Origin of the sequence: Caballeronia sp. GAFFF1 (assembly GCF_023630705.1) — a bacterium.
Classification (GTDB): Bacteria; Pseudomonadota; Gammaproteobacteria; order Burkholderiales; family Burkholderiaceae; genus Caballeronia.
The window spans coordinates 228167-285837 of the sequence record NZ_JALQEM010000031.1 but is presented as its reverse complement, the minus strand read 5'-3'; the positions used below and the strand labels follow the sequence as shown (position 1 = coordinate 285837).

The 57671-nt window shown below is 65.0% G+C and carries 46 protein-coding genes, 1 tRNA gene and 4 pseudogenes (2 of these 51 running past the window's edge); 30 read left to right on the top strand and 21 right to left on the bottom strand.

Annotated features, from left to right (window positions below; translation table 11 throughout):
• From fdnG to NCR37_RS18105, 11 genes are all read left to right on the top strand, one after another.
• A protein-coding gene (gene fdnG / locus NCR37_RS18155; protein ID WP_250474222.1) for a formate dehydrogenase-N subunit alpha crosses the window boundary here: on the top strand, positions 1-2713 show its 3' portion. It extends 356 nt beyond the left edge of the window; 2713 of the gene's 3069 nt are visible here — the last part of the coding sequence; its start codon lies off the left edge, out of view; its stop codon occupies positions 2711-2713.
• Between the two features lie 10 nt (positions 2714-2723).
• Complete coding sequence (gene fdxH, locus NCR37_RS18150) at positions 2724-3656, top strand: formate dehydrogenase subunit beta (protein ID WP_250474221.1); 933 nt, start codon at positions 2724-2726, stop codon at positions 3654-3656.
• Positions 3643-4293 (top strand): formate dehydrogenase subunit gamma, encoded by a 651-nt coding sequence (locus NCR37_RS18145; RefSeq protein ID WP_250474220.1) that lies wholly within the window; start codon positions 3643-3645, stop codon positions 4291-4293. The genes fdxH and NCR37_RS18145 overlap by 14 nt, the downstream gene beginning before the upstream one ends.
• Before the next feature lie 216 nt (positions 4294-4509).
• Positions 4510-5562 (top strand): formate dehydrogenase accessory protein FdhE, encoded by a 1053-nt coding sequence (gene fdhE / locus NCR37_RS18140; protein WP_250474219.1) that lies wholly within the window; start codon positions 4510-4512, stop codon positions 5560-5562.
• Entirely contained in the window at positions 5559-7010 is a 1452-nt protein-coding gene (selA, locus tag NCR37_RS18135; protein ID WP_250474218.1) for an L-seryl-tRNA(Sec) selenium transferase, read from the top strand. Before fdhE ends, selA begins: the two co-directional genes overlap by 4 nt.
• A complete protein-coding gene (gene selB / locus NCR37_RS18130; protein ID WP_250474217.1) occupies positions 7007-8932 on the top strand; it encodes a selenocysteine-specific translation elongation factor in 1926 nt (641 codons plus the stop codon). Before selA ends, selB begins: the two co-directional genes overlap by 4 nt.
• 45 nt (positions 8933-8977) lie before the next feature.
• Positions 8978-10981 (top strand): VTT domain-containing protein, encoded by a 2004-nt coding sequence (locus tag NCR37_RS18125; protein ID WP_250474216.1) that lies wholly within the window; start codon positions 8978-8980, stop codon positions 10979-10981.
• Positions 10982-11024: 43 nt separating this feature from the next.
• Positions 11025-11645, top strand: coding sequence for a DedA family protein (locus tag NCR37_RS18120; RefSeq protein WP_250474215.1), 621 nt, complete (start codon positions 11025-11027; stop codon positions 11643-11645).
• A 55-nt stretch (positions 11646-11700) separates the two neighbouring features.
• Positions 11701-11796, top strand: a tRNA-Sec gene (locus NCR37_RS18115).
• A 16-nt stretch (positions 11797-11812) separates the two neighbouring features.
• On the top strand, positions 11813-12385 hold the full coding sequence (locus tag NCR37_RS18110) for a hypothetical protein (protein ID WP_250474214.1): 573 nt from the start codon (positions 11813-11815) through the stop codon (positions 12383-12385).
• Between the two features lie 305 nt (positions 12386-12690).
• Positions 12691-14316 (top strand): MFS transporter, encoded by a 1626-nt coding sequence (locus tag NCR37_RS18105; protein WP_250474213.1) that lies wholly within the window; start codon positions 12691-12693, stop codon positions 14314-14316.
• A 123-nt stretch (positions 14317-14439) separates the two neighbouring features.
• On the opposite strand, the gene NCR37_RS18100 is transcribed toward NCR37_RS18105, so the two are convergent.
• The gene (locus NCR37_RS18100) at positions 14440-14985 is read right to left on the bottom strand and encodes a TetR/AcrR family transcriptional regulator (RefSeq protein WP_250474212.1); all 546 of its coding nucleotides are present in this window, start codon (positions 14983-14985) and stop codon (positions 14440-14442) included.
• Between the two features lie 362 nt (positions 14986-15347).
• Between NCR37_RS18100 and NCR37_RS18095 the strand changes: the two genes are divergently transcribed.
• From NCR37_RS18095 to NCR37_RS18075, 5 genes are all read left to right on the top strand, one after another.
• The gene (locus NCR37_RS18095; protein WP_250474211.1) at positions 15348-15512 is read left to right on the top strand and encodes a hypothetical protein; all 165 of its coding nucleotides are present in this window, start codon (positions 15348-15350) and stop codon (positions 15510-15512) included.
• Between the two features lie 462 nt (positions 15513-15974).
• On the top strand, positions 15975-17273 hold the full coding sequence (locus NCR37_RS18090; RefSeq protein ID WP_250474210.1) for an ATP citrate lyase citrate-binding domain-containing protein: 1299 nt from the start codon (positions 15975-15977) through the stop codon (positions 17271-17273).
• Positions 17274-17284: 11 nt separating this feature from the next.
• Positions 17285-19984, top strand: a complete 2700-nt coding sequence (locus NCR37_RS18085) for a CoA-binding protein (protein ID WP_250474209.1) — start codon at positions 17285-17287, stop codon at positions 19982-19984.
• A gap of 168 nt (positions 19985-20152) precedes the next feature.
• Complete coding sequence (locus NCR37_RS18080; RefSeq protein WP_250474208.1) at positions 20153-21451, top strand: MFS transporter; 1299 nt, start codon at positions 20153-20155, stop codon at positions 21449-21451.
• A 50-nt stretch (positions 21452-21501) separates the two neighbouring features.
• Positions 21502-22284, top strand: a complete 783-nt coding sequence (locus tag NCR37_RS18075) for a substrate-binding domain-containing protein (RefSeq protein WP_250474207.1) — start codon at positions 21502-21504, stop codon at positions 22282-22284.
• Positions 22285-22298: 14 nt separating this feature from the next.
• On the opposite strand, the gene dctA is transcribed toward NCR37_RS18075, so the two are convergent.
• The 4 genes from dctA to NCR37_RS18055 all read right to left on the bottom strand — a co-directional run bounded on the left by dctA (position 22299) and on the right by NCR37_RS18055 (position 26627).
• Positions 22299-23603, bottom strand: a complete 1305-nt coding sequence (dctA, locus tag NCR37_RS18070) for a C4-dicarboxylate transporter DctA (RefSeq protein ID WP_250474206.1) — start codon at positions 23601-23603, stop codon at positions 22299-22301.
• Positions 23600-24565 (bottom strand): LysR family transcriptional regulator, encoded by a 966-nt coding sequence (locus tag NCR37_RS18065; RefSeq protein WP_250474205.1) that lies wholly within the window; start codon positions 24563-24565, stop codon positions 23600-23602. The genes dctA and NCR37_RS18065 overlap by 4 nt, the downstream gene beginning before the upstream one ends.
• Positions 24566-24892: 327 nt before the next feature.
• Entirely contained in the window at positions 24893-25339 is a 447-nt protein-coding gene (locus NCR37_RS18060) for a type II 3-dehydroquinate dehydratase (RefSeq protein ID WP_250474204.1), read from the bottom strand.
• Between the two features lie 4 nt (positions 25340-25343).
• Positions 25344-26627 carry an MFS transporter gene (locus NCR37_RS18055; RefSeq protein ID WP_250474252.1) on the bottom strand — a complete coding sequence of 428 codons (1284 nt, stop codon included), beginning with the start codon at positions 26625-26627 and terminating at the stop codon, positions 25344-25346.
• Between the two features lie 186 nt (positions 26628-26813).
• On the opposite strand from NCR37_RS18055, the gene NCR37_RS18050 reads away from it, so the two are divergent.
• The 3 genes and pseudogenes from NCR37_RS18050 to NCR37_RS18040 all read left to right on the top strand — a co-directional run.
• Positions 26814-27599: an IclR family transcriptional regulator gene (locus tag NCR37_RS18050; protein WP_250474203.1), complete on the top strand. Its 786-nt coding sequence runs from the start codon at positions 26814-26816 to the stop codon at positions 27597-27599.
• 153 nt (positions 27600-27752) lie between these two features.
• Positions 27753-27839: pseudogene (locus NCR37_RS18045) on the top strand (RraA family protein); the annotation flags it as partial.
• Positions 27838-28248: pseudogene (locus NCR37_RS18040) on the top strand (amidohydrolase family protein); the annotation flags it as partial. The pseudogenes NCR37_RS18045 and NCR37_RS18040, both read left to right, overlap by 2 nt.
• Positions 28249-28766: 518 nt before the next feature.
• Here NCR37_RS18040 and NCR37_RS18035 read toward each other — a convergent pair.
• Both NCR37_RS18035 and NCR37_RS18030 read right to left on the bottom strand, forming a co-directional pair.
• On the bottom strand, positions 28767-29039 hold the full coding sequence (locus NCR37_RS18035; protein ID WP_250474202.1) for a DUF1488 family protein: 273 nt from the start codon (positions 29037-29039) through the stop codon (positions 28767-28769).
• Between the two features lie 69 nt (positions 29040-29108).
• Positions 29109-30320: pseudogene (locus NCR37_RS18030) on the bottom strand (tyrosine-type recombinase/integrase).
• Between the two features lie 287 nt (positions 30321-30607).
• On the opposite strand from NCR37_RS18030, the gene NCR37_RS18025 reads away from it, so the two are divergent.
• Genes NCR37_RS18025 through NCR37_RS18015 form a run of 3 tightly spaced genes read left to right on the top strand, consistent with a single transcriptional unit; the run spans position 30608 to position 33306 of the window.
• Positions 30608-31516, top strand: a complete 909-nt coding sequence (locus NCR37_RS18025) for an ABC transporter permease (RefSeq protein WP_250474201.1) — start codon at positions 30608-30610, stop codon at positions 31514-31516.
• Positions 31503-32276, top strand: a complete 774-nt coding sequence (locus tag NCR37_RS18020) for an ABC transporter ATP-binding protein (protein WP_250474200.1) — start codon at positions 31503-31505, stop codon at positions 32274-32276. Before NCR37_RS18025 ends, NCR37_RS18020 begins: the two co-directional genes overlap by 14 nt.
• A 28-nt stretch (positions 32277-32304) precedes the next feature.
• Positions 32305-33306: an ABC transporter substrate-binding protein gene (locus tag NCR37_RS18015; protein ID WP_250474199.1), complete on the top strand. Its 1002-nt coding sequence runs from the start codon at positions 32305-32307 to the stop codon at positions 33304-33306.
• A 49-nt stretch (positions 33307-33355) separates the two neighbouring features.
• Here the strand turns inward: NCR37_RS18015 and NCR37_RS18010 are convergent.
• The 5 genes and pseudogenes from NCR37_RS18010 to NCR37_RS17990 form a co-directional block, all read right to left on the bottom strand.
• Positions 33356-34587, bottom strand: a pseudogene (locus NCR37_RS18010) (SfnB family sulfur acquisition oxidoreductase).
• A 22-nt stretch (positions 34588-34609) separates the two neighbouring features.
• Positions 34610-35947, bottom strand: coding sequence for an LLM class flavin-dependent oxidoreductase (locus NCR37_RS18005; protein ID WP_250474198.1), 1338 nt, complete (start codon positions 35945-35947; stop codon positions 34610-34612).
• Positions 35944-37137: an LLM class flavin-dependent oxidoreductase gene (locus tag NCR37_RS18000; RefSeq protein WP_250474197.1), complete on the bottom strand. Its 1194-nt coding sequence runs from the start codon at positions 37135-37137 to the stop codon at positions 35944-35946. The genes NCR37_RS18005 and NCR37_RS18000 overlap by 4 nt, the downstream gene beginning before the upstream one ends.
• On the bottom strand, positions 37134-38798 hold the full coding sequence (locus NCR37_RS17995) for a rhodanese-like domain-containing protein (RefSeq protein ID WP_250474196.1): 1665 nt from the start codon (positions 38796-38798) through the stop codon (positions 37134-37136). Before NCR37_RS17995 ends, NCR37_RS18000 begins: the two co-directional genes overlap by 4 nt.
• 40 nt (positions 38799-38838) lie before the next feature.
• A complete protein-coding gene (locus tag NCR37_RS17990; protein ID WP_250474195.1) occupies positions 38839-39582 on the bottom strand; it encodes an SDR family NAD(P)-dependent oxidoreductase in 744 nt (247 codons plus the stop codon).
• A gap of 233 nt (positions 39583-39815) precedes the next feature.
• Between NCR37_RS17990 and NCR37_RS17985 the strand changes: the two genes are divergently transcribed.
• Complete coding sequence (locus NCR37_RS17985) at positions 39816-41183, top strand: LLM class flavin-dependent oxidoreductase (protein ID WP_250474194.1); 1368 nt, start codon at positions 39816-39818, stop codon at positions 41181-41183.
• 60 nt (positions 41184-41243) lie between these two features.
• Here NCR37_RS17985 and NCR37_RS17980 read toward each other — a convergent pair whose 3' ends face one another.
• From NCR37_RS17980 to NCR37_RS17965, 4 genes are read right to left on the bottom strand one after another with little or no spacing between them, the layout of a single operon-like run.
• A complete protein-coding gene (locus NCR37_RS17980; protein ID WP_250474193.1) occupies positions 41244-42851 on the bottom strand; it encodes a rhodanese homology domain-containing protein in 1608 nt (535 codons plus the stop codon).
• 24 nt (positions 42852-42875) lie between these two features.
• Positions 42876-43706 carry an amino acid ABC transporter permease gene (locus NCR37_RS17975; protein WP_250474192.1) on the bottom strand — a complete coding sequence of 277 codons (831 nt, stop codon included), beginning with the start codon at positions 43704-43706 and terminating at the stop codon, positions 42876-42878.
• Positions 43696-44439, bottom strand: coding sequence for an amino acid ABC transporter permease (locus NCR37_RS17970; protein ID WP_250474191.1), 744 nt, complete (start codon positions 44437-44439; stop codon positions 43696-43698). The genes NCR37_RS17975 and NCR37_RS17970 overlap by 11 nt, the downstream gene beginning before the upstream one ends.
• 1 nt (position 44440) lies before the next feature.
• Positions 44441-45268: a transporter substrate-binding domain-containing protein gene (locus NCR37_RS17965; protein ID WP_502800547.1), complete on the bottom strand. Its 828-nt coding sequence runs from the start codon at positions 45266-45268 to the stop codon at positions 44441-44443.
• Positions 45269-45495: 227 nt separating this feature from the next.
• Between NCR37_RS17965 and NCR37_RS17960 the strand changes: the two genes are divergently transcribed.
• From NCR37_RS17960 to NCR37_RS17930, 7 genes are all read left to right on the top strand, one after another.
• Positions 45496-46743, top strand: coding sequence for an aminotransferase class I/II-fold pyridoxal phosphate-dependent enzyme (locus tag NCR37_RS17960; protein WP_250474189.1), 1248 nt, complete (start codon positions 45496-45498; stop codon positions 46741-46743).
• Positions 46740-47573 carry an amino acid ABC transporter ATP-binding protein gene (locus tag NCR37_RS17955; protein ID WP_250474188.1) on the top strand — a complete coding sequence of 278 codons (834 nt, stop codon included), beginning with the start codon at positions 46740-46742 and terminating at the stop codon, positions 47571-47573. The genes NCR37_RS17960 and NCR37_RS17955 overlap by 4 nt, the downstream gene beginning before the upstream one ends.
• Positions 47574-47589: 16 nt before the next feature.
• Positions 47590-48204, top strand: coding sequence for a cysteine dioxygenase family protein (locus tag NCR37_RS17950; protein WP_502800546.1), 615 nt, complete (start codon positions 47590-47592; stop codon positions 48202-48204).
• Complete coding sequence (metC, locus tag NCR37_RS17945; RefSeq protein ID WP_250474186.1) at positions 48204-49394, top strand: cystathionine beta-lyase; 1191 nt, start codon at positions 48204-48206, stop codon at positions 49392-49394. Before NCR37_RS17950 ends, metC begins: the two co-directional genes overlap by 1 nt.
• A 71-nt stretch (positions 49395-49465) precedes the next feature.
• On the top strand, positions 49466-50335 hold the full coding sequence (locus NCR37_RS17940; RefSeq protein ID WP_502800545.1) for a transporter substrate-binding domain-containing protein: 870 nt from the start codon (positions 49466-49468) through the stop codon (positions 50333-50335).
• A gap of 3 nt (positions 50336-50338) precedes the next feature.
• On the top strand, positions 50339-51793 hold the full coding sequence (locus NCR37_RS17935) for a flavin-containing monooxygenase (protein ID WP_250474185.1): 1455 nt from the start codon (positions 50339-50341) through the stop codon (positions 51791-51793).
• On the top strand, positions 51790-53400 hold the full coding sequence (locus NCR37_RS17930; protein ID WP_250474184.1) for a rhodanese-like domain-containing protein: 1611 nt from the start codon (positions 51790-51792) through the stop codon (positions 53398-53400). Before NCR37_RS17935 ends, NCR37_RS17930 begins: the two co-directional genes overlap by 4 nt.
• Positions 53401-53731: 331 nt before the next feature.
• Here NCR37_RS17930 and NCR37_RS17925 read toward each other — a convergent pair whose 3' ends face one another.
• The 5 genes from NCR37_RS17925 to NCR37_RS17905 form a co-directional block, all read right to left on the bottom strand.
• The gene (locus NCR37_RS17925; protein WP_250474183.1) at positions 53732-54709 is read right to left on the bottom strand and encodes an aldo/keto reductase; all 978 of its coding nucleotides are present in this window, start codon (positions 54707-54709) and stop codon (positions 53732-53734) included.
• A gap of 91 nt (positions 54710-54800) precedes the next feature.
• Positions 54801-55592, bottom strand: a complete 792-nt coding sequence (locus NCR37_RS17920) for an IclR family transcriptional regulator (RefSeq protein ID WP_250474182.1) — start codon at positions 55590-55592, stop codon at positions 54801-54803.
• 36 nt (positions 55593-55628) lie between these two features.
• The gene (locus tag NCR37_RS17915; protein WP_250474181.1) at positions 55629-56438 is read right to left on the bottom strand and encodes a sugar phosphate isomerase/epimerase family protein; all 810 of its coding nucleotides are present in this window, start codon (positions 56436-56438) and stop codon (positions 55629-55631) included.
• Positions 56439-56483: 45 nt separating this feature from the next.
• Positions 56484-57350 (bottom strand): dioxygenase family protein, encoded by an 867-nt coding sequence (locus tag NCR37_RS17910; RefSeq protein ID WP_250474180.1) that lies wholly within the window; start codon positions 57348-57350, stop codon positions 56484-56486.
• 8 nt (positions 57351-57358) lie between these two features.
• Positions 57359-57671, bottom strand: partial view of a maleylacetate reductase gene (locus NCR37_RS17905; RefSeq protein WP_250474179.1) — the 3' portion only. 773 nt of this gene lie beyond the right edge of the window; only the last 313 of its 1086 coding nucleotides appear in the window; its start codon lies off the right edge, out of view; the stop codon is at positions 57359-57361.

The following is a 57671-nucleotide window of genomic DNA, read 5'->3' as shown; positions in this document are numbered from 1 at the left end:
GTCGGAATGGAAGCGCATTTCGTGGGACGACGCGCTCGACCGCATCGCGAAGCTGATGAAGGAAGACCGCGACGCGAACTTCGTCGAGACGACGGCGGACGGCAAGAAGGTCAACCGCTGGCTCACGACGGGCATGCTCGCGGCGTCGGCGGGTAGCAACGAAGTCGGCTATCTGACGCACAAGACTATCCGCAGTCTTGGCATGCTCGCATTCGACAATCAGGCGCGTGTCTGACATGGCCCGACGGTGGCAGGTCTTGCCCCGACGTTTGGCCGTGGAGCGATGACGAACCATTGGGTCGACATCAAGAACGCGGACGTAATTCTGGTGATGGGCGGCAACTCGGCCGAGGCGCACCCGTGCGGTTTCAAATGGGTGACCGAGGCGAAGGCGCACAGAAAGGCGCGCCTGATCGTGGTCGATCCGCGCTTCACGCGCACGGCATCGGTCGCGGATTTCTACGCGCCGATTCGCACCGGCACGGACATCGCCTTCCTTGGCGGCGTCATCAACTATCTGTTGACGCACGACAAGATCCAGCACGAGTACGTTAAAAACTACACGGACATGTCGTTCATCGTGCGCGAAGACTTCGCGTTCAAGGACGGCACGTTCTCAGGCTATGACGCCGAGCATCGCAAGTACGACAAGACGAGCTGGGACTACGAGCGCGGCGACGACGGCTTCGTGAAAGTCGACCCGACGCTGCAGCATCCGCGCTGCGTCTACAACCTGATGAAGCAGCACTACGCCGCCTACACGCCCGAAATGGTGACGAAGGTGTGCGGCACGCCGACCGACAAGTTCCTGAAGGTCTGCGAGATGCTCGCTTCCACGGCGCAGCCGAATCGCGCGGGCACCATTCTGTACGCGCTCGGCTGGACGCATCACTCGGTCGGCGCGCAGATGATCCGCACCGGCGCGATGGTGCAGCTTCTGCTCGGCAACATCGGCATTGCGGGCGGCGGCATGAACGCGCTGCGCGGTCACTCGAACATCCAGGGGCTGACCGATCTCGGCCTCATGTCCAACCTTCTGCCGGGCTACATGACCCTGCCGATGGAAGGGGAGCAGGATTACGAGGAATACATCACGAAGCGCGCGACACAGCCGCTGCGGCCTAATCAGCTGAGCTACTGGAAGAACTACCGTGCGTTCCACGTGAGCTTCATGAAGTCGTGGTGGGGCGACAACGCGACCGCCGACAACAACTTCGGCTTCGACTTTCTGCCCAAGCTCGACAAGTCCTACGACATGCTCCAGGTCTTCGAGCTGATGGCGCAGGGCAAGATGAACGGCTACATCGCGCAGGGCTTCAATCCGCTCGCCGCCGCGCCCAACAAGGCGAAGGTCGGCCTCGGCTTGTCCAAGCTGAAGTGGCTGGCCATCATGGACCCGCTCGCGACTGAGACGTCGGAGTTCTGGAAGAACCACGGCGAGTTCAACGACGTCGATTCGTCGAAGATACAGACCGAAGTGTTCCGCCTGCCGACGACTTGCTTCGCGGAAGAACGCGGCTCGCTCGTGTCTTCGTCGCGCGTGCTGCAATGGCACTGGCAGGGCGCGCAGCCGCCGGGCGAAGCGAGGAGCGACATCGAGATCATGTCGGGACTGTGGCTACGTATTCGCAAGGCGTATCAGGAACACGGCGGCAAGTATCCCGACCCGATTCTGAAGATGTCGTGGCCGTACGCGGACCCGGAAAGCCCGACGCCCGAAGAACTCGCGATGGAGTTCAACGGCCGCGCGCTCGCCGACGTCACCGATCCGACCGACAAGACGAAGGTGCTCGCGAAGAAGGGCGAACAGCTGTCGAGCTTCGCCCTGTTGCGCGACGACGGTTCCACCGCGAGCGGATGCTGGATCTACTGCGGAGCGTGGACGCAGGCGGGCAATCAGATGGGCCGCCGCGACAACAGCGATCCGACCGGCATCGGCCAGACGCTGAACTGGGCGTGGGCGTGGCCGGTGAATCGCCGCGTGCTGTACAACCGCGCATCGTGCGATGTGAGCGGCAAGCCGTTCGATCCGTCGCGCAAGCTGATCGGCTGGAACGGCCGTGCTTGGACCGGCGCGGACATTCCGGACTTCAAGGCGGACGAACCGCCGGAAAACGGCATGAATCCGTTCATCATGAATCCGGAAGGCGTGGCGCGTTTCTTCGCTCGCGACGGCATGAACGAAGGTCCGTTCCCCGTTCATTACGAACCGTTCGAGACGCCGCTCGGCTACAACCCGTTCTTCCCGAATGAGAAGAACGTCACGAGCAATCCGGCGGCGCGCGTGTTCCCGGACGACCGTGCGGCCTTCGGCACCGCCGATCAGTTCCCGCATACGGCGACCACCTATCGCCTGACCGAGCACTTCCACTACTGGACCAAGCACGTGAAGCTCAACGCGATCGTGCAGCCGCAGCAGTTCGTGGAAATCGGCGAGGATCTGGCGAAGGAAGTCGGTGTCGTCGCGGGCGATCGCGTGAAGGTGTCGAGCAATCGCGGGCACATCATCGCGGTGGCGCTCGTCACCAAACGCATCAAACCGCTGACCGTGGAGGGCAAGAAGGTGCAAACCGTCGGCCTGCCGCTGCATTGGGGCTTCAAGGGCCTGACGCAGCCGGGCTATCTCGTCAACACGCTGACGCCTTCCGTGGGCGACGGGAACTCGCAGACACCGGAGTTCAAGTCGTTCCTCGTGAAGGTCGAGAAGGCATAAGGAGACGAGAATGGCTCTGCAATCGCTCGATATCAAGCGGGTTTCCGCCACCACCACGCCGCCGCCGCAGGTCCGCGAGCCGGTCACGGGCACCGTCGCGAAGCTCATCGACGTGTCCAAGTGCATCGGCTGCAAGGCGTGCCAGACGGCGTGCATGGAGTGGAACGACCTGCGCGACGACGTGGGACACACCACCGGCATCTACGACAACCCGCGCGATCTCACCGAACATTCGTGGACGGTGATGCGCTTCACGGAGTACGAGAACCCGAAGGGCGACCTCGAATGGCTGATCCGCAAGGACGGCTGCATGCACTGCGAGGACCCGGGCTGTCTGAAGGCGTGTCCTTCGCCGGGCGCGATCGTTCAGTACACGAACGGCATCGTGGATTTCCACGAGGAAAACTGCATCGGCTGCGGCTATTGCGTGACGGGCTGCCCGTTCAACATTCCCCGTATCTCGAAGGAAGACAACCGCGCGTACAAGTGCACGCTCTGTTCCGATCGCGTCGCGGTCGGGCAGGAACCGGCGTGCGTGAAGACGTGTCCGACCGGCGCGATCATGTTCGGCACCAAGACGGACATGATCCAGCAGGCGGAAGACCGCGTGGAAGACCTGAAGGAGCGCGGTTTCGAGAACGCCGGTCTGTACAACCCGGCCGGCGTGGGCGGCACGCACGTCATGTACGTGCTGCATCACGCGGATCAGCCGGGGCTGTATCACGGGCTCGCGGAAAACCCGCGGATCAGCCCGCTCGTGTCGGTCTGGAAGGGCGTGACGAAGCCGCTTGCGGTCGCGGGCATGGCGCTCGCCGCGCTCGCCGGATTCTTCCACTACACGCGTGTCGGTCCGAACGAAGTGAGCGCGGAAGAGGAAGCCGAGGCGCAGCGCGAGGCGGAAGAGGCACGCAACGAGAGGGAGCGTTCGAATGAAACACGATAGCGAATTGCGCGACGTGCGAGGCAACCGCCTGATCGTGCGCTATACGCCGAACGAGCGCACGAACCACTGGATCACCGCGATCAGCTTCGTGCTGCTCGCGTTGTCCGGGCTCGCGATGTTTCATCCGTCGATGTCGTGGCTCTATGCGATCTTCGGCGGCGGGCAATGGACGCGCATTTTGCATCCGTTCGTCGGCTGCGTGATGTTCCTGTCGTTCATGGTGCTCGCGTTGCGCTTCTGGCATCACAACTATCTGGACAAGAGCGACATCCAGTGGATGAAGCAGATCGACGACGTGCTCGCCAATCGCGAAGACCGCCTGCCCGAGATCGGCAAGTACAACGCCGGTCAGAAGCTCGTGTTCTACGTGATGGTGGCGAGCCTGCTGTTGCTGCTCGCATCCGGCATCGTGATCTGGCGCGCGTACTTTGCGTTCTACTTTCCGATCACCGTCATCCGGCTCGCCGCGGTCGTGCACGCAGCGACGGCTTTCGTGCTGATTATGTCGATCATCATCCATATCTATGCGGGACTGTGGATCAAGGGATCGATCAGCGCGATGGTGCGCGGAACCGTGACCTATGGATGGGCGCGCAAACACCATCCGCGCTGGTTCAAGGAAATCATCGGGAAGTAGGCGTCGCGGCTTTCTCACGAAACGCCAGCCAGTGATCCGAACCGCTCGCGCCTCGTTCAGGCCGGGCGGTTCTTCTTTGCGCAGCACGATCCGCGCGACGCGGCGCACCCCGACGCGTGCCGTCTGAACGCTATCCGACAAGCTGTTATTCTTCTTTTGAATGCGACGCTTTTGCGCCGCATTCAAAGCACCGAAGCATTCCAAGGACGAACTCAAGTGGTCCAACGCATACTCGAATCCGCTGCATCGATCGAAGCACTCGATCAGTCGGCCATTCCACGGCTGCGCATGCCTGAACGCGCAACGGTTTTCAGCGCGCGCGCCGCGCGCCTGCGCCAGCTTGCGGACGCGAGCCATCCCATCGCGGGCTATTTGCGCCTCATGGCCGCGCTCGCCGATGCGCAACAGCATGTGCTCGCCGTCTTCACCGCGCCGATGCCAACGCGCGAATCCATCGCGCTGCACCAGCAGCACTCGATGCCCATCGTTCCCGCGCTCGGCGCGGACGAGCGCGATCCCGCATGGCGCGACGTGCTCTTCATGCTGCTCGATCGCATCGAGGCCGCGGGCGCGCTGACGCCGCCGCTCGCGCAACTCGTCGCGCATCTGCGGGCGATGCCCGCCGCTGCGCTCGATGCGCAGGCCGACGCCATCCTCGCTTTGCGTTTCGCGGAGATCGAACCTGCCGCCGCGCCGTTCATTGTCGCGGCGCTGCAAGTGGTGTGGACGGACATCGCGAGCCGCATCGGCAGCGCGGAAGTGCCGTACATGGACACGTCGGGCGTGTGCCCCGTCTGCGGCACCATGCCGGTGGCGAGCATCGTGCGCGTGGGCGGCGTCCACGAAGGCTATCGCTACGTGCAGTGCGGCCTGTGCTCGACGGAGTGGCACGTCGTGCGCGCGAAGTGCTCGAATTGCGATTCGACCAAGGGAATCGCGTATCACGCAATGGACGGCGCGGAAGCCAGCACCGCGCAAACCCCTGAAGACGAGCAAGCCCGCGCCGAACGCGCGCGCAACGCGCCGCTGAAAGCGGAGTCGTGCGACGAATGCGGCACGTATCGCAAGATCGGCTATCAGGAGAAAGCGTACGACTTCGAGCCGTTCGCCGACGATCTCGCGAGTCTGACGCTCGATCTCCTGATGGGCGATGCGGGCTTCCGACGCCCCGCGCCGAATCCGTGGCTGTGGCCCGAACAGAGCGCATCGGACGAAGCGAGCGAAGGGCCACAAGCTGGCCCAGCGGGCCAAGCGGACGAAGCACGATGAGCGACGTGACCGGCGGCGACGGCAGCGAACTGCGCGCGCTGATGGCCCGCGTGCCGTCGGTGGAGCGCGTGCTCGCATCGGCGCTGTTCGAGCCGCTCATTGACGAATACGGCCGCACGCAGACGCTCGCCGCCTTACGCGCGACGCTCGATGCGTGGCGCGCCGACGCGCAGGCGGGCCGCGCGTCCGTGGAGGCGCTCACGGAAACGATGCTCGGCCACGCCGTGAGTTTGCGGCTCGCGAGCCGCGCGCAAAGCCGCGTGCGTACCGTGTTCAATCTGACCGGCACGGTGCTGCACACGAACCTCGGCCGCGCGCTGCTGCCCGACGAAGCCGTGCGTGCCGTGGCCGACGTGCTCACGCGTCCCGCGAATCTCGAATTCGATCTGGATACCGGCGCGCGCGGCGATCGCGACGACCTGATCAACGGGCTCATCTGCGAACTGACGGGCGCGGAAGCGGCGACTGTCGTGAACAACAACGCGGCGGCCGTGCTGCTCACGTTGTCCGCGCTGGCGCCGAGGAAAGAAGTGATCGTGTCGCGCGGCGAGCTGGTGGAAATCGGCGGCGCGTTTCGCATTCCGGACATCATGAGCCGCGCGGGCGCGAAGCTGCGCGAAGTGGGCACGACCAACCGCACGCATCTGAAGGATTACGAGGAAGCGATCAACGCGAGAACCGCGCTTCTGATGAAGGTCCATTGCAGCAACTACGCCGTGACCGGCTTCACGAAGGAAGTCGCGACAGCCGAACTCGCGCCGCTCGCGCATGAGCGCGGCTTGCCGGTTGCCGTCGATCTCGGCAGCGGCACGCTCGTCGATCTCACGCAATGGGGCCTGCCGCGCGAAGCGACCGTGCGCGAGACGGTGGAAGCGGGCGCCGATCTCGTGACGTTCAGCGGAGACAAGCTGCTCGGCGGACCGCAAGCGGGCCTGATCGTCGGGCGCAAGGATCTCATCGCGAAGATCAAGAAGCATCCGCTCAAGCGCGCGCTGCGCGTCGGCAAGCTCACGCTCGCGGCGCTCGAAGCGGTGCTGCGCCTGTATCGCACGCCCGAGACGCTGCAAGCGCGCCTCACGACGCTGCGCCTGCTCACGCGTCCGGCCGACGCCATGCGCCTCGCCGCCGGCCGCATTCAGCCCGCGTTGCAGCGCCTGGCGGGCGACGCGTTTGCCGTGACCACGGAGCCGATGTTCAGCCAGATCGGCAGCGGCGCATTGCCTGTTGATGTGCTGCCGAGCTACGGCCTCGCCGTACGGCTCGCGAGCGGCAAGCGCGGCGGCGGGCAACTGAACCGCATCGAGCGCAAGCTGCGCGCGTTGCCGCGGCCGGTGATCGGGCGCATCGCGGACGGCGCGCTCTGGCTCGACCTGCGGTGTCTCGAGGAAGCCGACGAAGCCGCATTTATCGCGCAACTGGACGGCCAGCGCCGGAGCGAAGACGCATGATCGTCGGCACGGCGGGGCATATCGACCACGGCAAGACCACGCTCGTGCGCGCGCTGTCCGGCGTGGACACCGACCGCCTCAAGGAAGAAAAAGCGCGCGGCATTTCCATCGAACTCGGCTACGCGTATGTGCCGCTCGCGGATGGCGGCATGCTCGGCTTCATCGACGTTCCGGGCCACGAAAAGCTCGTGCATACGATGGCGGCGGGCGCGAGCGGCATCGACTTTGCGCTCCTCGTGATCGCGGCCGACGACGGCGTGATGCCGCAGACGCGCGAGCATCTCGCGATCCTCGAACTGCTCGGCGTGGCGACGGGCGCGGTGGCGTTGACGAAAACCGACCGCGTCGACGAAAGCCGCGTGCGCGAAGTCCACGCGCAAATTAGAACGCTGCTCGCGCCGACGCCGCTCTGCGATGCGCCGATCTTCGACACCAACGCCACCGCCGCCGACGATCCCGGCGCGGCCGCGCTGGACGCGCATTTGCGCGATGCCGCCGCGCGCTGGCGCGCGCGTCGCGACGATGGCTTCTTCCGCCTCGCGGTCGATCGCGTGTTCACGCTGTCGGGGCAAGGCACGATCGCGACGGGCACGGCGTTCGCGGGGCGCGTGAGCGTGGGCGACGTGCTCGCGCTCGCGCCGCGCGAATCGGCGGACGAAGTGCGCGTGCGCAGCATTCACGCGCAGAATCGCCCAGCACAGGCGGGCCACGCGGGCGAGCGTTGCGCGCTCAATCTCGCTGGCATCGAGAAAGATGCGCTCGCACGCGGCGACTGGATCGTCGATGCGCGCATCGCGAAGGCGTCGGAGCGGCTCGACGTCGAACTCACGCTGCTCGCCGATGCCGGGCTCACGCTTGCGCACTGGACGCCGTTGCATGTGCATCTGGGCACGACGCATCGCGTGGCGCACGTCGCGCTGCTGGAGGCGGACACGCTCGCGGCGGGACAATCGGCGCGCGTGCAGCTCGTCTTCGATCAACCGGTGTGCGCGCTGCCGGGCGACCGCTTCATCGTGCGCAATGCGCAGGCGAGCCGCACCGTGGGCGGCGGCCGCGTGCTCGATCCGTTCGCGCCCGCCCGCAAACGCCGCACGCCGCAGCGCCGCGCGTGGCTCGACGCGCTGGCCGCCTGGCTCGACACGCATCGCGCCGATGCGCTTTTCGATGACTCGCCGTACGGCTTGCCGCGCTCGCTCGTCGAGCATCTGTGCGGCCGTCCGGCAGCATCGGTCGCGCTGCCGGACGGCTTGCGCCGCGTGCCTCTGCCCGATGACGCGCTTTTCATCGCCGGCGCGCATTGGGACGCGCTCGCCGCGCGTCTCACGAGCGCGCTCGCCGCTTTCCACGAACGCTTTCCCGACGAGCAAGGTCCCGACGCCGCGCGTCTGCGCCGCATGGCCGCGCCGCTCGCATCGGATGCGCTGTGGCGCGCCCTGATCGACGACGCCGTGGCGCGCGGGACCGTCGCGCGCAGCGGTCCGTGGCTGCATCTGCCGTCGCATGCGGTGGCGCTCGATGCGGCCGAAGAATCGCTCGCGCAGGCGGTGCTGGCGTCGATCGAACGCGGACGTTTCGACCCGCCGTGGGTGCGCGACCTCGCGCGTGAACACGGCGCGCAGGATGACGACATGCGGCGCCTCTTGCGCAAGCTCGCGCGGCGCGGCGACGTGTTGCAGGTCGTGCGCGATCTCTTCTATTCGCGATCCGCGATCGCAGAATTAGCGCGACTAGCGGCCGAACGTGCCCACGCGCGCAATGGTGCGGCCAGCGCCATCGGCGCAGCGGAGTTTCGCGATGCAAGCGGTCTCGGCCGCAAGCGCGCGATTCAGGTTTTGGAGTTCTTCGACCGGGTTGGTTACACTCGCTTTCATCGCGACCTTCACCTGTTGCGCACCGACAGCCGCTGGCACGAGCCGGTCTGAGCGGCTCCCGCCACGCCCTCTGCGCTTTTTGCGCCAGGCGAACCGATGGAGCATTCCTACTACGCGCTGCTGCATCTGCTGTCGGGCCATCCGGAATGGACGCTCGCGGTCGTGCTGCTCGCGTCGTTTCTCGAATCGGTCGCGTTCATCGGCACCTTCGTGCCCGGCAGCACCGCGATGTTCATTGCGGGCGCGCTCGTCGGCGCGGGCGCGCTGAACCTCGGCTGGGTATTCGTCTGCGCGATCGCGGGCGCCATTGCCGGCGACGCCGCGAGCTTCTGCTTCGGCGCGCGTTATGCCGATGTCATCGCGCAGATGTGGCCGTTCCGCCGCCATTCGGGCGCGCTCGCCGCGGGCAAGCGGTATTTTCACGCGCACGGCGCGAAGAGCGTGGTGCTCGCGCGCTTCGTGGCGCCGATGCGCGCCGTGGTGCCGGTCGTCGCGGGCCTGTCGGGCATGACGCCCGCGCGCTTTCTGGCCGTCAACGTCCTGAGCGCGCTCATCTGGGCGCCGCTGCATATTCTGCCGGGCGTGGTGTTCGGCGCTTCCATCGAGCTGGCGGGCGCGGTGTCGATCCGGCTCGTCGTCATACTCGTGGCCGTGACGGCGCTCGGTTGGTTCGTCTTCAATCTGACGCGCGTGATCGTGGGACATGCGAAGGGCTGGACCGTCGCCTCGCGCGCAAAGCTGCTCGCGTGGGCGCAGTGCAACGACGGCGCGCCGGCGCGAATCGTGTCGCGCGCGCTCGATCCGGCGAATCCCGCGACTTCGCTCATCGTATCCATTTCCGTGTTGCTGCTCGCATCGGCAATGGCGTTCTTCTATGTGATGTCGAACGTGGCGCGCGGCTCGTCGCTCGTGCAGGTGGATGTCTCGACGTACCGCCTGTTGCAGTCGTTCCGCTCGACGTGGGCCGATTCGATCCTCGACGGCGCCGCCGCGCTCGGCAGCACGCCGACCTTGCTTGCGGTCGCGGCGACCGTCATCGTCTGGATGATTTTCGAGCGGCGCTGGCGCACGGTCGCGTACTGGGTCGTCGCGGTCGTGTTCTCGCAACTGCTCGTCGCGGCGATTCGCGTGACGGCGCATCACCGCTTGCCGCTGTCGTTCGCGCCGGTGGAGCACACGTTCCCGAGCCCGCATCTCGCGGCGGCCGTCATCATTTACGGCTTTCTGGCGTTTTTGCTGCTGCGCCGCGTGGGCATGCTGACCGGCGTGTTCATCGCCACGGCGACATCGGGCATCGTGACGGCCATCGCGCTCGCGGGCCTCTACTTCGGACGCTTCACCATCTCGGACGCGCTCGGCAGCGCGGCGCTCGCGGCCATGTGGGTGTTTCTCATCGCGCTGACCGCTGTTTGGCGGCATCCGGGCAAGCCCAGACGCCGTCCGCTGATGCCGTTCGCGATCCTTGCCGTGATCTGCGCGAGCGTCGGCTTGCAGTTGAGCGACGACACGCAGGCGCACAGCGCCCCGCCGCCGACCGTCGTCATCACGCCGATCCAGTGGATGGACACCGTCTGGCGCACCTTTTCGTGCTACCGCTCGAGCATGGACGGCGACCGCCGCGAGCCGATCACCGTACAGTGGGCCGCGACGCCCGCCGAGATCCGCGCGCAGCTGTCGAGCCGCGGCTGGACGCAAGCGCCGGGACTGACGATGAGGAGCGTGATGTCGGTCGTGTCCCCGAACGCGCCCGCGGCCGCGCTGCCGGTGCTGCCGCGCCTGAACAACGGCGAGCCGTCGAAGCTCATGTTCACGCGCTCGCGTCGGGGCGCGGACGAGCGCGACGTGCTGCGCTTCTGGCCGACGCGCTATGTGCTGAAGGAAGGCGCCGATGCGACGCCGACGCCTATCTGGCTCGGCTCGATCGTTCATGAGCGGCTGCGCCGTCCGTCGTGGCCGTTCAATGTGTTGCGCCCGGACCGGCGCGTCGATTCGATGGCGCTGGACCGTGGCGATGCGTCGTCATGGCACGGCATCGAAATTGCGAACAGCGCGGGGTGCGGCAGCGTGCCGGTGATGCTGGTCCAGTCGAGGCCCGAATGATCTTTCGAAGCGAATGCCGATGCGCGCGCCGCGGAGGTGGCAGTTGATCCAGATTCCTCCGACAGCGATTGCGCAGTGGGGCGCGGCCGCGGTCTTCGGCAACGTGCTGCTGACGCGGCTGGGCGTGCCGCTGCCGTCGGCGCCGCTGCTCGTCTTCGCCGGATCGATGATCGCGAGCGGGCGGCTATCGCTCTCGCATGTGCTGATCGCGGCGGTCTGCGGCGCGCTGCTCGGCGACAGCGCGTGGTTTTCGGCGGGGCGCATCTACGGACGGCGGCTCGTGGCCGCGCTCGCGCGCCGCTCGTATGCCATCGAATCCGGCATGCGCACGACGAGCGAGCTTTTCGAGCGGTACGGCGCGCCGATCATCGCGATATCGAAGTTCGTGCCGGGACTCGGACTCGTCACGCCGCCGCTGATGGGCACGACGCGCATCGCCGCGCTCGTCTTTCTTCTCTGGGATGCGGCGGGCATTGTCGCGTGGTCCGCGTTCTGGGTGCTGGGCGGCGCGTTGTTCCAGCGGCAATTGCACGTCGCGCTGGTCGAATTGCAGATGCATGGCGCGACCGTCATCGATCTGCTCGCGCTCGTCGCGTTGCTGTACTGCGCGTATCGTCTTCTGCGCCGACGCACGCCGGGGCAGTCCGGCGACGATGCGCGCTGACGGGTGCGTTTTTCGTTCCGCCGCTATAATCGTGCACTTCGTTTCTTTCAGCCGGGGAAGGCATTCGTATCCGGTGGTGCGGCTGGGCTTCAAACCCAGTTGGGGGTGTCAGACACTCCCATGTAGGTTCGACTCCTGCTGCCTTCCGCCACAAGCCTCACAGCGTGGTGAGTGCACTCGACATTCATGCTTCCGATTTCCGCAAAGATGCACTCGTTTCCGGAAAATCCCTATCGAGTGGGCTTCACGTTGTCGCCGCGCCGATTGCGCACATAGTGGTCCTTCATGCTGACGGATGTGCGGCCAAGCTGCTTCTGCGCCTGTCGAACGTCCCCGATGCGGCCAGTCACCCCACGCTTCTAGTTGCGACTGCTCGGTACAGCTTCGTCGGCGCGACGCCTGCGGGCTTTTACTGGGTCGCGCTGGACAGCACGCAGGTTCCCTTTGCGCTCGATCATCTTCAAGGCTTGTGCGCGGTGATTGCTCACGCAGGCCAACGATGCATCCGACAAGCTGCAGACGGGGGGCGGTCCCATCTTCAAGCACCGCCGCCGCTGTCGAGGCTATTTCGTGGTGACGTTGCGGGCAACGTCGAACTGGACGTCCCGAAGCATTTGCGCGAAGACCGGCGAGACAATAGCCATCGTGCGCTTGGCTTTCACTGCGTAGCCGGCATCAGTCGGGTGAACGCAGTTTTCGCTGATGAGCGACGATTCGCAGTTCGTAGCGTCTGCATGTAGTCGAACTGACTGACGAGCAGAACGTCGATTGGTTGAGCGTCCTGGCGAAGCAGAAACAGGCGACGATGGTGCGCGCAAAAACGGCGCTGCGGTTCGACTAGACAGCCGTCTCTGAAGTGGTCAGTAGTCGAACCGAGGTTTTGCAAACTGGAGTCTCATGAAGCGGCCGTTGGGGAGCAACCAAAACTCGCCCCTCGTCCGACTCGCTAGCACGTCATTCGAGCGGCCGGTTCTCCAGCCTTTGCTGACGCAAGCGCTTCATGGATGCCCACGGTCGCCCCACATTGTTATGCTACTCATCATCGATGGGAGCGGGGGGCAACTTGGTCAACCGGGATTTGCTCGACAGTGAGCCGAAAAAGCCGTGCGCCGTGCCTGCGCAGGGAAGCCCGTGCGACGAGCTTTTCATTCGCTCGCAGCCGACGAGAGTGAACCGTCCCTGCCGTCGCACGCGTCTCGCGCTCGCGGCGACGATTCTCGGGTCGAGCATGGCGTTCATCGACGGCTCGGTCGTCAACGTCGCGCTGCCCGCCATTCAGACCGACTTCCGCGCGAGCGTCCAGGCAGTGCAGTGGGTGGTGAATGCATACCTGCTTTTTCTCGGGTCGCTCGTGCTGGTCGGCGGGTCCATGGGCGATCACTTCGGCCGCCGCACGATCTTCATTGCAGGCATCTCGCTGTTCACGCTCGCTTCGGCCGCTTGCGGGTTTGCGCCGACCGTCCATGCGCTGATCGTCGCGCGCGCGTTTCAGGGCATCGGCGCCGCATTGCTCGTGCCGAGCAGTCTCGCGATCATAGGCGCCGTATTCGAAGGGGAAGCCCGCGGGCGTGCAATCGGCACGTGGGCCGGCGTGGGCGCGATTACATCGGCAGTGGGGCCGGTAGCAGGCGGCTGGCTCGTCGATGCGTTGTCGTGGCGAGCGATTTTCTTCCTCAACGTGCCGCTTGCAGCGGTGACGATTGCGCTCGCCGTCTTGTCGGTGCCCGATAGCCACAAGCTCAATGGGCCTCGACAAGTCGACTGGCCCGGCGCGCTGTGCGCGGCAGCAGGACTTGCCGCGCTCACATACGGTCTGACCGACGCCGCCGCGCATGGGTTCGCCGATCCGGTCGTACTGTCCGCACTCGGCGCCGGTCTCGTCGTGCTCGCCGCATTCGTGCGGATCGAGGCGAGAAGCCGTCACCCGATGATGCCGCTGGACGTCTTTCGCTCGCGTGATTTCGCAGGCGCCAATCTTGTGACACTGCTGCTCTACTTCGGCGTCGGTGGCGTATTTTTCTTCTTGCCCTTCACGCTGATCCGCGCGCATGACTACACGGCAACGCAAGCGGGTGCGGCGCTGCTTCCGGCGCCCGTCATCATCGGTTTGCTATCGCGTTTTACCGGTGGTCTGACGAGCCGCTTCGGCTCACGCTTGCTGCTGACAGTGGGGCCAGGCGTCGCGGGACTCGGTTTCGCAATGCTGGCGCTGCCGTTTGCGGGCGGCAGCTATTGGGGGGGATTCTTCCCTGCGCTCGCCGTGCTCGGCCTCGGGATGACGATCACCGTCGCGCCGTTGACCACGACCGTCATGATTTCGGTGCCGGCCGATCGCGCGGGCATTGCGTCGGGCATCAACAACGCTGTCGCGCGCGTGGCTAGCCTGCTGGCAATTGCCGTGCTTGGCATTGTGTTCGTGTGGTCGCACCACGCGGCGTTGTCGGCGCGGCTCGACGCGTTGCACGTGCCGCAGAATGCACGTGTGACCACGACGTCGTTGCAGTCGGGTCTTGAGCCTGCGACAGCGGCGGGCGATGGATATGCGTTACCGGTCGCACGGGCAGACGCCGACGCCATCGCTGACGCGCTGCGCGCCGTCGCGCTGGTCGCGGCTGCGTGCGCGTTCGCCGGAGCGGGAATTGCGGCGGCAACCATTCAGCCGCGCAAGTGATGGACTTGCCGTCTCCGTTCGACGTTCGCTTCCAGCGGCGTGCTCCAGGTTAGTCCAATGACGTGAACGGTGGGAGTTCAGCGCGCAGACAGATCATCGTCAGCGCGATGGCGCACCCTATTCCTATGCCGAGGCGACCGGCAAGCCGGCGATGAATTCATCGATCGCGGCGAACAGCGACGCGCGGCGCACGCCGTCCTGAGCCTCTATCGACAAACCTCCCATCAGCGTCATGCAGAGCGCGGCGATTGCTTGAACGTTAGCGTTGGCATCGAGTTCGCCTTCCTCGCGCGCCTGTTTGAGCCGCGCGGCGATCGAACGCGCCACGTTGCGGCGTTGCGCGCGCAATTCGTCGCGTAGTTCGGCGTGCTCGATTCCAACCGACATGCCACCGAGAAAAATCATGCAGCCACGTGGGGCCTGACCGCTCGTGAACAGTACGACGCTCGCGCGGAACATCGCGCGTAGCGCGTCCCGCACGGATTCATGCGCGTGCAACTGCCGAACCGCTGCGCCGCCTTCCTCGCGCGCGTAGAGGGCAAGCGCCTCGCGATACAGTTCCTGCTTGCTGCCGAAGGCGGCATAGATGCTTGGCGAATTGATGCCCATGGCATTGACGAGGTCGGACATCGAGCAGGTGTCGAAGCCTTTGGCCCAGAACACCTCCATTGCCCGCCTGAGCGCCGCATCGCGATCGAAAGCGCGCGGCCGGCCACGCGATCTTTTGGGCTCTTCCATTGGGCGCTGCCTGTCTAGCGTCATATTGTCTCCCGGTCCCGCTGCACGCGGCGGCATTGATGACGTGCATGCAATTCACAATTATATGTTGAGCGTCACAAAATGTCTGGACCTTATTGCGCGCGCTATTTACTATATGTGTCGATCGTTACATAAACCAGGTCTTTGGAGCTTCCATGAAAACGTCTATTGCCGCTTTGTCTGCCGCGCTCGTCATTGCTGCGCCTATCACAACTTTCGCAAGCAGTGCTGCGCCTGTCGCCTCACCGGCGAGCCCTGTTTATTCAGTGTTCGTGGATCAACCGACGGGTTTCACGTTCGTGAAGATGCCGTCAGGCTGGAAGTTCGTAGGGGCCGTATCGAAGGATGACGCGCAGCATCTGCCGGACAACGTGCTGAGGTCCAGTTCGCTGCCCGAGGACTACGCACAGTCGACGGCTGCGGCATCGCTGAAGTGAGTAAGTGGGAAACCCGGCTTTCGCTGGATTTTATGCGCCGGCAAGTGCACGCGGGGCCGACCTTGTGACGCGACTCGACGTTGACTCGAGTCGTCGCACTGATTTTCCACGCCGCTTCTCCGCATTGATAACGTCCGAACATCAATGCTTCCGAAAATTGCACTTCTTGTTTTAACCTTCTTGCGCAAGTATCTGATCTCAAGACGTTCATAAAAGAGAACGCGTCGGAGACAGGCACGAAGCGCGGAGTAGCGTTTCGCTGCATCCCAGTGCACGCCCGTTCGCGGCTGCCGTCAACAGTCATCGACGCATAACTCGCGTATTCCATCTCGCTACTTGAGTCCTGCCGCCGCTTTCGAGCGCATCTAGCGGCAGCGGTGCATCTCGCGCCTGCCGCAGCGAGTCAATGGACCTTCCGTATCCGCTTCATCCGTCATTGCTCAAAATCAGGAGACACGTCACATGCAGATCACCGGAATGTTGCACGGCACGCGCCTGTTGCAATTCGTCGGCTTTCCGTCGAGCGAAGTGCTAGGCCCGGGCGCCAGCGAGGAAGAGATCAAGTCGCTCATCGACCGACACGGCCAGATATTCATCAAGCCGGTTTTCAAGGGTGGCGTGGGCAAGAAGGGCAAAGCGGGCCTGCTCGGCCGCGCAACGGATCTCAAGACGGCGCTCGCCGAAAAGGAACGACTGTACTTCGCCGAACACGCCGTCGGTCATGTGAAAGCCAAGGCAAACGGGGTGACGTTCGAAGCGGGCGTGCCGGCCAAGCACGAAGTTTATTTCTCAATCACTGACTCCACGCGATTCCGCGCGCCGACCATGACGCTTTCGCACATGGGCGGCATGGACATCGAGGAAGTCGACCCGAAGCACGTCGCGATGGTGCCGTTCGATGCGCTGACCGGATTGAAGGCGTTCGTCGTCGCGAATGCGTTGAGCGAGATCGGCGCGCCGCGCGAGATCATCTCGCCGCTCGTGCAGCAGTTGCCGAAGCTCTGGGAACTGTTCCACGACTTCGGGATGACGACGCTCGAACTCAACCCGATCCGCATGCGCGAGGACAAGAAGGGACGTCTCACGCCCGTCGCATGCGACTTTAAGTGCGGATTCGATCGCGACGATCCACGCTTCTCGCGGCTCGGCCTGCCACCGCATCTGTTCGCCGCCGACTACTCGGATTTCGAACAGGAGATCAATCAGTTGCGCACGCACCAGGGGCAAAGCGATGTCTACGTGATCAACGACAAGGGCACGATCCTCGCGCCCACGTTCGGCGGCGGCGCGAACTCGCTCGTCACCGAAATGCTCGGCGATGCGGCGATCATCTCGTCGGACTTCGGCGGCAATCCTCCGTACGAAAAGATGAAGGAAGTGGCGCGCATCTGCTTCCGACACTGGCTGAAGCAGTCGAATGTGCTGTTCATCATCGGCGGCAAGTCCAACAACACCGACATCTTCGAAACCCTGCGCGCGATGGCCGATGCGCTGCGCGAGCACTTCAGCGAGCATGGACCGACGCCGCTTTATGTCGTGCTCGGACGCGGCGGTCCCAACCTCGTGCGCGGCATGTCCGCGCTGCGCGACACCTGCGATTCGCTCGGCCTGCCGTATCGCCTTTTTGGCTTCGACTCCGACATCAGCGAAGTGATCCAGTACGCGCGCCGTGCCGATACATGGATGCAGTCGGGCGGACGCGCGCAAGTGGCGGCGCGCATCGGCGCGCGCGACGCGCAATCGCATACGGCATCGGTTTGAGGAGAGCGGACATGCACAAGCAAGGCAATAGTCGTTTCAAATACTTCGTCGGAATTCAGTCGCTGGCGGATATCGCAACGCGCGAAGACCGCGTCTGCGTGCTCAATATTCTTGGTGGCGAATCATCGGACGTGACGCCGGTGAGCCACGCTTTCTCGGGAGGAAATGTCGTCTTCGGCACGGCGCCCGGCAAAGGCGGACAGGTGCTTGCGACGCCCGCAGGCGATATCCCGGTCTTCAACAACGTAAGAGAAGGGCTGGAGGCCGGGCATCGGTTCAACTGCGGCGTGGTCTATCTGCCGCCTTCGGCAGCGCGCGACGGCGTGGCTGAACTGATCCGCGTGAATCCTGATCTGCGCAAGATCTTCATCATCACGGAGAAGATCGCCGTGCACGATGCGCGTGAGATCCGCGCCATGGGCCAGCAGGCGGGCATCGACATCTTCGGCGCAAACGGGCTGGGCGTGGCGGACTCCTGGCAGCGCGTGCGCATCGGCGGCGCGCTCGGCGGCGACGATCCGGGCGCGACCTTGCGCCAGGGGTCGATTGCGATCTTCTCGAACTCCGGCGGCTTCAGCACCACGATTGCGCAGTACCTGCGCATGAGCGGCTGGGGCACTTCGACGGTCATTTCCAGCGGGAAGGACGTCTACATCCACTATGCCGCGCCGGAATTCGCCTTCGCGCTTGCAAACGACGCGCGTAGCAAGGCAGCCGTGTTGTACTGCGAGCCCGGCGGTTACTACGAGGCCGACGCAGACTTCACGAAACCCGTGGTCGCGTGCGTGGTGGGCCGCTGGAAAAGCCGTCTGACGCGCGCGGTGGGACATGCCGGCGCCATGGCGGGCGGCGCCGACGATGCGCTCGCAAAGGAACGCTGGTTCAAGGAGAAATTCGGCGTCGAACGGCTCTTCACACCCGGCGATCCGTGCTGCTCGGCGAAGGGCGCGGTGGTGACGAACATCGCTCATATTCCCGCCGCGCTCACGGCGGTAATGCGGGCGAACGCCACATTGCCCGACTTCGAGCCCGAGGGCAATCTCGCGCTCAAGCCGTGGTTCGGCTCCGATCAGGGGCTCCAATTGCCCGACGATCTCGCGCTTGCGGTGGTGAAAGCTGTCGCGCCCTATGACGAACAAGTCGCGCGTGTGAACGACCAGATCGGCGCGATTCCGCCGCGTCAGCCATTGAAGGATGCATCGGGCGCCTCGCAGATGGATGCGAAGACTCAGGTGAGCAGCCTGCACGGCCTATCGATGCTCGAAGCGGCAAAGCATTCCTTCGAAGCGAACGTCTGCCTCGCGCTGTTGCACGAGTTCGGCGGCGCGAACGACGAGAAACTCATGAACGTCGCGGTCGGCGCGGCGGTGAACCTGTACGGCACGCCTGAACTGGGCGCGGCGCAGGCGGCGCGGGAGGCGGGCAATGCGCCCAACGCGGTGCTCGCCGCCGCCGCCGCGATCGTCGGGCCGAATCGCCAGCGAGCGGCGCGCGAGGCGGCCAGGCTGATGATCGACCGCTTCGCCGCGGCAAAACTCGTTGACGCGTTCGACGACGACTTCGACATCGACGCGATCGACACCGAAGGCAGCGCGACACTGTTTTCCGATGAGCCCGATCCGAAGGCCGAAGCCATGCTCGCCGGCCTTGCCGCTCGTGGCGTGAGTTCCGTGTTCGTGCGATGGATTGCCGGCGGCCCGGGCCATCCGCGCGCGGACGCCGTGCTCGCGGCAATCACGACGACACTCGCCTGGGGCCCGCTCATGCGCAAGCGCATCTCGCGTCTGACGGCGGAGAGCCTGCCATGGTGGACGACGCTCTTCGGCACGCTGATCGGCGCGTCGGCGGACGCGTCGCGCCATCGTCCGGACAGCTTCTGCGACCTCTCCACCGAGGCGTTGTTCGGCGAGCGCTCGCTGACGGAAATCGCGTTCGCGGCGCTGCTCGGCCTCGAACCGTCCGCCGACGACCTGTTCGCTTTCAGGACGCTGACCGGATTGCTGCTCACGAACGGACCGGGCGCGATCTCGGCGCAAGGCGCGAAGGGCGCGGTATCGGCCGATGGCCCCGAATCGCCCGAACGCGTGCAATTGAACAAGGCGCTGACCGGTTTTCTGACGCACACCGGCTATACGCACGGTGGCAACGGCTACGAAGGCATCGCCTTTCTCAACGATGCGTTTCGCGACAGCGCCCTCGACGATCCCGCGGACCCGCATCACGGCGTCGATCTCGAAGCGCTCGCGCTGCGTTCCGTCGAGCATTACGCGCGATACAAGGCGAGCCAGAAGCAGGCCGGCAGCCTCGACATTGCCAAGCTGCCGGGCGTCAATCACCCGGTTTTCAAGGACAAGCCGGTGAATCTCGATCCGCGCGAGGTGTTCATCGCCGAGCTGTACGAGGCGCGAGGCGAGTACAACGCGTTTCATGCGTACTACCGCGCGCTGGTGCAGGCCTTGTTCGACGCGGGCGTCTCGCGCAACGTCTACTGCGTGAATGTCGATGCCGTGATCGCCGCGCTGCTGCTGAAAATGCTGTGGCAGCCGCTGAAGCGCGGCGCATTCAGCGAGGCGGATCTCGAAACTGCCGCGTTCACGATCTTTCTGTATCCGCGCATGCTCGGCTGCGCCGCGGAAATCGACGATCACCTGAACCGCGGCCGCAACATGGACACGCGCACGCCCGCTTCACAGTGCCGTTTCGTGGCCTGAGCGCTGACATCCGGGAGGTCGGCCGAGCCGACCGTTTCCGGCGATTGATAACCACCGAACATCAATCGTTGAGAACATTGCACTTATCGTTTTGATGGCGACAAGCCATCATCCCTGAAATACAAGAGCGGACAGACCGCAAATTTCGGGACTTCAGGAGACACATCGATGCATCCCTCACCTTCGACCCTTTCGCCGGGACATTCAAAGGCTGCGGCGGTTTTCCGCGTAACGGCCGGCAATTTCCTGGAGCAGTTCGACTTCTTCCTGTTCGGCTTCTACGCGACGCAAATCGCCGGCGTGTTCTTTCCGGCATCGAGTGAATTCGCTTCGCTGATGATGACGTTCGCGGTGTTCGGCGCCGGATTCCTGATGCGTCCGCTGGGCGCGATCGTGCTTGGCGCCTACATCGACGATGTCGGCCGCCGCAAGGGTCTGATCGTCACGCTTTCCATCATGGCGAGCGGCACCATCCTGATCGCATTCGTGCCGGGCTATGCGACCATCGGTCTTCTGGCACCCGCGCTCGTGCTCGTCGGACGTTTGCTGCAGGGGTTCTCCGCAGGCGCTGAACTGGGTGGCGTGTCGGTCTATCTCGCGGAGATGGCCACGCCTGGCCGCAAGGGCTTCTTCACGAGCTGGCAGTCCGCGAGCCAGCAGGTTGCGATCGTCGTTGCCGCGGCGCTTGGCTTTGCGCTCAACCAGTCCCTCGACACCGCGGCCATCGCGAGCTGGGGATGGCGCGTGCCGTTTTTCGTCGGCTGCATGATCGTGCCGTTCATCTTCATGCTGCGTCGCAATCTGGAAGAAACGCAGGAGTTCAAGGCACGCCAGCATCGCCCGAGCATGAAGGAAGTGTTCCGCACGCTGGCGCACAACTGGGCCGCCGTGATCGCCGGCATGATGCTGGTGGCGATGACTACCTCGAGCTTCTATCTCATCACGGTGTATGCGCCGACTTTCGGCAAGACGGTCCTGCATCTGAGCACGGCGGACAGTCTGCTCGTGACCTTGTGCGTAGCCGTGTCGAACTTCGTGTGGCTGCCGATCGGCGGGGCGCTCTCGGACAAGATCGGCCGCAGGCCGCTGCTCGTCGGCATGACGTTGCTCGCTATCGCAACCGCATACCCCGCACTGTCGATACTCGCCCACGCGCCGAGCTTCATCAACATGCTGTTCGTGCTGCTTTGGCTCTCATTCATGTACGGCATGTATAACGGCGCGATGGTCGTCTCGCTGACCGAAGTGATGCCGGTCGAGGTGCGCGTGGCGGGCTTTTCGCTTGCATACAGCCTTGCGACGGCGGTGTTCGGCGGCTTCACGCCAGCCATCTCGACGGCGCTCATTCACATGACCGGCGACAAGGCGGCACCCGGATACTGGATGAGCTTCGCCGCCGGCTGCGCGCTTCTGGCGACGTTCGCGCTCTATCGCCGGCGCGCAGCAACGCTGACTCCGGCGCACTGACGCGACGCTCGTTGCAAAAAGCGTCTATCGAACCCTACACGACTTCGATCATGAAAAACGTGCTTTCCAAACTATGCGCGGCGGCGCTCATCGCCACCTCGGCCGTTGCGTCCAGCGTACAGGCCGCCGACCTGCACGTGATGAGTTCGGGTGGCTTCACCGCGGCGTACAAGGTGCTCGGTCCCCGGTTCGCGTCCGAGACGGGCAACACGCTCGACACCGCGCTGGGTCCGTCGATGGGCAAATCGCCCGAAGCCATTCCCAATCGCCTCGAACGCGGCGAGCCGGCCGACGCCGTCATCATGGTCGGTTATGCGCTCGACGAGCTGATCCGGCAGGGCAAGGTCGTGCCCGCATCGCGCGTGGAACTGGCGGACTCGCGTATCGGCATGGTCGTGCGCGACGGCGCGGCCAAGCCCGACATCAGCTCGGCGGAAGGCCTCCGGCAGACTCTGCTGCATGCCAAGTCGATCGCCTACTCCGACAGCGCGAGCGGTGTCTATATCGAGCGGGAACTGTTCACGAAGCTCGGTATCGAGGATCAGGTCAAACCCAAGGCGAAGATGATTCCGCGCATACCGGTGGCCTCGGTTGTCGCGAACGGCGATTACGAGATCGGCTTTCAGCAGGTGAGCGAGTTACTGCCGGTCAAGGGCGCGACGTTCGTCGGAAAGATTCCGGAGTCTTTGCAGTCTGTCACGCGTTTTGCCGCCGGCATTCCGGTGAGCGCGCAGCATCCGAAGGAAGCAAAGGCGCTCCTCGACTATCTGGCGTCGCCCGGCGTGCAGGCCGATGTGAAATCGACCGGGCTCGATAGCGTCGCCGCGCATTGATCTAACCTTCGCCGTCAGCTTCCCGAGGTACTGCTTGCGTGGTCCTGTGTGGCGTCGCCCGGCGCCGGCGCGCGCAGCATTTGCGCAAGACGCGCGCGATCGCAGGCGCCATCCCACATCGAAACGAAGATCACCGCGCACGCGTTGCTGACCACGCTCGTGAGCGCCCGCGCTTCGGACATGAAGCGGTCGATACCCACCAGTAGCGCCACTCCCGCCAGAGGGAGATCCGGAATTACGGCCAGCGTCGCGACGAGCGCCACCAGGCCGCTCCCGGCCACGCCCGCCGCTCCTTTGGACGTCAGCAGCATGACCGCGAGCATCATCGCGATCTGCGACGCACCGAGCGAGACGTCGCACGCCTGCGCGATGAACATGGAAGCCAGCGTCAGATAGATCGCGGTGCCGTCGAGATTGAAAGAATAGCCCGCGGGCAACACAAGTCCGACGACGCCCTTGTCGCAGCCGAGCATCTCCAGCTTCGTGAGCAGGCGCGGCAACACCGGTTCCGTCGACGAAGTCGCCAGGACAATGAGCAATTCCTCGCGCAGAAAACGCAAGAGCCGCCACAGCGCGAAGCCGTGCAGGCGCGCGAGCGGAGCGAGGACAAGCGCGACGAACAGCACGCATGCCAGGTAGAACGAGACCATCAACATGCCGAGGGAGCCGACCGAATGAATCCCGAAGCGACCCACCGTGAAAGCCATCGCGCCGAATGCGCCGAGCGGCGCAAGCCGCATGATCATTGCGAGGATGCGAAACAGCGCCTGCGCGATGCCATCGATGAGCGCGAGCACAGGCCGGCCTGAACGCGGATGCAGATTGAGTGCGAAGCCGAAAAGCAGCGAGAGCAGCAGCACCGGCAGCACCTCGCCTTTCTCGAAGGCGCCAAGCATCGTATCGGGGATGACGTTCAGTGCGAAGGCGACGAAGCCATCCGGATGCGCCTGCTTCACATACTGCGCGAGGATTGTCGTATCGAGACCTCGGGCGTCGATATGCATGCCCGCGCCGGGCCGCATCGTAAAGGCCGTGATGAGTCCCAGCGCGAGCGCCACGGCAGTCAGAAAATAGAAGAGTCCCAGCGCCCGGAAGATCACGCGACCGATTGCCTTTCCGCTCGCCACAGAGGTGATTCCGGAGACGATCGTGCAGAAGACGATCGGCGTGATCATCATCCTTACGAGGCCGACGAAGCCGTCGCTGACAGGCTTGAGGAGCGAGCCGGCTTGCGGCCAGAAGTGCCCGAGCGCCATGCCGAGCAACATGCCCAGCACGACCTGCACATAGAGCAGACGGAGCGTTCTCGCCACCCTCACGACGCGGGCTTCCTGCTCGGGCGCGCTTTGCGCGCTACGTCGTCGGTCAATGTGCCGCTGCTTGCGACATCGCCTCTTATATCCAGAATCGTTTGATGAAACTCCTGCGCGGCTGGCGTGAGCGTACGTCCGCGGCGCCTCACAATGCCTACTCGCCGCTTCACGACAGGATCCACCAGCGGCACACTCGTGAGGATGTGATGATTTCGTCCAGGCATGGCCATCGACGGTACGGCGGCCACGCCGAGGCCCGCTTCCACTAGACCGAGCATGGTCGTGACGTGACGCGTTTCGCACACGCTCGGCGCGCGCGGCGACACGGCCGAAAGAGCCTGATCGAGCAACAGACGATTGCCCGACGTCTTGTCCACGGAAACGTATTCGTGCTCGTAGAGTTCGTTCCAGGTCACGCGTTTCTTGCGCGCGAGCGGGTGGTCACGACGGCAAGCCGCGACGAACTGCTCCTGCAGCAGCACTTTGAAGTCGACCTCGGACTCCTGGCTTCCCATGAAGCTGACGCCGAAATCAGCCTCGCCGCTGAGAACGGCGGAGAGCACCTCGTTCGCGCTCGCATCGAATAATTTCACCCTGATGCGCGGAAATCGGCGATGGAAGCTCGCAACCGCGCTCGGGAGAAAGTAGTAGGCCACGGATGGCACACAGGCAATGGTGACATGACCCAATCGGCTCGATGAGACATCGCGGATGCCGAGCAGGGCGACATCGAGATCGTCCAGCAGCTGTTCCGCGCTCGGCGCAAATGCCCGGCCGACAGTCGTGAGCGTCACGCTGCGCGTGGTGCGTTCGAAGAGACGGACGCCGAGCGCTTCCTCCAGCTTGTCGATCCGGCGGCTCAGGGCTGGCTGGGAGATGTTCACCGCCTCGGCTGCCTTTCGAAAGCTGCCCAGTTCCACCACAGCTCTGAATGCCTGCAAGTCGTTGAGGTCGAAGTTGACGCCCACGGGCCATTCTCCGCGTTCTTAGATGCCGATATTGTGCATGACGCAGAGGGCGCGCCTGTTTCTGCGGAGGGGAACGTGAGGTTGATCGGAAGGGGGCGAGGGTGCGGGACACTTCCTGACGACTATCGGACTTGCGTCGTTACGCGCCCGAGGGCGAGGCGATCGACGGCATCTTGGTGCTTTCGTTCGCCTCGCTCAACGTTGTCGAAGACTATCTGTGACGGCTGACTACCGCGACATCGAATGGCGCGAAAGAGAACTCGACAGCGATGCCGGCGAGGTCTGGACCGCGCTGAACGACAGACCGCGCGATGATTCAGTCAAGCATTAGCTCTCAGCGGACCAAAGGTCATCGACGGCGCGAACCGCCAGCAAGTACCCGTTCGCGCCCGCCCCGCAGATCACCGCGGTAGCGGCCACCGAGATGGTCGAGTGACGGTATTCCTCGGAGCGCCGATGAATGTTCGTGATATGCACTTCCACCACCGGCTGGCGGATCAGCTTGACTGCGTCGAGTACGGGAATCCGCCCGAACGAAAAGCCGGCCGGGTTGATGATGAGCGCGGCGTCCTGCAGAAATGCTTCCTGGATCCAGTCGATCAGTTGGCTTTCGCTGTTGGTCTGACGGAAGACGCAATCGAACTTGAGATCCTCGGCAAGCGCTAGGCAGTTTTGTTCGATGTCCTTCAGCGTCGTATGGCCGTAAAGGTGCGGTTCGCGCAGGCCCAGCATGTTCAGGTTCGAGCCGTTGAGGATATAGAGTTTGCGAGTCATGGTTTCAATGTGTGGCGCTGCGTTCGAGGGCCGTGTCCTTGGTTTCCCGCGACGTGGCGATCATGAGGAAGGAGAGCAGGTTCAGCGAGCCACAGACAGCGACGATGGCCCACGGCGAACCGTGAAAGGCATTGAGGAGGGCCACCGCGACGATCGGCATGGGGCCGCCGGTGAGCAGATTGGCGCCCGAGTACGACAGCGCGGACCCCGTGTAACGCGCTTCGGTCGGGAAGGATTCGGCGAACCATACCGGCTGGATGCCGCTCTGGAACTGCGTGAAGCCGAGAAATGCGCCCATCACGGCCATCGTCATGGCGACCGAGTGCTGGTTGAGGATCGGGAAATAAATCAGACAGCAGACGAGCGTACAGAACGAGCCGATCATCAGCGCGCCTTTGCGCCCGATCCGGTCGCTCAGATAGCCGCCCGCGAGCGCACCCACAATGGCACAGACATTGGCCACCATCAACAGCATGAAGCCGGTCTGCTTGGGCACCCCGAGGTTCTTCGTGAGATAGCTCAGCGAGAAGACCACGATCAGGTAGAAAAGCGCCGCCGGGCCGCAGAAGAACAGTGTCAGACGCAGTGCGGTCCGCCAGTGAAACTTGAAGACGATGCCGAGCGGATTGGCGGCGCGCGCGCCTTCGCCCTTCTTCTTCAGCGCCTCGAAGGCCGGAGTCTCGCTGACCTTCATGCGGATATAGATGCCCAGCAGCACGAGCACGAAACTGGCGAGGAACGGGATTCTCCATCCGAACGATTCGAAGTCATCGGCCGAAAGCAGGGCGGACAGTGCGAAGAGCGAGAAATTCGCCAGAATCTGGCTGAGCGGCGAGCAGATGCCGAGCAGGCCCGAATACCATCCGCGTTTCCTCGCGGCCGCGTGTTCGACCGCCATCAGTTGCGCGCCGGTCGATTCCCCACCGAGCGCGAAACCCTGAACGATGCGCAACGAAACCAGCAAGGTCGGCGCAAGAATGCCGACTTGCTGATAAGTAGGCAGCAGGCCCATCATGAACGAGGACGCGCCCATCACCGAAACGGTGACGAGCATCAGGTTGCGCCGTCCCCAACGGTCGCCGAGCATGCCGCAGATCACCGCGCCGAGCGGACGCGCGGCGAGCCCTGCCCAGAAGCTGGCGAGCGACGCAAGCAGCGACGCGGTCGGGTCGAGCGATGGAAAGAACAGCTTCGGAAAGATCGTGGCTGCGACCACGCCGTAGAGCGCGAAATCGAACCACTCCAGCGCCGTGCCGACGGTCGCACCCGCCACTGCGCGACGCGCCATCAAGTGGGCCTGCGCGGATCGTTCGCCCGCGGCCATGTTCGGGTCAGCGGTAACTGACATGGTGTCTCCTGGATTCTCAGATGTTGGGGTTCGTTTCTGGGGACGAACAAGTGTTATTGTTGGCTCTGCCAACGCCGCATGTTCCGGACCGGAACTGCTTTTCATATCACGAAAAACCGACGGATCATGTCGCTGAAGAACGGCCTGAGAATTCTGGATTTCCTCGCGTCGCAAGGCGAAGGCACGGGACTTCTGGAGATCGCCGATGCGTTAGGCATGCCGCGGAGTTCATGTCATCGCGTGCTGGCCGAACTGGTCGAGAGCGGTTATGTGCGTCAGTTCGCCGAGAACAGCCGCTACATCCTCACGATGCGCATGACGTCGAACGGCCTCGAGTTTCTGAGCCTGACCGGCATAGCGGACATCGCACAGCCGATCATCGAACGTGTCGCGGCGCAGACCGGCGAACTGGCGCGGCTTTCGCTGGTGGATGGCGAAGCCATCATCTGGGTCGGAAAGGCGGACGGACAGCGCACAGGCTTTCGTTACGATCCCGACATGGGTCAGGCAGCCAGGCTTTCATGCACGTCGACCGGTCACGCGTGGCTCATGACGATGTCGGATGAACAAGCGGCCGCGCTCGTGCTGAAGCAGGGCTTCGGTCAGCCGAAGGAATTCGGCCCTAATGCGCCGACGACGCTGAAAGCATTGTTCGGTTTCCTGCACGCCGCGCGCGTGCGCGGCTATGCAATGATCGACGAGGTGTTTGCGCCGAGAATGTCGGCGGTCGCGGTACCCGTGGTCAGCGGCTCGCGTTGCGTCGGCGTCATCAGCCTGGCGGGTCCGCGTAAGCGGCTGACCGCAGAAAAGATCCACGAGTATTCCGAGCTGCTGCGCGAGGCCGCCGACGAACTCGCCCAGCTCAGCAACATGGCTGGATTTCCGAGCCGGCCACCTCTGGGCAAGGGATGATGGAGCGGGGGGAGACTCATCGACGGCCGACACCGTGCGCTGCATCGGCGCGTGGGTGACAGGATCATTCGACTAGCGGCCCCTGGATACCCGAGCGCGTGGCCGGGGTAACGGGTCGCACGACGACCGACATGCGACGGCACCGCATGAGCCAGCCATGAACTCGTAGAAGCTGCGGCGAAATTCCAGGCCGCCATCCTCGCCGACGTCGCAGGCCGGCGCGGCACCGTGCACGGCCGCGAAGCTTTCGCAACTGGAGCGGCATCTCGCGGCGCTGCCTTGCCCGCTCGTCATCGACCATATCGCGCATGTGCTGCAGCCCGGCCGAGCTTCCAGCGACGCGCCACGCACGGTGCAGCGTCTCATGGAGAGGGGCAACACGTGGATCACGTTGTCGGGGCCGTACGTTGATAGCAGGACGGGCGCGCCCGGTTATGAAGACGTCACGCCGGTCGCCAGGGCACTCATCGCCTCGACCCCTGAGCGCATGCTCTGGGGCACGGACTGGCCGCATTCGACGCAGACCGCCGGCAAGCCGGACGACGCCGGCCTTGTCGATGTCATCGCGGGCTGGATCGACAGGCCGGTGCGGCAGCAGATGATCTTCGTGACGAATCCGACTAGGCTCAATGGTTTCGATGCCGCGTAGGCGGTTGGTGATCGGGGGAATCCCTCATCCTATCGGCACTTTCGACTGTATTGCGGCGTCGTGGAGGGCCGGTCGAATGACCGAATATGCTCGTTAGCGGCCTCGCGGCCTCGCGGCCTCGCATGTGGGAGCGGCCGCTTTGGGTCGGCAACACGCATTGGCGGCTTCCTGAAGCCGCCGGTCAACTGCACCGGGAATGCGGTCAATTGACGTGCGCCAGCCAGGGGCGTCCGCGAGGGCGGACATTCAGCGCGACGCCGAACGTGCTGTTCCCGGGCAGCAGCGCTTTGGCGATCACTGTCAAGGACGCGGGCGCGGGCGGAAGCGAGAGCGACCCTTTGATGTGCCCGAAGACTCTTTGGAAGGAGGTTGCAGGGCGGGCCATGGCGTTGTGCGATCGACCGTGGTCAGCGACGTAATGCAACTAATGGTCTATTCCCGGAAAGCCCCAAACCAGCACCCTCTCAATAGGAACGGTCGCTGTCGCCTCGGACGAGTCTACAGCGGCCCTCGACGACTCAGCGCGTCATCTTGAAGTCGGCACGGGTGAGGCTGACGGTTGGCGCCGGGCGCGCTCGCGCTTTCCGGAGTGCCATCGCTTGGATCCGGTCGAAGCCATCGATCACGGCCTTCAATGTGCGATTGTCGTCCGCGTTCTGCGTGAGCAAAAAATACGTCTTTAGCGCGGCGCGCGAGACGACGCAGGTCACGGCCACGCCGCGGACAATCAGGACGAAGCTGACGCTGCGCTTGTCAGCTGCGATCTCCAGGTTCGGAACGGCGACGGTCATGGACATACGGCGATGAAGGAACGACTCGGGTGGCGTCGTTATCGTTACTGCAACCGCTCACCAATCGATTCAATGCTTTTCCTCGGTTTCCTGATGGCGGCGGTCATCATCATTTATGGAGGTAGAGGCTGGTTGTAGTCAACGATGCATCGCCGAGATTGTCGCGCACCAATCGAAGATCCACACGCTGATCGGCCATGTGTGAACCGGCGGTGTGCCTAAGCCAGTGCGCGGACGCTTTCTCGAGGAGGTCGGCCCGGGCTGCCGAGGCCTCATCGCCGTGCCGAACCGAGCGGCCGCACCCGCGAACACGTCTTTCACGATCGCGTGCAGTGCCGCGCGGGTTAGTGGGGCGCAGGTCTCTGTCCGTTCATTGAGGGCCGTCGCGCCGATCGGCAGAACGAGGGGCGTTTCTTCCTTGAGTGACGGAAGCGCGCTCATGCCCAGATGCAGTCGATAGCGTGACAGCTCCATCATCATTTCGCATGCCGGGCACGAGTCGCTCCTTGCCGCCCCTTGCCGCGCACGGCTAACCACCAGCGGATCGACGAGTTCGCGTCTCGGCGGATGAAAAACTGTCCCATCGTTTGCTGCCGAGTTCGGCAATGCGCAGGCCGCCGAGGTAGATCAGCGTGGTGAGCCAACGCGCGCGGTGGGCATGCGCGTTGTCGCGCGGCCGTTCCCGCGGCATGGTGGCGATGTACTCTTTGACCTCCTGCCAGAGACTTGGCTCCAAATAACGCGTGATACGCGGCGCCACGTGTCTGGCGCGCTGCCGTGACAGCGAGAGCGGATTGCCGGCCAAGTAGCCGGCTTGCACAAGCCACGAAAACATCATGGAACACATCATGTTCAGAATGACGGTGGCCTGGCGTCGACTGGAGGGGCACAGCGGCCATAGAACGGACGCCAGCGCGCGTCGCCGCGCGGATGCCTGCGGCCGCCGCCGGCGACCCATGCGGCGGCGGGCTGCGGATCGGCGAGGAATTGCTGATAGCGCAGACAGTCCTCGTGCGTCAACGACGAGAGCGGCTTGCCGAGCACCACGACGGCCCACAGCAGAAGACGCTCGGCCTCCTTGCGATAGTTGTCGAAGGTGGTCTTGGTGCCGATAAAGCGCGACAGCCACGCGCGGATTGCGTCGAGATCGTTATCGGCGGCGATCTGCGCACGGGCACCTATGGCCCGGTTCGATCCCGTGCTGCCGTCGAGTGCAGGCGGGACCGAACAGCAAGCTCGTGAACTTGTCGGCACACTTAGAATTAGCTTGTCGACCGACAATACGGGGAATCGCCCAGAACCGTGGCAGCTTCACGGGACGGCAATTGATGTCGCGATCGTAACGCAAGGCGACAAGGTCCCTTGCACGGCAAAGCAGCGCAGCGGGAAGCGTATGGATCGTATTGCGGGCCATTTCTCGCGATAAGCGAGATCCGCATAGTCTCTCGACTGCAATAGTTATCTGGTTCGGCTCGCATAGCATGCGGGAAACGCTTCGTTTCCTCGGGGTAGGGACGAACGTAGCATCATTTGTTCTACTTGCTCTCGGACAGATGCGCCGGATGCCCATGAACGTTCCCCGCTATCCTTCTGCCGCGCTAAGGCTCGATGCAGGCGCTCCCCACGGACGGGACGACAAGCGCACAAACGACACGCGCACACTCGTCGATCTGCCCACGCGCGAAGCGGCGCAGGCAAGCGCGGTCAGGCTAAGCGCGCTGCGTTCGCGCGGTCTGCGTGTCGGCGTTCCCCTTGCATTGATCGTCTTGTGGCAGCTTGCATCGTCGCTGCAGGTCGTCGCGCCTGAAACGTTACCGCCGCCGACCGTCATCGTCGCGGCGCTGAAGGAACTCGTCGCGGACGGCGAACTGCAAAGCGCGATCGGCGTGTCGCTCGTGCGCGCGGCGACGGGCCTCGCCATTGGCGGCGGTATCGGTCTTATAGCCGGTCTCTTCGCGGGCTTGTGGCGCGTCGGCGAGGAGATCGTCGATGCGCCGCTGCAGATGCTGCGCACTATTCCTTTCATTGCCCTGATTCCGCTCTTCATCACCTGGTTCGGCATCGGTGAAGGCGCGAAGGTCGCGGTGATTCTCGCGGCCACGATCTTTCCGATGTATCTCAACACCTATGCCGGCGTGCGCGGCGTCGATCCGAAGCTGCTCGAAGCGGCGCGCGTTTTCGGCCTGTCGAGCCGGCAGATGGCGCTGCGCATCATCCTGCCGACAGCGCTGCCGTCAATCCTCGTCGGCGTGCGCTATTCGAGCGCCGTCGCCTTGCTCGCGCTCGTCGTCGCCGAGCAGATCAACGCCCAGAACGGCATCGGCTACATCCTCGTGAACGCGAACCAGAACCAGCGCGCGGACATCATCATCGCGGGCATCCTGGTATATGCGGCGCTCGGCATCGTCACCGACCTCGTGATGCGCGCGCTCGAACATCTCGCTTTGCCGTGGAGGCCGCGTTTTGAACTCGCCTGACATCGAACGCTTCGACGCGTTGCAGCAGCGCGAAGCGGCGCTCGAACTCGACTGCGTGAGCCGCGTGTTCTCCGGGCGCGCGGTGCTGAAGGACGTCTCGCTCACGATCAGGCGCGGCCAGTTCGTGTCGATGCTCGGCGCATCGGGCGCGGGCAAGACGACGCTGTTGCGCATCCTCGCCGGGCTCGATCGCGCCGACAGCGGCCGCGTGCGCGTCGCGAGCGCGCGTTCAGTGGTGTTCCAGGAGCCGCGTCTCGTGCCCGCGAAGCGCGTATGGGAAAACGTCGTCATCGGTCACGACCGCCTGGGTGCGGCGAAGCCGTCCGCGCTCGCCGCGCTCGACGAAGTCGGGCTGTCCCGCCACGCGCAGGGCTGGCCGAAGACGCTTTCCGGCGGCGAGGCGCAACGCGTCGCGCTCGCGCGCGCGCTCGTGCGCGAGCCGAAGCTTCTTCTGCTCGACGAACCGTTCGCCGCGCTCGATGCGCTGACGCGCATCCGCATGTACGAGCTCGTCGCGCGTTTGTGGCGCGCGCATACGCCGGCGGTGGTGCTGGTCACGCACGACATCGACGAAGCCATTCTGCTGTCGGATCGCATCGTCGTGCTATCGCAGGGCGAGATCAGCGCGGATGTGACGGTCGATTTTCCGCGACCCCGTTCGCGCGGCGACGAGCACGCCATCGCGTTACGCGCACGGCTGCTCGCGGAACTCGGCGTCGACGACGAAGCATTGAAAGCCGCGTCAAGAAGCGCGGCGTAAAGACTTCATTCACTCAGACCACTCCTTCATGCGTATCAAGAAACGCTTCATCGCTTATTTCGCGGCGAGTTTCGTCGCGGGGTCGTCGGCATCGTTCGCGCAAGGCGAACCGCTGACGCTCACCATCGGCACGCAGGACGCCGCATGGCCGCTGATCGTCGATGCGTCGCACGTGCTCGACGGCGCGTCGTACAAGGTCAAGTGGGCCGTGCTGACCGGTCCGGCGGCGCAACTGTCTGCGCTGTACTCGAAGGTACTCGATGTCGGTCTGATGGGCGATACGTCGCTCATCATCGAACAGGGCAACGCGCGCACGCCGTGGTCCGTGCAAACCGCGCCCCTGCAGATCATCGCGGGATGGCGCAATCCTGATAGCAGCTATCCGCCTATCGTCACGGTCGTGCGCAAGAATGCCGACGTCAAGAACCTCGCCGATCTCAAGGGCAAAACGTGGGGCTATAACTTCGGCGGCTTCAACTATCTGCAATACGTGCTCTCGTATGTGAAAGCCGGACTCAAGCCCAAGGACTTCGAGGCCGTCAAGTTCGGCGACGGCAACGTGTCCGCGTCTGCCTTCAATGCGGGGCAGGTCGCGGTGTATTCGGGCGGCTACGGCCCGGTCAAGGAAACGGTGGACAAGGGCGACGCCCGCGTCATCATCAGGAGCGACGAACTCGATATTCCGGCGCTGTCCGTGTTCACCGCCTGCACCGACGTGCTGCGCGATCCGAAGAAAAGCGAGGCGCTCGGCGACTTCCTCGGCCGCCTGAAGAACTCGTGGACGTGGTGGGCGCAGAATGTCCCGGCCGTCGAGCGGATTTATCTGGACAAGATGAAGCAAAGCCCGGCGCGCGCGAAATTCTCCGCTGAGAACGGGCGTTCCCGGTTCTATCCGCTCGACAAGGAGCTCGTGGCGCGCGAGCAGAAGATTGCGGACACGCTGTATAAATCCGGCGACATCAAGAACCAGATCAAGGTGGACGTGGAATTCAACCCGGTATTCGACAAGCAGGCGGTCGCATCGCACTGAAGCATCGCGCAAAGGGCGTGCCTTTCGTTCTGAAGGCCCGCCCTTCGACTTACACGTCGAGCTTCGTGTAAGGGTGCGCGTAGGTGAACGGATCGCAGAGCGAATCGTTCAACGCATACTGCCCGACCGCATGATATTTCCACCGCACGCTGTCGTGCAACGTGTGCGTGCGCGCATTGCGCCAGTGCCGGTCCAGATGGTGTTCGGAGCGCGTCGACTGCGTGCCCGCGAGCTCGAACAGCTTGTTCGATGCATCGAGCGCGAATCGCGTCGTGACGATCTTCGCTTCCGCCGTCGCGACGATGGCGGCGGCGACCGCCTGGCGCGGCGCGTCCGGCTCGCGCGCCCGGTCGATCGACTCGGCCGCGCGTGCGGTCAGCGCCTCGGCCGCGTGCAGATCGACCGTCAGTGCGCCGATGTCGCGCAGCGTGTACGGGTCGTCGGTCGCGTGCGATGCACCGCTGCCGCGCGCAGGATGCGCGAGCGCGTGCAGGAAGCGCTTGGTCTCGTCGAGTGCGGCGCGGCCGATACCGAGATCGATCGCCGCATGCAGCACCTGCGACACCGCATTGGCCGCATCGATGTTCGGCCGGCGTCCGCGCGCGACGATCTGCAGCGCATCGAGTTCGACCTCGTCGAGCCGCACCTGACCGCTCGCCGTCGTGCGCTGACCGAAGCCCGACCAGTCGTCGATGACTTCGACGCCGCGCGCATGCCGTGCAACGAAAGCGGTCACGGGAAGGCCGTCGTCGTCGCGCGCGGCGACGGGAATCCAGTGCCGAAGAGCGCGCCCGTCGAATAGACCTTGCGGCCCGTCAGCACGTAGCCGCTGCCGTTCGCGCGGCGGCGCACGCGCGTCTCGTGCTCCGAGGGCAAACGGTCGCCCGGCTCCGCGGTCGCATTGCCGAAGCGCTCTCCGGCGAGCGCGCGTGAAAAGAAGAAGTCCTGCTGACTCGGCGTGCCGTCGTGTCGCAAACGTTCGAGCGTTGCGAAGTGATTCTGCGGAATCTGCCCGAGCGACGAGTCCGCCGCCGAGATCGTATCGAAGACCTGCGTGATGGTGCGCACGGAGACGTCGATGCCTCCGAACGCGCGCGGCACGCCGATGCCCCATAAGCCGCTCGCGCTGAACACTTCGACCTCGTCGAGCGGCAGCCGGCGATCGCGATCGCGCGCGGCGGCGTCGACGGCGAACTCGGCGGCGAGACGCCGCGCGGTGTCGAGGGCTTCATCGTCCGAGCGAATGAGCGCCGCGCGCGTGAGTTGCGTGTCCTGTGTCATGCGGTTCGTGTCCTCGCGATGTTCACGCGGCATGCGCCGACGACGCATACTGGCTGGCCGGTCGCCGCAGGCCGAGATGATCGCGCAGCGTCGTGCCCTCGTAGTCGCGGCGAAAAATGCCCTTGCGCTGCAAGATCGGCACGACGTGATCGACGAAAGCGGCGAGGCCCGAAGGAAACACGTCGGCGTTGAGATTGAAGCCGTCCGCTGCGCGCGCCTGGAACCATTGTTCGATATCGTCGGCGATCTGTTCGGGCGTGCCGACGATCATCCGGTGCGCGCCGGGATTACGGTCGAGCAGATCGCGCACGGTGAGGTTCTCGCTCTTCGCGAGCGCGACCGTCGAATCGATGAAACCGCGCGGCAGGTCCGAACGCGCGACCTTGCCGATGAGATCGTAGGGCAAGGGCGCATCGATCGACAGATCGTCGGGCGCGAGGCCGAGCGCGCCTGCAAGCCGCGCGATCTCACGATCGGTATCGAGCAGTGCATCCAGTTCGGCCTTGCGTTCACGCGCCTCCCTTTCCGTTCCGCCGACGACCGGATACAGCCCCGGCAGCAGCAGGAAATGATCGGGATTGCGGCCATGCGCGCGCACGCGCTCTTTCATCTCCGCGTAGAAAGCCTGCGCGGTCGGAAGCGTGGTCTGCGCGGTGAAGACGGCGTCGGCGAAGCGCGCGGCAAGCGCGCGTCCGCCCTCCGACGAGCCCGCCTGCACGAGCACGGGCCGCCCTTGCGGGCTGCGCGGCACGGACAGCGGCCCGCGCACCGAAAAGTACTTGCCGCGATGCTCGATCGCATGCACGCGCGACGGATCCGCATAGCGGCCCGACGCGCGGTCGGCGACGAAGGCATCGTCCTCCCAGCTGTCCCACAGCTTCGTCACGACTTCCACGAACTCCTGTGCGCGCGCATAGCGCTCTTCGGTCGAGAGCGGAACCTCGTGGCTGAAGTTCGCGGCGGCGTGCGTGTCGTAAGTCGTCACCGCATTGAACGCGATGCGCCCGCCGCTCAAATGATCGACCGATGCGAAGCGGCGCGCGAGATTGAACGGATCGTTGAACGTGGTCGATGCCGTCGCGATCAGGCCGACGTGCTGCGTCGCGCCCGCGAGCGCGGTCAGCAGCACGGTGGGTTCCAGCGCCTGCGACGGACCTTCGGCGTGATTGCGCAGCGACAGGGTATCGGAGAGAAACACCGCATCGAGCTTGCCGCGCTCGGCCGTCGCGGCGATCGCCTTGAAGAAGCCCAGATCGACGATCGAACGTGGATTGTCGAGCGTGCGCCAGCCCGCCGGATGCCGCCCGGTGCCGGTGACGTTCGTGTTCAGATGAAGTTGCCGCGGCCCCGTGGTGGTCATGTCGTCGTATGAAGAGAGTCGGATCCGGCCAAGTCGCGGCGCAGTCCTGCTTCGACGAGCAAGGGCAGCACCGCTTCACCGAAATACGCGAGGTCGGGTTCGAAGTCGAAAAAGGTCAATTGCACGCCGTCGCAGCCGGCGCGTTTGAGCGCGACCAGCTTGTCGACGATCTGCTCGGGCGAACCGATCAGATGCAGATTGCCGCCGAGGATGCGCTGCTCGCGCTTGTGGTTCGCCCACGCTTTCGCGTCGCTGCGGCTGCCTTGCCCGACGAAGCCGTCGAGCGCGCCTTCATCGGCGTGCGCGACGATGGCGTCGCGGTACGCCCACGCCTCGCGCTCGGTCGGACGGCACACGATCGTCGGGTTAATCAGCGTGCGTACGCGCCGTTCGACGCGCGCCGCGCCTTCGCGAATCTTCGCGGTATGCGCGGGCAAGGCGCCGATGGCATCGTCGAAATCGGCGCCCGCCGGACTCGTAATGAACACGAGGTCTGAATGACGCACCGCATAGTCGATGCCGGCATCCGAGCCCGTCGCATTCACGAGCACCGGACGGCGAAAGCGCGGCCGCGGGCTGACGAAGGCATCGTCGAGTTGCCAGCGCGGCGTGCGGATCGTCAGATTTGCGTCGCTGCGCCATAGCGTGTCGAGCACGGCGACGAATTCCGCCGCGCGCGCATAGCGCTCGTCGTGCTCGATCATCGGCTGGCCGAACATCGCCCATTCGGTCGAGACGTGGCCGGTCACGAGATTGATGCCCCAGCGCCCGTTCGAGATGTGATCGAGCGTCGCGCCGAACTTCGCGAGATGCAGCGGATGCCACGGCCCGTAGAGCGCATGCACTGTCGAGATCAGCATGATGCGCTCGGTCATCGCGGCGAGAGCACTCGTCGCGATGAATGCATCGAGCGACTGCTCGCGATACTTCATCTGGCCGCCGTGCCCGTTTTTGCCGAGCCATTGCGCGAGCCCAAAGACGAGATCGAAGCCGAGCGCTTCCGCCTGCTTCGTCAAGCGCGCGTTATAGTCGAAACGCCAGTCGGTGCTGCGCGGCAGCGTTGAAATGGACCAGCCGCCGTTCTGGATCGGCAGGAAGAGGCCGAGGATCAGCGGCTGCCGGAACGCCGCGTGCAGCGGGCTGCCTTCGATGTCAGCCGGGCCCGATGCGCCGTCGAACGCCGGGTTCATGCCGCACGCCCCGCGATGTCGGCGAGCCGGTCGCGGCTGCGGCGCGCGGTGGACGTTCCGAAATCGACCACGTCGATGGACGCGATCGCATCGCGATCTACCTGTTCGACCAGTTGCAGTTCCCACGCGAGATAGGCGTTCATCTGCGCGGCGACCTGGTCCGCCTGTGCGTGATACGGGCTGTACCACGCATCGTCGTCGCCGGTCAGGTTGTGGGCGTCGCCCGCGTCCTGCGGCAGCCCGAGCGCAAGCCAGCGTCGCGTGCCGCCGATGAGCGCGGACACGTCGCTGCGCGTCTGCGCGATTTCCGCCGCGACGATCCCCGCGAGCACGCCGTCTTCGGACGTGAGCACGATGGGCGTGTCGCGCGGCAGATCGTGCAGGTGCGCGGGCACCGCGCTCGCCGCGACGAAACGGGCGCCCTTCACATGGGCGCGGCGGAACGCGAGGCTGCTGTCGATGTCGATGGTCTGGACCGCGTCGGCTTCGATTTCGCGCAACAACGCATCGGCTTCTATCCAGCGTGTTCGCCCTCCGTGCGGACGCACGCGCACGGGCTGCGCACCGGCTTCGACGTGCTCGGCGACGAGCGATGCGCTCGCGGCATCATCGAGCACGCGGACATCGAGATAGCCGAGTTGCTTGAGCCACGACGCCGTCATGCGCGCGCGCACGCCGTCGTCGTCGCGCAGCACCACGCGCGCATGCAGGGTGCCGACGTATTCGTCGGTCGCCTGCACGAGCTGTCCGCCGGGCGCGCTTTGCCAGCCTGCCGGATGACCTGCTTCGTATTCAAGGGGATCGCGCACGTCGAAGCGATACAGCGTGCGTTCGCCACTTTCGCGCTCGAGAGCGGCGAGCGTGTCGCGGTCGATGACCGGCACATGCGCGCGGCGCGCGGCTGCGGCGGCGAGTTCGCGCGCGGTCGCGAGCGCCTGGCCTTCGGGGCGCGGCGCGGTGCGGATCTCGCCGTGTGCGAGTTCGAGGCCTTCGAGCAGCCACGACATCGAGCCGCCCGTGAGCGCGGCGACGGGGTTCGGCACGCCGGCGTTGATCAGCGACTGCGCGCCGAGGATGCTGCGCGTGCGGCCCGCGCAGTTCACGACGATCAGCGTATCTGGCGACGGCACGGCAGCGAGCGCGCGATAGACGAGCTCCGCGCCCGCGCAATCAATGCCGCCCGGAATGCTCATCGTGTTGAATTCGCCGAACGGACGCGAGTCGAGCACGACGAGATCGTCGCCGGCATCCTGGCGGGCCTTCAGCGTCAAGGCGTCGATGTTAGGCGTGCGCAGCGTGTGCTCGATGACTTCGCCGAATGCCTTGCCCGGCACATTGGTGCCCGAGAAAATTTCGAAGCCCTCCTGCGCCCAGCCTTCGACGCCGCCTTCGAGGATCGCGACGTCGGTATAGCCCCAGCGTTCGAGCAAGGCGGCGGCGCGCGGCGTGTACTCGCCGTTCGTATCCACGAGAACGATGGGTGTGCCGCGGCGCGGCACGAGGCGATCGATCAGCAGGCCGAGACGGCCCACCGGCGCAACGGACGAATAAAACAGACGCCTGCGCGCACAGACGCCTTCCTCGCGCACGTCGAGCACGGCGAGTTCCGAGCGTTGGGCGATGAGCGTGCGCAACTGCGAGGCGGAAACGGAACGGGACATGAGAGAGAAGTCCTTGAAAGTGGGAAGCGGAATCGGATGATCAGGCGTAGGGCGGGCCGCCGCCGTCGACGTAGAGACGCGTGCCGGTGACGAAGCGGGCATCGTCGGAGAGCAGATAGGTGACCGCCGCCGCGACGTCGTCGGGCGAGCCCGGGCCGTCGAGCGCGGTGCGACGCGTGGGTTCGGCATCGGCCTGGCCGGTCGTCATCGATGCGAAGCGCGGCGACTCAATCGGACCGGGCGCGACCGCGTTGACGCGCACGCCGTGCGGCCCGTACTTGCGCCCGAGGCCCTGCACGAGCAGGTCGAGCGCGGCGTTGACGCTCGAACCGGGGAAATGATTCGGCGGCGGGGCAATGCCGCCACGGCCCGAGATCGCGACGATCGCGCCTTTGCCCTGCGCGATGAAGCGCGGCAGTGCAGCGCGGATCGGCCGCACAGAGCCGAGCAGCTTCGCATCGATCACGCGTTGCCAGTCGTCGTCGCTCAGGTCGAGGAAGTCGCCGAACGCGCCGACGTTCGTGCTGAGCACGAGACCATCGAGACGCCCGAAGCGCTCGTCTATCTGAGCGAAGGCCTCGCGCACGCGCCGGTCGTCGGCGACGTCCACGGAAAGGGGTACGACGCGAGGCCAATCGACGAACAATGGGGCATCGATGTTGCGCGAGGACGCGACCACGTGCGCGCCTGCGCAAACGAGTCTTCGCACGACGGCCGCGCCGAGCGCGCCGAATGCGCCTGTGACCCAGAAAACCCGGTCGTCGAACTGGTCGTGACTGGACATGGACGGATGCACCCGAGACGGAAGCCTTCCATATTGGTCGCTCATGTCGTCAGGACGAACGGATCATTTCGCGAAAGCTATGCACGACGGACCGCTGAGGTAATCACCATCGGCCTGAATGGTTTCGCAGCGACCGCTCGCTTTGGTTAGCCGATTAACTTGGTTGGCGAGGCGCGGCCTCGCTCCTAGTGTGTAGCGCTTTCCCATGCCGGCCGCGAGAATGAGCGCGCACCATGAACAGACATCTGCATTTCAACGCGTTTCACATGAATGCGCCGGCGCACTCCTGGGCCGGTTTCTGGCGGCATCCGCGCGACCGCTCTACCGAACACAACACGCTCGGCTACTGGGTCGAGCTTGCGCAGACTGCCGAGCGCGGCCTGTTCGACGGCGTGTTTCTGGCCGATGTCTTCGGCATCTACGACGTCTACGGCGGTGGCGTCGACGCGACGCTGTTCTCCGCTGCGCAATCGCCTTCGCACGATCCGCTGCTGACGGTGCCCGCGATGGCGCATGCAACGAAGCACCTGGGCTTCGGCGTGACGGCCAATCTGACCTACGAGCATCCTTATCAGTTCGCGCGGCGTTTCTCGACGCTGGATCATTTGACGGGCGGGCGCGCGGGCTGGAATGTCGTCACCGGATATCTCGAGAGCGCGGCGCGGGGCATGGGGTTAGAGAAGGCGCGCGAGCACGAGGAGCGCTACGCGGCGGGCGAGGACTTCCTCGAAGCCGTCTACAAGTTATGGGAAGGAAGCTGGACGGAGGGCGCGGTCGTGCGTGACAGGCGTGCGGGCAAGCCTTACACGGACCCCTCGAAGATCCGCCGCGTATTGCACGAAGGGCCGTACTTTCGCGTCGATGGTTTCAATCTTGCGGAGCCGTCGCCGCAGCGCACGCCGGTGCTGTATCAGGCCGGCGCGTCGGGACGCGGCAAGGCGTTCGCGGGCAAGCATGCCGAATGCGTGTTTCTCGAAGGTCAGACGCCTGCCATCGTCGCGGCGGCGGCGCGTGATATCCGCAAGCATGCGGTCGATGCCGGCCGCGCTCCCGACGACGTACTGCTCTATCTCGGCGCGACCGTCGTGGTCGCCCCAACGTCCAGGCAAGCGCGGGAACTGCAGGCCGAATACGCGGAATATGTCGATACGCTCGGTCAACTCGTGCTCGTGTCGGGATGGACGGGCATCGACTTGGCGGCGATGGATCTCGACGAACCGATCCGCTATGTGAAGAGCAATGCGCTGCAATCGACCGTGGAGAACCTGACGAAGCGCGCCGGGCGAGCGATCACCCCGCGCGACATGACGCGCTTCGATCAGATCGGCGGGAGGGGGCCGTTCATTGTCGGCGATCCGGGAGAAGTGGCGGACCGACTGGTCGCATGGGCCGATGAAACCGGCGTCGATGGCTTCAATCTTCGCCGCACGGTCATGCCGGAGAGCCTGCATGCGTTCGTCGATCTGGTCGTGCCGGAGTTGCAGAGCCGCGGACGGTATCGCACGGCGTACGCGGACGGCACCTTGCGCGAGAAGCTCTTTGCGGGACGCGGGCCGTATCTGCGCGACACGCATCCGGGAGCGCGGTATCGCGCCGCCTGACAAGCGCCGCCCGCGATGCGATCTTGGGAAAGCCCGGAACCGCCCGGGCGCGCGCTCCTGTCAGACCACGAAAAATCCGTGCGTGCCGTCTCGCTCCAGTTGCGCGACGAGGCCATATTCCCAATCGAGATACGCCTGCATCGCTTCGCGCGCATTCCCGACGCCCTCATACGGCCGGCGATAGCGGTCGATGCGCGGCGACGCGAGCTTCGTCTCGCCGCTTTCGGCCGGCAGACCGGCGCGCGTCCACGCCGCATTGCCTCCGTCGAGCACGGACACGGGCTTGCCGGTCAGCGTGGCGACATCCGCGGCAGCGAAGGCGGCCAGCACGCCCGAGCCGCAGGTCAGCACGTAGCGCCGGGCATCGGGCAGGGCGCGCAAGTCGTCGTAACCGGGCGCGAGATGCGAGCGCAAGATCCAGTGCGCTGCGGGAATATGCGCTTTCACGAAGTTCGCGCTCGGCGCGACGTCGAGCAGCACCACGCCGTTCGACGGATCGTCGAGAAGCGCGGCAAGCGCCTGCGGCGAGATCGTCGGTGAGTGCGCGGGCGGCGGCCGCTGTGGACGATACGCACCGATTTCCGTCAGATCGCCGCGATTCGCGCCATCGACGACATAAGTTTCGATGTTCATTTGCGCGAGCCATGAGGCGGTCATGTTCGCTCGCACGCCGTCGTCGTCGAAGAGCACGACGCGCGCGCCGCGCACCGGCGCGTACATCTCGGTTTCCTGCACGAGCTGCCCGCCGGGCGCGTCGCGAAAGCCCGGCGCATGACCGGATTCGTATTCATCCGGCGTGCGCACGTCGAAGCAATACGTCGTGCGCGATGCTTCGCCCGCCCAGTGCGCCGCTTGGCTGAGCGAGGTGCGGCGCACGCCGGCGCGGGCCGCGAGCGCGAGCGCCGACTGGCGCGATGCTTCGAGCGTAAGCGGATCGCGCCCTGCGTCGGTATCGAAGCGCCGCTCACTACCGTGTTCGAGCGTCTTGCCCGCGAGCGTCCAGCCGATCGTGCCGTTGCGCAAGGCCGCAACGGGGTTGGGCAGCTTCGCATTGACGAGCGATTGCGCACCGATGATGCTGCGCGTTCTGCCCGCGCAATTCACGACGATGCGCGTCGCCGGATCGGGCGCGAGCGCCCGCGCGCGCAGCACCAGCTCCGCGCCGGGCACGCTGATGCCGCCGGGAATGTTCATCGTGCGGTACTCGTCGAAACGGCGCGCGTCGAGCACCACGACGTTCTCGCCGCTCGTGCGCAAGGCGTCGAGCGCGTCGGCCGAAAGCGAAGGCGTGTGCCGCTCTGCTTCGACGAATTCGCCGAACGCCTTGCTCGGCACGTTGACGTCGCGGAAGACTTCTCCGCCTGCGCGAATCCAGCCGTCGAGGCCGCCCGCGAGCAGCGCAACGTCTGTGAAGCCGAGCGCGACGAACTTGTCGAACGCGCGCGCCGCCAGTCCCTCGCCGTTGTCGAGCACCACGATCGGCACGCTGCGGCGCGGCAGGCGCGTCCATGCATCGAGCTCGATGCGGGCAAGCGGGAAATTCGCCGCAAAGAGCGGATGACATTGCGCGTGCGGCTCTTCCTCGCGCACGTCGAGCAATGCGATTTCGCGTTTCGCCAGCAGCGTTTCGCGGACGTCTTCAAAGGTGCGCACCGGATATGAGGTCATTCTGGCGAATTCGGATGGATGACATTACTGGGCGTTCACGCGGCCCTCGAGCCAGCGCGTGAAGCGCGCGATCGGATAGCAATACGCGAAAAAAACGACGAGCGTGGCGACATACGTGAGCACGGTGAAGCTCGAACGCGCGACGGTGCTGCTCGCGATCTGCGCCGTGTCGATCAGATCGTGAATGCCGACGAGCGACGACAGCGCGGTGCCCATCGTAATGATTGCATACACGTTCGTCCACGGCGGCAACATGCGGCGCGCGCATTGCGGCAGCACGATATGCACGAGCACCTGACGGCGCGAGAAGGCGAGCGACTGCGCGGCTTCCCATTGCGTCGTCGGCGTCGAGGCGATCGCGCCGCGAAAAATTTCCGCGATGTTCGCGCTCGCGGGCAGCGCCAGCGCGAGCATCACCTTGAGCCAGTCGGGGAAGGGCAGCGTCTTGCCCAGCACGGTGAACTCGAAGGGGAACACATAGGTCGTGAAGTAGATCAGCACGAGCCAGGGCGCGTTGCGAAATCCCTGGATCAGCCAGCGCGCGATGCGTCCCGCGAACGAGCGCGACAACGCGATCGCGCCGGCCACCACGCCGGCGACCGTGCCGATGGCCACCGCGCCGAGACTGATGACGACGTTCAGCGAGAAACCGTGCGCGAGCGCGGGCGTCCATTCGACGAGCTGCCTGAGCGTGTCGATGCGCGAGCCGGACTCGGGCGCGATCGCCCAGAGCAGCGCGCCGAATGCGAGCACGCCGAGGATCGCGGCCGTGCCGGACGCAAATCCCGAAAGCGGCCGCGTCCGGGCTCGCGTCCGAGCAATCGCGGGGGAAGATGCGAGCGTGTCATGCGCCATAGCCGGGTATCCAGAGACGACGTTCGAGCCAGCGTCCCGCGTGGCTGACGAGCCACGTCAGAACGCCGTAGAACAGAAGGATCAGCACCATGAGCGCGAGCACGTTGTCCCGTTGCGTCCAGATCATGATCGACTGATACGTGATGTCGCCGACCGCGATAGCCGATGCCAGCGCCGACGCTTTCACCAGCTCGACCGCGTTATTGACGAGCGTCGGCAACGCGGTGCGCAGCGCGAGCGGCAGTTCGATGCGCCAGAAGCGGCTCGTCCGGTCGAGCCCGAGCGACGCCGCGCCTTCGATGGTCTGTGCCGGCAGCGCGTCGAACCCCGCGCGCAAGGCCTCCGCGTGAAAGGCGCCCTTGTGCAGCGAAAGCACGAGCACGATCCAGAAGAACGGCTTGAATGGATTGTCCACGTGATGCATCTGGAGCCATTGCGTGATGAGCATGTTCACGACGAGAAACGCGCAGTACAACTGCACGAGCGTCGGCGTGCTGCGCGTCAGTTCGATGAACGCGCGCGCCGCGCTCTCGAGCCACGCACGCCTGCCGCGCACCGCGACGAGTAGCGCAAGCCCGGCGATGGCGCTGCCGATCATCGTCGCGACGATGATCTGGATGCTCACGACGATCCCGTGCAGGAACGGATCGCGCTCGTAGGCGTCGAGCACGAAGCGGAAGTCGAATCCGGCGCGCGCGGCCGACGCGAGAACGGAGTGGATAGTGGCGCTCATCTCACGGTCCTTTCGGCAGATTCGCATGCCATTCGACGAGCGCTGGCGACGGCGGCAGTCCGGCCTTCGCCTCGGACGCGATCAGAAAGCCGCTGCGATGCCAGTCCTCGACGATTCCGTTCAGCTTCGCCGCCGTGTCCTTTTCGCCTTGACGCACCCAGATCACCGACGACGCCGGGATCAGTTCCGGCTGCAACGTCCGGTAGTCGCGCCATTCGGGATCGTGCTGCTGCAGTGGATAGAGCAACGGCGCGGCGTCGTGCACCGCCGCGACGCAACTGCCGCCGCGCAGCGCGAGCAACGACTGCGACGCGCCCGGAAACGCGCGCGGCACCGCGCCATAGCGCTCGACGATCGGACGGATATAGCTGCTGCCTTGCGAAATGCAGACCGGCTTGCCGCGCAAGTCTTCCCAGCGCGTGATGCCGCTAGTGTTCGCAGTGATCGCCGTGCCGCCGACACGGTAATACGGCGTCGGCACGTAGTCGAGCATCTCGGCGCGTTGCGGCGTGTACTCCATGTTGGCGATCAGGATGTCGACCTTGCCTTGCTGCAGGAACTGCACGCGCGTGGACGGCTGCACGGAGACGAGGTTGACCTTCACGCCGAGTTTCTTGCCGATATCGTTGGCGAGATCCACATTGACGCCGCGCGGCTGCTGCGTCTGCGGATCGAGCGAGCCGAACGGACTGCCCGCGATCATCACGCCGACATCGATCTCGTGCCGAGAGGCGATGCGGTCGAGCGTGGCGTCGGCGTGCGCGGAAAAAGAGAGTGAAGCGAGCAACGCGAATCCGCCGAGGCGGCTAGTCAAGGTCGTTGTGATCATGCGCGGCGAATGAAGGATTCGTGGCCTCGCCACGCCATGGCGGGCGAGGGCAGCGCACCACGATAGCGGCAGCGTCGCTCGTCGAAAACGAAGGGAATCTGATAAGTAAATGGCGCGCGGCGTCAGATGACCATCGTCAGACAGGCGGATTGCATTGTCGCAATCGATGGTTAGCGCGTGCGGCAGCGGTCCATAGAATCGCAGGCTGACTTGCACAGGACTCGCCGATGACTCAGCTGATTCTTTCTCGCCGCGCCGAGCGCATCGGACTCGCGCCTAATGCCGCGGCCAAGGCGCGCGCGCAGGCGCTCGCGGCCAGCGGACGTTCGATCGTCGAACTGACCGCCGGCGAACCGGACTTCGACACGCCGGCGTCGATCAAACAGGCGGCGATCGACGCGCTCGCCGCAGGCGACACGAAGTACACGCCGCCTGCCGGCACCGCGGACCTGCGCGCCGCGATCAGGGACAAGCTCGCGCGGGAGAACGGGCTCGACTATCCGGCCGAGCGGATCATCGTCAGTAGCGGCGGCAAGCACGTCATCTACAACGCGTTCGCCGCGACACTGCGCGAAGGCGACGAAGTGATCGTGCCCGCGCCTTTCTGGCAGTCGTTCCCGGCCATGGTGTCCATCAACGACGGCACGCCCTTGATCGTCGCGTCGGGAGCCGAAGAAGGCTACAAGCTCACGCCCGCGCGCCTCGAAGCGGCCATCACGCCGCGCACGCGCTGGCTCATTCTTAATACGCCGTCGAACCCGAGCGGCGCGGTGTACGGCATCGACGAACTCGCCGCTCTCGCCGATGTACTGCGCAGGCATCCGCACGTTTGGGTGCTGCTCGACGAGATCTACGAGCACATCCGCTTCGACGACGGCGCGCGCGATCATTTCCTGCGCATCGCACCGGATCTCGCGGACCGCACGCTGATCGTCAATGGCGCGTCGAAGCCGTATGCGATGACCGGCTGGCGCGTCGGATACGGCGCGGGCCCTGTCGAACTGATTCGCGCGATGACCGTCGTGCAGTCGCAATCGACCTCTTCGCCTTCGTCGATCGGTCAGGCCGCGCTCGCTGCGGCGCTGCGCGGCGACCAGGGGTTCGTCGCTTCCTCGGTGGCGGCGTATCGGGAGCGGCGCGATCTGCTGCTCGATGCCTTCGCGATGATCGAGGGTGTGCGCTGCGTGCCGCCGCAAGGCGCGTTTTTCGCGTTCGTCGATGTGAGCGCGCTGATCGGCGCGATGACGCCCGAGGGCGAGACCATCGCGAGCGACGTCGATCTCGTCGCTCATCTCTTGTATGCGCACGGCCTCGCCGTCGTGGACGGTACGTCCTTCGGCATGCCGGATCACATTCGCCTGTCGATGGTCGCCAATAGCGCAACGCTCGCCGAGGGCGCGGCACGGCTCGCGGTCGCCGTCGCGGGGCTGCGCCGTGTGCCATCGGATGTCGGCCCGCAAAAGGAGGCCGCATGAACCGCATCGCACTCGCTCCTACCTTCGACGAACCGCCCGCGAGCGAACCGCACGCGCAAGACGCGCTGCTTTCGATCCGCGACTTGCATCTGGCCTACGACGGCGTGCCGGTGCTGAACGGCATCGACCTGACTGTGAAGCGCGGGCAGGCGGTGTCGATCATCGGACCGTCGGGCTCGGGCAAATCGACGATCCTGCGCTGCATCAACGGGCTGGTGAGTCCGCAGCGCGGCTCCATTCATGTCGGCGGCATCGACGTGCGCGCGCAGCAGAGCGACGCCGAGCGTATCGCATTGCGCAAGCGCGTGGGCTTCGTGTTCCAGCAATACAACCTGTTTCCGCATTTAAGCGTGCTCGACAACCTGACGATCGCGCCGCGCCGCGTGCTCGGCAAAAGCCGCGCAGAGGCGGAAAGCGACGCGCACGCGCTGCTCGCCAAGGTGCGCCTTTCGGACAAGGCGCACGCGTATCCCGGTGCGCTGTCGGGCGGACAGCAGCAGCGCGTGGCGATCGCGCGCACGCTCGCGATGCGTCCCGACCTGATTCTCTTTGACGAAGTGACGTCGGCGCTCGATCCCGAAACTGTCGGCGAAGTGCTGAACGTGATCGGCGAGCTGGCGGGCGAAGGGCAAACGTGCGTGCTCGTCACACACGAAATGCGCTTTGCCGCCGAGATCAGCGACGAAGTGTTCTTCACCGAGCGCGGTGTCATCGTCGAGCATGGCCCGGCCGTGCAGCTCTTCAACCATCCGCGCCACGAACGCACGCGGCTCTTCCTGCAACGCGCGCGCGGCGAGGACAGAAGCCATCCGCCGCTGCGCGCCGTTTAACTTCATCCAACACGACATGACTACGATGCCCAAAGAACAACGACGCAACGAGGCCGTACAGGCACTGCTCGCGGACGCGCGCCGCATCGTCGAAGAAGACGGGCTGAACCGCGCCGCGCTGTCGCGACTGAGCGAACGACTCGCCGCGCTGGCCGCAAGAACCAACCTGTTCGATGCGGCAGATTTTCCGCCGCCGCAGGCACAGAGCGGCGACACGTCGGTGCGCTATCGACTCAATCCGGGCGAGGACGGCTTCGCGCTCTATCTCAACTCGCTGTTGCCGGGCAAGACGACGATCCCGCATAACCACGACACCTGGGCGGTGATCGTGGCCGTTTCGGGCGATGAGCTCAACCGCGTGTATCGCCGGATCGACGATGGCGCCAATCCGGATCGCGCCGAACTCGAAGTGGATCGTGAAGTCGTCGTGCGGCCCGGCACGCCGATCTCGTTCCTGCCTGACGACATACATAGCATCCACGTACACGGGGCGACGCCCACGCTGCATTTTCATCTTTACGGGCGGCCGCTCGAGACTCTGACGGGGCGGCTCGGTTTCGAGCCGGACACGGGACGCGTCGTGCGCTACAACGCCGCGCATATGCAGCGCGCGACGCAGGCGGTGGGCTGATGCAGGAGCACCGCGATCATCTCCATACCCGCGTGCTCCACGCGGGCGCGCCCGGTTTCGATGACGGCGCCGCGCCCGTCAACGCGCCGCTCGTGCGCACGAGTACGGTGCGGTTCCGCGACGATGCCGCGCGCGCCGATTTGCACCGGCGGCGCGATGCCGGCGAGCCGGTCGCGACTTACGGGCGTCACGGCACCGCGACGCATCGCGCATTGGAAGCGGCGCTCGGCGAGCTAGAAGGCGCGGAGCACGTGCTGCTGGCGCCGTCCGGGCTCGCCGCCATAACGTTGACCTTCATCGCGCTTCTGTCGCCGGGCGATCACGTACTCGTTCAGGACAGCGTCTACGGCCCGGTGCGCGAGCGCATCGAACCGTTGCTGAAACGGCTCGGCGTGTCCTTCACCTATTTCAGCGCAGGCGACGGCTTGCCGATGCGCGAAGTGCGCGCGAACACGCGGCTTGTCTACGCCGAATCGCCGTCGTCGTTCCTGTACGAAGTGATCGATGCACCGGCGCTTGCGGCCTTCGCGCGGCAACACGGCGCGCTGCTCGCGGCCGACAACACTTGGGGCGCGGGCGTGCTGTATCGGCCGCTCGAACTCGGCGCGGACATTTCGATCCAGGCGGTCACGAAGTATGTCGGCGGTCATTCGGATCTGATGCAGGGCGCGGTGGCGGTCAGGGACCGGGATGTGGCCCGGCGTCTTCGCGACACGCACGAAGCGCTCGGCCTGTCCGTCGGCGCGGACGATGCGTGGCTCGCGTTACGCGGCGTGCGCACGCTGGCCGTGCGGCTCGCGCAGCATCAGCAGCATGCCCTCGATGTCGCGCGCTTTCTCGCCGATGCCACGGATTTCGTCGCGCGCGTGTTCTATCCGGCGCTGCCGGGCGACCCGGGACACGCGCTCTGGCAACGCGACTTTCATGGCGCGAACGGGCTCGTGTCGTTCGCCTTGCGCAATGCGTCTCACGCCGATGCCGTCGCGTTCGTCGATGCGCTGCGGCTGTTCGGCATCGGCGCGTCGTGGGGCGGCTACGAAAGCCTCGCGCTCATCGCGCCTGCCTCGCGGCTCGCCACGCATAGCTGCTGGCGCGGCGGCGCGCCGGTCGTGCGGCTGCACGTCGGACTCGAAGACCCGCGCGACCTCATCGACGATCTCGCTCAGGCTTTCCGCCGCATCGCGGGCTGAATCCTGTGCTCAACAGGGCGTGCCGCTCGCGGCGAACGGCCGCCCGCTCCCTCGACTGGATGATGATTGGAATGATGCATCGCTCAAGCACTTGCGCGCGTGTTGCCGCGCTTTCTATCGTTGGGCTCGCCGCCGTATCGCAGCTCGCGCACGCGGACGCCACGCTCGATCGCATCAAGTCGCGCGGCGTGCTCGTCGTCGGCGTGATGCTCGACGGCACTTACGGCTCGCTCGATCCCGCGACGCGTCAGCCGGTCGGCTACAACGTCGAGCTCGGCCAGAGCCTCGCGCAGCATCTCGGCGTGAAGTTCGAGGCCGTCGAAGTGACGCCGCCGAACCGCGTGCAGTTTCTCCAGCAAGGCAAGGTCGATGCACTCATAGCCAGCATGCAGTACACGAAGGAGCGCGACGAAATCCTGAGCTACGTGCCGACACCATTCGAGGAGATCGGCGGCTCGGCGATGGTGCGCAAGGGGGCGGGCATTCACGACTGGGCGGATCTGCGCGGCAAGCCGGTGTGCGTCTCGCAAGGCAGCAACTACACGAAGCCGCTGATCGAGCAATACGGCGCGCAGATCAAGGCGTTCAAGGGCATGCCTGAGGCGCTGCTCGCGCTGCGTGGCGGCGCGTGCGTGGCGTCGGTGCACGTCGCGCCGGGCATCCAGGCGCGGTTGCTGAGCCAATCGAACGAATGGAAAGACTATGAATCGCCGATCAGGACGCAGCTGATTCCTTCGCCGTCGGTCGTGTGGGTGCGCAAGGGGCAGAGCGATACGGTCGCGGCCTTCGACGTGATTGTGAAGGACTGGCATCGGACGGGCTTTCTGATCGATGAAGGCAACAAGTGGCATATGCCGCCGTCGCCGCAACTGCTCGCGTGGCATCGGCAGTTTCCGGGACAGCAAGGCGCCGTCGCGCAGGACGCGACGAGCAAGGACTGAGACATGGACGAATTCTTCGATGTGGACGGCGAAGCGCGCCGCGCGCTCGATCTGCTCGGGCCCGCACCGGATGACTGGGTGCCGGCGCGCGCGGGCATCGATCACAATGTGCTGATCGTCGGCGGCGGACAGACCGGCTGCGCGTTCGCCTTCGCGCTCCGACGCGCAGGCATCGGGCGCGTGAGCGTCATCGACGCCGCGGCGGACGCGGCCGGGGCAGGGGTCTGGCTCAATCGCGCGCGGATGAAGTGGTTGCGCACGCCAAAAACGCTCGTCGGACCGGAACTGGACGTCTCGGGGCTGGGCTTTCGCGCGTGGTACGAAGCGCGCTACGGCCGCGATGCGTACAACTCCATCGAACGCGCGCCGCGCAAGGAATGGGCGGCGTATCTCGCGTGGTATCGGGCGTTTCTCGACATACCGGTGCGCTATGGCGTGCGTCTCGTGCGGATCGAGCCGGCGGGCGACCATTTCCGGCTGCATCTCGAATCCGGCGGCGAAGCGCGCGTCGAAACCGCGCGCAAGATCGTGCTGTGCAACGGCGTTGCGGGCAACGGACACGCTTTCGTGCCGGAGGTCTTCGCGCATCTGCCGGCCGCGCGCTTCGCGCATACGTCACAAGCGATCGACTTCGGCGCGTTGCGCGGCAAGTCGGTCGCGGTGATCGGCGCGGCGGCGTCCGCCTTCGATGCCGCCGCCACCGCGCTCGAGGCGGGCGCAGCCGATGTGCATCTGTTTGCGCGCCGCGATGTGCTCGCCGCGAAGCCGGTCTCGCGCACGCGTGGCTATCCGGGTGCCTACGACAATTATCTGAGCCTGCCCGATGCGCTGCGCTGGTCCCAGGCGCGGCGCTTTCGCCGCGAAGGGTCCACCGCGCCGCGCGATTCGATCGAGCGCGTGACGCGCTTTGCGAACTTCCATCTTCATTTGGGCGCGATTGTCGGTGCGGCGACGGTTATCGGCAACCGACTCGGGCTGCGCGTGGGCGACGAGGACTTCTCGTTCGATTTCGCGATCGCCGGCACCGGATATGTCATCGATCTGTTCTCGCGGCCCGAGCTTGCGGAGCTCGCGCCGCACGTGCGCCTGTGGCGCGATCAGTACACACCGCCTCCCTCCGAGTCGGATGCGGGCCTCGGTGCGCATCCCTATCTCGGCGAAGCGCTCGAGTACCTCGAGAAGACGCCGGGGGCCGCGCCGTGGCTGCGCGACATCCACGTCTATAACCCCGCAGGTTTCGTGAGCGCGGGCGTACCGGTTGGCGATGTGCCGAGCATGAGGCGCGACATTCCCGCAGTCGTGCGGCGCATCAGCCGCGACCTCTTTCACGCCGATCTCGACACGCACGCCGCGCGCCTCGACGCCGATGTTCCCGCCGATTTCGACGCGACGCTCTACGCCGCCCATCTGCGCAACCCGCAGGAACACGATCAACCTCTTTCCCAAGACATTTCATGACCGCTTCGACCCACGACATCAAAAACATTCAGTCCGGCGTGCTTCTCGACTGGCTCAGCGACGAACGGGAAATCGCGCTCGTCGATGTTCGCGAGGAGGGGGAGTTCGGCTGGGGGCATCCGCTGCACGCGATCAACGTGCCGTATAGCACGCTGGAACGCGACATCGCGACGCCGGTGCCGAGGCTTGCGACGCGCATCGTGCTGGTCGACGACGGCGAGCATCGCGTAGCGGCGCGCGCAGCACGCCGCCTTGCCGCGCTGGGTTACAGCGACGTCGCGGTGCTCGAAGGCGGCGTCATCGCGTGGAGAGAAGCGGGGCAGACGCTCTTCGAAGGTGTCAACGTGCCGAGCAAGGCTTTCGCCGAATTCGTCGAGCTCGCGTGTTACACGCCGCAACTCGACCCGCACGAGCTGAACGCGCGGCGCGCGGAGGAGCCGGGTCTCGTCGTGCTCGATTGCCGCACCGCCGAGGAGTTCGAGCGCTTCCATGTGCCCGGTGCGGTCAGTGCGCCGGGTGCCGAATTGCTGCATCTTGTCGATGCGTATCTCGACGACCCTGCGCGCACCATCGTCGTGTCGTGCGCGGGACGCACGCGCGGCATCATCGGCGCTCAGGCGCTGATCAATGCGGGCGTGCGCAATCCGGTGTTCGCGCTGCGTGGCGGAACGCAGGCGTGGCGGCGCGCCGGCTTCGAGCTTGCCTCGGGCGCCGTCCCCGCCGCGCATGCGAACGCCGCGCCGGGCGAAGCCGCGCAGGCCCGCGCCGATCTTCTCGCCGCGCGTTTCGACGTGCGTTGGATCGACCATGCGCAACTTCGCGAGTGGCAAGCCGATGCGGCGCGCACGACCTATCTTTTCGATGTACGCACAGCCCGTGAATTCGACGCGGGCCATCTCGCCGGATCGGTCCATGCGCCGGGAGGACAGCTCGTGCAGACTACCGACCGGTGGATCGGCACGCGCCGCGCACGCGCGGTACTCGTCGACGAGCATCGGTCGCGCGCCATCGGCACGGCGCATTGGCTCGCGCAACTGGGCATCGACGTGTACGTGCTGCGCGATCCCTTCGCCGGCGTCACGCTCGTGCGCGAAGGGCGCCCTTCCGCCTTCGAGCCAACGCAGCGCGTGCAAGACTGGATCGATCCTCATGCGGCCGCGCAACGGCTGCGCGATGGTACGGCAGGCCTTGTTGCCGGATCGAGCGCCGGGTACCGGAAGGCGCATCCGGTGGGCACGGAGTGGATCAACCGTGCGCGCCTCGATGCGGTCATCGACAGGTTGCGTGAGCGACAATCCGCCGTCGTATTCGGCGATGACGACACGGTCGCGGCGCTCGTCGCGGCGGATTTGCGCGAGCGTCTGCCGGATACGCGCGTCGAATGCGTGCGCGGGGGCGTCGCGGCGTGGCGTGCGGCTGAGTTGCCGGTGGATTCGACGCCGCAGTATCCCGCCGACGATGCGCGCATCGACTATTTGTTCTGGGCGCACGATCGTCACGACGGTAACGTCGCGGCGATCACACAGTATTTGCAATGGGAGGAGCAGTTGCCTGCGCAGATCGGCGACCCGGCGCTGGCGGGTTATCGACTCGGCGCGGCGCGTTGAGCGAGGGCATGGCGCGGCGCGTCACGGCCGTCGTCGTTCGCACGATCCGATCTCATCCTGCCAATACGAATAAGCAGGATGAAATCAGAACAAGAGTTCCCAGCAACGGCTTGGCCTTGGGCGCGGCTGCTATTCGGTGAAAGCAGGCTGATGCATGCCGGCGGTGAAACCACATTCCTGCGGCGGCTCGACCGGTCTGCTGGACGGGTTGACCGACGCGGCGATAAGTAGTCGAATCGAAATCCATTTGCAGTGCAAAGCCGGCGCAGTGCTGCGTGAAGCACGCTGCCCGTATGTTCAATGGGTGTTGATGGCTTGCACCGATATTCACTCAATCGAACTGTTCCCAATCCTTCGTCTCGACCAGAAATGCGTCCAATTCCTTCCAGAACTGATCGGACAGGCTTTCAGAGAGACGCGCGACAGACTCATAGAATTCGTCTGCGGTCTTCGCACCGAAAACGATCGTGCCTATTGCCGGATGCCGCAGCGGAAAGAGCAGGGCGGCAGTAGCCAGCGACACGTCATGGCGCCGGCAAATGCGTTCGAGTCCTGCCGTTTGCAACAGGACTTGCGGTGTCGCGGGCCGCATGTTGTAGAAGGCGTCGGGACGGGAACCGGTCGCGAGAATGCCCGAGTTGAATGGCGACGCTGCAATCCAGACTATGCCTTTCTCGATGCAATGCTCCAGCAAGGCGGTGCTGCGCGTCCGAAGCAACGAGTACTCTCCTGCGGGCATGACGACATCGACGTCCGCCAGCTCAGCGAAGTCCAAACAAGCCTGCCAGTTCATGCTGGCGACACCTATCGCCCCGACCACTTTTTCATCCTTGAGTCGCTGCAACGCTGGAAACGCACCTTCGACGGCTGTCTTAAGTTCCTCGCGATATGCCGTCCCGGCAAAGCCAGGATCGAGATCGTGGATAAACACCGCATCGAGACGATCGACCTTGAGTCGCGACAGACTGCGCTCTACCGAGCGCAGCGTCGTGTCGTAGCTGTAGTCCAGATAGAAGTCGCTACCGCCTGGCAAAGAGCTTGCGCCAGGCTGGCTCAAGTACCTGCCGAGCTTGGTCGACACATACAACTCGTCGCGCGGATACGCTGCCAGCGCTGCGCCAAGCCGTTGCTCGCTCTCACCGCCGAGATAAGCGGCCGAGGTATCGAAGTATCGAACGCCGTTCGCCCATGCGGCGTGAATCATGTCGAAGAAGGCCTGTTCGCCCGCGGCGTTCGCGAGGCTGCCGGCTCCGACTCCTACCCGAGGAAACTTGACAGTTCCTTTCGGCGCTGAAATTCGCGCGTTCATTAAGTTCGGTATCCTTTGTAAAAAGTCCAGAGAGTCGCATGGATCTGCGGCTGCTAGAAAGGCGGCAGGCGCCGGGAATGTGTCAGCAGACTTACCGCGTATGTTCGTTTGCGGCGATGTAATCGCGGCGCACGCGTTCCGCGGCGGCCTGCAGAACGGTGACAGCCCGTGCGCCGACACGATCCGAATAGCGTACCGACGGAATCGCGACGTTCAGCGATCCGAGCGGAAAGCCCGACGATGACAAGACCGGCACGCCGACGCCGACAATGCCCGGCGTGTATTCGTCCATCGAATAGGCGACTCCGGTTTGCCGGATCGTTTCGATCTGTGCGAGCAGTGCCTTCTTGGTCGTGATCGTTTTTGGTGTGATGGCCTGCAGTTTCACGGTCTTGATGTACTCGCTTCGCATCTGATCCGGAAGAAACGCGAGAATGACCTTTCCGCCCGACACGGCATAAAGCGGCGCAAGATCGCCGAGCCGCAGGTGCGATACCAACCGTTGCGGGCTCGTCACCGTCGCAACGACTTCGACCTGATCGCCCTTGAGTTGATTGAGCGCGCACGACTCCAGCGTCTGCTGTGTGATCTCCGCCAACACCGGCTGGGCGCAACTGACGAGCGAGCGGCTGTGCGTGGACTGTCTGGAAAGTTGGATGAGGGCTTCGCCGAGGCGATAACCCTTGGTGGCAGGGACGAATTCGACAAAGCCACGAGCCGTAAGATTCTTGAGCAGCTTGGTCAGCGAGCTCTTCGGTATATCCAGCGCTTCCGCGATTTCCGTGTGAGACATTTCGCGTCCCCATCTCGCGAGCAACTCGATTACGTCGAGCACGCGATCCGCCGACTTCACCACTCCGTTCGATTCGTCTTCCAACAGCATATCCTGCTCCTGTTTACATATGGAAACATACTAGCATCAGGATGCTGGATCAGCGAGGAACGTCCGCATGCGCGCATGGATGCGTCTCGCCTGTTCGTCGAACGGCAGGCCACGCAGCGCGAGCGTCGGCGCCTCGACGGCGAGTGGCAAATCGGGCCGCAGCGTCGACAGAAGTTCGCGCAGCGGTAATTCACCATCGCCGGGCAGCAGCCGGGCCGTTCTCGCTTCTTGTCGACGTGCTTCGAGAGACGGCGGCGCGGCGCTCGGTGCATCGCAAATCTGAATGTATTCGATGAGCGCCGGGTCGATCGCGCCGATCTGCTCGCACGTCGCGCCCGAACGGAAGAACTGGAGTGCGTCGATGAGTATGCGCGCGTTCGGCTGTCCGCTGGTTCGCACGACCTCGAGCGCGTCGGCGGGCGTACCGACCGCACAGTAAGTGATCGCTTCGAGTCCGACCGTAAGGCCGAAATCGTCCGCAGCTTCGCAAAGACGGCCGAAGCTGTCCCGCAGGCGATCGCGCTCCGTGTCGTTGCCGACGCAGAGCACGTGCCGCGCACCGAGCATACTGCCCGCTTCGAGTGCAGATAACAGTGACGCGACATCCGTCTGCGGACTCAGCCAGATGGCCTCGATATCCAGCAGCCTGACGCCGGTTGCGTCGAGCCGCGCGCGCAACTCGCCGATGAGGGCGGGATTGCTCGCGACATCCACGATCGTATCCGCATGGGTAGGCGCGACCAGCCGCAATCCGCAGTATTCGAATCCTGCGGCGGCGGCCGCATCGACGACTTGCAGCGGATGCGCGTCGAGGATGGTCAGGTGATGCAACGACAGTTCATGCATGGGAACGCACCCATAACTCAAAGAAAGTTTCGTCGCGCAGAGCAATCAGTTCTGCGGCGGCAGCACGAATTCATAGGCAAGCAATGCACTCGGAACATCGACGCGATGTCCGGCCGGACTCAGGCCCGGTGCGAGCGGCACCACCGCCTTGATTAGCGCGTCCTTCACGCCGAACACGACGTCTGAATCAAGGTAAATGTCGCCGCCCACGAACACGTGCGTAACGAGCGTCTGAAAGCCGGGCGCACTGACGCGAAAGTGCACGTGAGCCGGACGGTACGGATGCCGCCCCTGTGCGTCGAGCATGCGGCCGACCGGTCCGTCGTTCGGAATCGGATAGGCTGCGGGCACGACCGAGCGGTACCAGAATGCACCAGCCGGATCGGTCAGGAAGCGAGCGCGCATATGCAGGTCCGCCTTGCCCGCCGCCTTCTGCACATCATAGAAGCCATGACTGTCCGCGTGCCACGTCTCGACCAGCGCGCCCGCAATCGCTTTCCCGTTCACATCGCGTACGGTGCCTTCCACCAGCAGAGGGTCGCCCGGCTCGCCATCTGCGATCGAAGCGCCGAGCGGCAGCGTAGCCGCTTCTTCGACGTAGAACGGACCGAGCACCGTGGTTTGCGTCGCGTCGCCCGGATAGCGATGATTGATCGCGTCCACCAGCATCGATACGCCAAGCGTGTCGGACAGCAGAATGAACTCCTGGCGGGTGTCGGTGCACGTCTGTCCCGTCTCGGTGAGAAAGCGAATCGCCGCGGCCCATTCGTCTTCGGTCGGCTCGATTTCCTTCACGAACGCATGCAGATGACGAACCAGCGCGTCGCTGATCTGGTGCACGCGTTGGCTCTTGCTTCCCGCAAGACGCTCGATGACCGCTGCAGTGATGTTGTCTTCGTTGAAGTTGCGCATCGTGTTCCTCACTGCGAGTCGGGTTGTGGTGCTGCGCCGCGCCACGCTCTTTCGAGCATCGCCCTGATCGACTCATAATCCGGCGTGCGCGGATTGGCATAGGTCTCTTGCAGCACCCGTTCCGCCGCGCGCCCGATGCCCTCGTGCGGCATGCCGATTTCGGCAAGAGACTGCGGAACATGCAGCCTGGCCGCGAGTGCGTGCAATCCCGTCCACGCCTCATCGGCGTCGAGTGCGCGTGCGATGCGGCGCATTGCATGCGGCGCCGCGCCAGCCTGATAAGCGACGACGTGCTTGAGCATGATCGCATGCGTGTCGGCG

Excerpts from the sequence above, each read along its gene's own strand:
- fdxH (WP_250474221.1), top strand. The coding sequence starts at position 2,724 with ATGGCTCTGCAATCGCTCGATATCAAGCGGGTTTCCGCCACCACCACG.
- NCR37_RS18145 (WP_250474220.1), top strand. The coding sequence starts at position 3,643 with ATGAAACACGATAGCGAATTGCGCGACGTGCGAGGCAACCGCCTGATC.
- selA (WP_250474218.1), top strand. The coding sequence starts at position 5,559 with ATGAGCGACGTGACCGGCGGCGACGGCAGCGAACTGCGCGCGCTGATG.
- selB (WP_250474217.1), top strand. The coding sequence starts at position 7,007 with ATGATCGTCGGCACGGCGGGGCATATCGACCACGGCAAGACCACGCTC.
- NCR37_RS18125 (WP_250474216.1), top strand. The coding sequence starts at position 8,978 with ATGGAGCATTCCTACTACGCGCTGCTGCATCTGCTGTCGGGCCATCCG.
- NCR37_RS18105 (WP_250474213.1), top strand. The coding sequence starts at position 12,691 with ATGGGAGCGGGGGGCAACTTGGTCAACCGGGATTTGCTCGACAGTGAG.
- NCR37_RS18100 (WP_250474212.1), bottom strand. The coding sequence starts at position 14,985 with ATGGAGGTGTTCTGGGCCAAAGGCTTCGACACCTGCTCGATGTCCGAC.
- NCR37_RS18090 (WP_250474210.1), top strand. The coding sequence starts at position 15,975 with ATGCAGATCACCGGAATGTTGCACGGCACGCGCCTGTTGCAATTCGTC.
- NCR37_RS18085 (WP_250474209.1), top strand. The coding sequence starts at position 17,285 with ATGCACAAGCAAGGCAATAGTCGTTTCAAATACTTCGTCGGAATTCAG.
- NCR37_RS18080 (WP_250474208.1), top strand. The coding sequence starts at position 20,153 with ATGCATCCCTCACCTTCGACCCTTTCGCCGGGACATTCAAAGGCTGCG.
- NCR37_RS18075 (WP_250474207.1), top strand. The coding sequence starts at position 21,502 with ATGAAAAACGTGCTTTCCAAACTATGCGCGGCGGCGCTCATCGCCACC.
- NCR37_RS18060 (WP_250474204.1), bottom strand. The coding sequence starts at position 25,339 with ATGACTCGCAAACTCTATATCCTCAACGGCTCGAACCTGAACATGCTG.
- NCR37_RS18055 (WP_250474252.1), bottom strand. The coding sequence starts at position 26,627 with ATGGCGCGTCGCGCAGTGGCGGGTGCGACCGTCGGCACGGCGCTGGAG.
- NCR37_RS18050 (WP_250474203.1), top strand. The coding sequence starts at position 26,814 with ATGTCGCTGAAGAACGGCCTGAGAATTCTGGATTTCCTCGCGTCGCAA.
- NCR37_RS18035 (WP_250474202.1), bottom strand. The coding sequence starts at position 29,039 with ATGACCGTCGCCGTTCCGAACCTGGAGATCGCAGCTGACAAGCGCAGC.
- NCR37_RS18025 (WP_250474201.1), top strand. The coding sequence starts at position 30,608 with ATGAACGTTCCCCGCTATCCTTCTGCCGCGCTAAGGCTCGATGCAGGC.
- NCR37_RS18015 (WP_250474199.1), top strand. The coding sequence starts at position 32,305 with ATGCGTATCAAGAAACGCTTCATCGCTTATTTCGCGGCGAGTTTCGTC.
- NCR37_RS18005 (WP_250474198.1), bottom strand. The coding sequence starts at position 35,947 with ATGACCACCACGGGGCCGCGGCAACTTCATCTGAACACGAACGTCACC.
- NCR37_RS18000 (WP_250474197.1), bottom strand. The coding sequence starts at position 37,137 with ATGAACCCGGCGTTCGACGGCGCATCGGGCCCGGCTGACATCGAAGGC.
- NCR37_RS17995 (WP_250474196.1), bottom strand. The coding sequence starts at position 38,798 with ATGTCCCGTTCCGTTTCCGCCTCGCAGTTGCGCACGCTCATCGCCCAA.
- NCR37_RS17990 (WP_250474195.1), bottom strand. The coding sequence starts at position 39,582 with ATGTCCAGTCACGACCAGTTCGACGACCGGGTTTTCTGGGTCACAGGC.
- NCR37_RS17985 (WP_250474194.1), top strand. The coding sequence starts at position 39,816 with ATGAACAGACATCTGCATTTCAACGCGTTTCACATGAATGCGCCGGCG.
- NCR37_RS17980 (WP_250474193.1), bottom strand. The coding sequence starts at position 42,851 with ATGACCTCATATCCGGTGCGCACCTTTGAAGACGTCCGCGAAACGCTG.
- NCR37_RS17975 (WP_250474192.1), bottom strand. The coding sequence starts at position 43,706 with ATGGCGCATGACACGCTCGCATCTTCCCCCGCGATTGCTCGGACGCGA.
- NCR37_RS17970 (WP_250474191.1), bottom strand. The coding sequence starts at position 44,439 with ATGAGCGCCACTATCCACTCCGTTCTCGCGTCGGCCGCGCGCGCCGGA.
- NCR37_RS17965 (WP_502800547.1), bottom strand. The coding sequence starts at position 45,268 with ATGATCACAACGACCTTGACTAGCCGCCTCGGCGGATTCGCGTTGCTC.
- NCR37_RS17960 (WP_250474189.1), top strand. The coding sequence starts at position 45,496 with ATGACTCAGCTGATTCTTTCTCGCCGCGCCGAGCGCATCGGACTCGCG.
- NCR37_RS17955 (WP_250474188.1), top strand. The coding sequence starts at position 46,740 with ATGAACCGCATCGCACTCGCTCCTACCTTCGACGAACCGCCCGCGAGC.
- NCR37_RS17950 (WP_502800546.1), top strand. The coding sequence starts at position 47,590 with ATGACTACGATGCCCAAAGAACAACGACGCAACGAGGCCGTACAGGCA.
- metC (WP_250474186.1), top strand. The coding sequence starts at position 48,204 with ATGCAGGAGCACCGCGATCATCTCCATACCCGCGTGCTCCACGCGGGC.
- NCR37_RS17940 (WP_502800545.1), top strand. The coding sequence starts at position 49,466 with ATGATGCATCGCTCAAGCACTTGCGCGCGTGTTGCCGCGCTTTCTATC.
- NCR37_RS17935 (WP_250474185.1), top strand. The coding sequence starts at position 50,339 with ATGGACGAATTCTTCGATGTGGACGGCGAAGCGCGCCGCGCGCTCGAT.
- NCR37_RS17930 (WP_250474184.1), top strand. The coding sequence starts at position 51,790 with ATGACCGCTTCGACCCACGACATCAAAAACATTCAGTCCGGCGTGCTT.
- NCR37_RS17925 (WP_250474183.1), bottom strand. The coding sequence starts at position 54,709 with ATGAACGCGCGAATTTCAGCGCCGAAAGGAACTGTCAAGTTTCCTCGG.
- NCR37_RS17920 (WP_250474182.1), bottom strand. The coding sequence starts at position 55,592 with ATGCTGTTGGAAGACGAATCGAACGGAGTGGTGAAGTCGGCGGATCGC.
- NCR37_RS17915 (WP_250474181.1), bottom strand. The coding sequence starts at position 56,438 with ATGCATGAACTGTCGTTGCATCACCTGACCATCCTCGACGCGCATCCG.
- NCR37_RS17910 (WP_250474180.1), bottom strand. The coding sequence starts at position 57,350 with ATGCGCAACTTCAACGAAGACAACATCACTGCAGCGGTCATCGAGCGT.